This is a genomic window from Microbacterium sp., assembly GCF_052102115.1.
Lineage (GTDB): Bacteria > Actinomycetota > Actinomycetes > Actinomycetales > Microbacteriaceae > Microbacterium.
The window spans coordinates 1-48,900 of the sequence record NZ_JBQDVP010000021.1 but is presented as its reverse complement, the minus strand read 5'-3'; the positions used below and the strand labels follow the sequence as shown (position 1 = coordinate 48,900).

46 protein-coding genes, 1 riboswitch and 1 other annotated feature are annotated in these 48,900 nt (G+C 66.9%); of the genes, 25 read left to right on the top strand and 21 right to left on the bottom strand.

Going from position 1 to position 48,900, the window contains the following annotated elements; genetic code table 11:
* On the top strand, positions 1 to 148 hold a 148-nt coding region (locus ACTICP_RS08645; RefSeq protein WP_441891418.1), incomplete at its 5' end, for a hypothetical protein.
* Entirely contained in the window at positions 145 to 1,305 is a 1,161-nt protein-coding gene (gene dprA / locus ACTICP_RS08640; protein WP_441891416.1) for a DNA-processing protein DprA, read from the top strand. The genes ACTICP_RS08645 and dprA, both read left to right, overlap by 4 nt.
* A gap of 17 nt (positions 1,306 to 1,322) precedes the next feature.
* On the opposite strand, the gene ACTICP_RS08635 is transcribed toward dprA, so the two are convergent.
* A complete protein-coding gene (locus ACTICP_RS08635) occupies positions 1,323 to 1,979 on the bottom strand; it encodes a response regulator transcription factor (protein WP_441891414.1) in 657 nt (218 codons plus the stop codon).
* Entirely contained in the window at positions 1,976 to 3,508 is a 1,533-nt protein-coding gene (locus ACTICP_RS08630) for a sensor histidine kinase (protein WP_441891412.1), read from the bottom strand. The genes ACTICP_RS08635 and ACTICP_RS08630 overlap by 4 nt, the downstream gene beginning before the upstream one ends.
* A gap of 90 nt (positions 3,509 to 3,598) precedes the next feature.
* On the opposite strand from ACTICP_RS08630, the gene ACTICP_RS08625 reads away from it, so the two are divergent.
* From ACTICP_RS08625 to ACTICP_RS08615, 3 genes are all read left to right on the top strand, one after another.
* Complete coding sequence (locus tag ACTICP_RS08625) at positions 3,599 to 4,711, top strand: phosphotransferase (protein WP_441891410.1); 1,113 nt, start codon at positions 3,599 to 3,601, stop codon at positions 4,709 to 4,711.
* A gap of 101 nt (positions 4,712 to 4,812) precedes the next feature.
* Entirely contained in the window at positions 4,813 to 5,226 is a 414-nt protein-coding gene (locus ACTICP_RS08620) for a hypothetical protein (protein ID WP_441891408.1), read from the top strand.
* Positions 5,227 to 5,329: 103 nt separating this feature from the next.
* Positions 5,330 to 6,232, top strand: a complete 903-nt coding sequence (locus ACTICP_RS08615; RefSeq protein WP_441891406.1) for a tyrosine-type recombinase/integrase — start codon at positions 5,330 to 5,332, stop codon at positions 6,230 to 6,232.
* On the opposite strand, the gene ACTICP_RS08610 is transcribed toward ACTICP_RS08615, so the two are convergent.
* Positions 6,195 to 6,755, bottom strand: coding sequence for a murein hydrolase activator EnvC family protein (locus ACTICP_RS08610; RefSeq protein WP_441891404.1), 561 nt, complete (start codon positions 6,753 to 6,755; stop codon positions 6,195 to 6,197). The genes ACTICP_RS08615 and ACTICP_RS08610 overlap by 38 nt on opposite strands.
* 316 nt (positions 6,756 to 7,071) lie before the next feature.
* Here ACTICP_RS08610 and rpsB point away from each other — a divergent pair, with 316 nt between their 5' ends.
* The 8 genes from rpsB (at position 7,072) to ACTICP_RS08570 (ending at position 13,196) form a co-directional block, all read left to right on the top strand.
* Positions 7,072 to 8,088 carry a 30S ribosomal protein S2 gene (gene rpsB / locus ACTICP_RS08605; protein ID WP_441891402.1) on the top strand — a complete coding sequence of 339 codons (1,017 nt, stop codon included), beginning with the start codon at positions 7,072 to 7,074 and terminating at the stop codon, positions 8,086 to 8,088.
* A 43-nt stretch (positions 8,089 to 8,131) separates the two neighbouring features.
* A complete protein-coding gene (gene tsf, locus ACTICP_RS08600; RefSeq protein ID WP_441891400.1) occupies positions 8,132 to 8,959 on the top strand; it encodes a translation elongation factor Ts in 828 nt (275 codons plus the stop codon).
* A 93-nt stretch (positions 8,960 to 9,052) separates the two neighbouring features.
* Positions 9,053 to 9,769, top strand: a complete 717-nt coding sequence (pyrH, locus tag ACTICP_RS08595) for a UMP kinase (protein ID WP_441891398.1) — start codon at positions 9,053 to 9,055, stop codon at positions 9,767 to 9,769.
* 71 nt (positions 9,770 to 9,840) lie between these two features.
* Positions 9,841 to 10,395 (top strand): ribosome recycling factor, encoded by a 555-nt coding sequence (gene frr, locus ACTICP_RS08590; RefSeq protein WP_441891396.1) that lies wholly within the window; start codon positions 9,841 to 9,843, stop codon positions 10,393 to 10,395.
* A gap of 6 nt (positions 10,396 to 10,401) precedes the next feature.
* Positions 10,402 to 11,514, top strand: coding sequence for a phosphatidate cytidylyltransferase (locus ACTICP_RS08585; RefSeq protein ID WP_441891394.1), 1,113 nt, complete (start codon positions 10,402 to 10,404; stop codon positions 11,512 to 11,514).
* Positions 11,511 to 12,155: a DivIVA domain-containing protein gene (locus ACTICP_RS08580; RefSeq protein ID WP_441891392.1), complete on the top strand. Its 645-nt coding sequence runs from the start codon at positions 11,511 to 11,513 to the stop codon at positions 12,153 to 12,155. The genes ACTICP_RS08585 and ACTICP_RS08580 overlap by 4 nt, the downstream gene beginning before the upstream one ends.
* A gap of 45 nt (positions 12,156 to 12,200) precedes the next feature.
* Positions 12,201 to 12,899, top strand: a complete 699-nt coding sequence (locus ACTICP_RS08575) for a transglycosylase SLT domain-containing protein (protein ID WP_441891390.1) — start codon at positions 12,201 to 12,203, stop codon at positions 12,897 to 12,899.
* A gap of 9 nt (positions 12,900 to 12,908) precedes the next feature.
* A complete protein-coding gene (locus tag ACTICP_RS08570) occupies positions 12,909 to 13,196 on the top strand; it encodes a hypothetical protein (RefSeq protein WP_441891388.1) in 288 nt (95 codons plus the stop codon).
* A gap of 13 nt (positions 13,197 to 13,209) precedes the next feature.
* Here the strand turns inward: ACTICP_RS08570 and ACTICP_RS08565 are convergent, their stop codons facing one another.
* On the bottom strand, positions 13,210 to 14,259 hold the full coding sequence (locus ACTICP_RS08565; RefSeq protein ID WP_441891386.1) for an AI-2E family transporter: 1,050 nt from the start codon (positions 14,257 to 14,259) through the stop codon (positions 13,210 to 13,212).
* Positions 14,260 to 14,430: 171 nt separating this feature from the next.
* Here ACTICP_RS08565 and ACTICP_RS08560 point away from each other — a divergent pair, with 171 nt between their 5' ends.
* Positions 14,431 to 16,365 (top strand): glycosyl transferase, encoded by a 1,935-nt coding sequence (locus ACTICP_RS08560; protein WP_441891384.1) that lies wholly within the window; start codon positions 14,431 to 14,433, stop codon positions 16,363 to 16,365.
* Positions 16,362 to 17,315, top strand: a complete 954-nt coding sequence (locus ACTICP_RS08555; protein WP_441891382.1) for a tetratricopeptide repeat protein — start codon at positions 16,362 to 16,364, stop codon at positions 17,313 to 17,315. The genes ACTICP_RS08560 and ACTICP_RS08555 overlap by 4 nt, the downstream gene beginning before the upstream one ends.
* On the opposite strand, the gene glgB is transcribed toward ACTICP_RS08555, so the two are convergent.
* The 3 genes from glgB to glgX are packed head-to-tail and all read right to left on the bottom strand — an operon-like array spanning position 17,312 to position 23,691.
* A complete protein-coding gene (gene glgB, locus ACTICP_RS08550) occupies positions 17,312 to 19,501 on the bottom strand; it encodes a 1,4-alpha-glucan branching protein GlgB (protein ID WP_441891380.1) in 2,190 nt (729 codons plus the stop codon). The genes ACTICP_RS08555 and glgB overlap by 4 nt on opposite strands.
* Entirely contained in the window at positions 19,498 to 21,567 is a 2,070-nt protein-coding gene (locus ACTICP_RS08545) for a maltotransferase domain-containing protein (protein ID WP_441891378.1), read from the bottom strand. The genes glgB and ACTICP_RS08545 overlap by 4 nt, the downstream gene beginning before the upstream one ends.
* Before the next feature lie 60 nt (positions 21,568 to 21,627).
* The gene (glgX, locus tag ACTICP_RS08540; protein WP_441891376.1) at positions 21,628 to 23,691 is read right to left on the bottom strand and encodes a glycogen debranching protein GlgX; all 2,064 of its coding nucleotides are present in this window, start codon (positions 23,689 to 23,691) and stop codon (positions 21,628 to 21,630) included.
* 40 nt (positions 23,692 to 23,731) lie between these two features.
* On the opposite strand from glgX, the gene ACTICP_RS08535 reads away from it, so the two are divergent.
* The 3 genes from ACTICP_RS08535 to ligA all read left to right on the top strand — a co-directional run bounded on the left by ACTICP_RS08535 (position 23,732) and on the right by ligA (position 28,524).
* Positions 23,732 to 24,907 (top strand): cysteine desulfurase family protein, encoded by a 1,176-nt coding sequence (locus tag ACTICP_RS08535; protein WP_441891374.1) that lies wholly within the window; start codon positions 23,732 to 23,734, stop codon positions 24,905 to 24,907.
* A 9-nt stretch (positions 24,908 to 24,916) separates the two neighbouring features.
* Complete coding sequence (gene mnmA, locus ACTICP_RS08530) at positions 24,917 to 26,014, top strand: tRNA 2-thiouridine(34) synthase MnmA (protein ID WP_441891373.1); 1,098 nt, start codon at positions 24,917 to 24,919, stop codon at positions 26,012 to 26,014.
* Between the two features lie 197 nt (positions 26,015 to 26,211).
* Positions 26,212 to 28,524 (top strand): NAD-dependent DNA ligase LigA, encoded by a 2,313-nt coding sequence (ligA, locus tag ACTICP_RS08525; protein WP_441891371.1) that lies wholly within the window; start codon positions 26,212 to 26,214, stop codon positions 28,522 to 28,524.
* A 150-nt stretch (positions 28,525 to 28,674) separates the two neighbouring features.
* Here ligA and ACTICP_RS08520 read toward each other — a convergent pair whose 3' ends face one another.
* From ACTICP_RS08520 to ACTICP_RS08505, 4 genes are all read right to left on the bottom strand, one after another.
* Positions 28,675 to 29,907, bottom strand: coding sequence for an Nramp family divalent metal transporter (locus ACTICP_RS08520; RefSeq protein ID WP_441891369.1), 1,233 nt, complete (start codon positions 29,905 to 29,907; stop codon positions 28,675 to 28,677).
* Positions 29,900 to 30,880, bottom strand: coding sequence for a hypothetical protein (locus ACTICP_RS08515; protein ID WP_441891367.1), 981 nt, complete (start codon positions 30,878 to 30,880; stop codon positions 29,900 to 29,902). The genes ACTICP_RS08520 and ACTICP_RS08515 overlap by 8 nt, the downstream gene beginning before the upstream one ends.
* Positions 30,877 to 31,857, bottom strand: a complete 981-nt coding sequence (locus ACTICP_RS08510; protein WP_441891365.1) for a dihydrodipicolinate synthase family protein — start codon at positions 31,855 to 31,857, stop codon at positions 30,877 to 30,879. Before ACTICP_RS08510 ends, ACTICP_RS08515 begins: the two co-directional genes overlap by 4 nt.
* A gap of 95 nt (positions 31,858 to 31,952) precedes the next feature.
* Positions 31,953 to 32,861, bottom strand: coding sequence for an NAD-dependent epimerase/dehydratase family protein (locus ACTICP_RS08505; RefSeq protein ID WP_441891363.1), 909 nt, complete (start codon positions 32,859 to 32,861; stop codon positions 31,953 to 31,955).
* Between the two features lie 373 nt (positions 32,862 to 33,234).
* Here ACTICP_RS08505 and ACTICP_RS08500 point away from each other — a divergent pair, with 373 nt between their 5' ends.
* A complete protein-coding gene (locus ACTICP_RS08500; protein WP_441891361.1) occupies positions 33,235 to 34,266 on the top strand; it encodes an ROK family protein in 1,032 nt (343 codons plus the stop codon).
* A gap of 55 nt (positions 34,267 to 34,321) precedes the next feature.
* On the opposite strand, the gene ACTICP_RS08495 is transcribed toward ACTICP_RS08500, so the two are convergent.
* Both ACTICP_RS08495 and ACTICP_RS08490 read right to left on the bottom strand, forming a co-directional pair.
* Complete coding sequence (locus tag ACTICP_RS08495) at positions 34,322 to 36,049, bottom strand: DEAD/DEAH box helicase (RefSeq protein WP_441891359.1); 1,728 nt, start codon at positions 36,047 to 36,049, stop codon at positions 34,322 to 34,324.
* 70 nt (positions 36,050 to 36,119) lie between these two features.
* A complete protein-coding gene (locus tag ACTICP_RS08490) occupies positions 36,120 to 37,820 on the bottom strand; it encodes a long-chain-fatty-acid--CoA ligase (protein ID WP_441891357.1) in 1,701 nt (566 codons plus the stop codon).
* A gap of 60 nt (positions 37,821 to 37,880) precedes the next feature.
* Between ACTICP_RS08490 and gatC the strand changes: the two genes are divergently transcribed.
* The 6 genes from gatC to ACTICP_RS08460 are packed head-to-tail and all read left to right on the top strand — an operon-like array spanning position 37,881 to position 43,489.
* Positions 37,881 to 38,180 (top strand): Asp-tRNA(Asn)/Glu-tRNA(Gln) amidotransferase subunit GatC, encoded by a 300-nt coding sequence (gene gatC, locus ACTICP_RS08485; protein WP_441891355.1) that lies wholly within the window; start codon positions 37,881 to 37,883, stop codon positions 38,178 to 38,180.
* Positions 38,177 to 39,721 (top strand): Asp-tRNA(Asn)/Glu-tRNA(Gln) amidotransferase subunit GatA, encoded by a 1,545-nt coding sequence (gatA, locus tag ACTICP_RS08480; protein WP_441891353.1) that lies wholly within the window; start codon positions 38,177 to 38,179, stop codon positions 39,719 to 39,721. The genes gatC and gatA overlap by 4 nt, the downstream gene beginning before the upstream one ends.
* Positions 39,721 to 41,253 (top strand): Asp-tRNA(Asn)/Glu-tRNA(Gln) amidotransferase subunit GatB, encoded by a 1,533-nt coding sequence (gatB, locus tag ACTICP_RS08475; protein ID WP_441891351.1) that lies wholly within the window; start codon positions 39,721 to 39,723, stop codon positions 41,251 to 41,253. The genes gatA and gatB overlap by 1 nt, the downstream gene beginning before the upstream one ends.
* A gap of 56 nt (positions 41,254 to 41,309) precedes the next feature.
* Complete coding sequence (gene dinB, locus ACTICP_RS08470; RefSeq protein WP_441891349.1) at positions 41,310 to 42,566, top strand: DNA polymerase IV; 1,257 nt, start codon at positions 41,310 to 41,312, stop codon at positions 42,564 to 42,566.
* Positions 42,567 to 42,603: 37 nt separating this feature from the next.
* Positions 42,604 to 42,924 carry a hypothetical protein gene (locus tag ACTICP_RS08465; RefSeq protein WP_441891347.1) on the top strand — a complete coding sequence of 107 codons (321 nt, stop codon included), beginning with the start codon at positions 42,604 to 42,606 and terminating at the stop codon, positions 42,922 to 42,924.
* Complete coding sequence (locus ACTICP_RS08460) at positions 42,908 to 43,489, top strand: hypothetical protein (protein ID WP_441891345.1); 582 nt, start codon at positions 42,908 to 42,910, stop codon at positions 43,487 to 43,489. Before ACTICP_RS08465 ends, ACTICP_RS08460 begins: the two co-directional genes overlap by 17 nt.
* Here ACTICP_RS08460 and ACTICP_RS08455 read toward each other — a convergent pair whose 3' ends face one another.
* From ACTICP_RS08455 to ACTICP_RS08420, 8 genes are all read right to left on the bottom strand, one after another.
* Positions 43,490 to 43,996 (bottom strand): DUF2017 family protein, encoded by a 507-nt coding sequence (locus ACTICP_RS08455; protein ID WP_441891343.1) that lies wholly within the window; start codon positions 43,994 to 43,996, stop codon positions 43,490 to 43,492.
* On the bottom strand, positions 43,993 to 44,289 hold the full coding sequence (clpS, locus tag ACTICP_RS08450) for an ATP-dependent Clp protease adapter ClpS (protein WP_441891341.1): 297 nt from the start codon (positions 44,287 to 44,289) through the stop codon (positions 43,993 to 43,995). The genes ACTICP_RS08455 and clpS overlap by 4 nt, the downstream gene beginning before the upstream one ends.
* Positions 44,286 to 44,633 carry a metallopeptidase family protein gene (locus ACTICP_RS08445; RefSeq protein ID WP_441891339.1) on the bottom strand — a complete coding sequence of 116 codons (348 nt, stop codon included), beginning with the start codon at positions 44,631 to 44,633 and terminating at the stop codon, positions 44,286 to 44,288. Before ACTICP_RS08445 ends, clpS begins: the two co-directional genes overlap by 4 nt.
* A gap of 28 nt (positions 44,634 to 44,661) precedes the next feature.
* Entirely contained in the window at positions 44,662 to 45,288 is a 627-nt protein-coding gene (locus tag ACTICP_RS08440; protein WP_441891337.1) for a LysE family transporter, read from the bottom strand.
* Positions 45,289 to 45,769: 481 nt separating this feature from the next.
* Positions 45,770 to 46,066: a hypothetical protein gene (locus tag ACTICP_RS08435; protein WP_441891335.1), complete on the bottom strand. Its 297-nt coding sequence runs from the start codon at positions 46,064 to 46,066 to the stop codon at positions 45,770 to 45,772.
* 122 nt (positions 46,067 to 46,188) lie between these two features.
* Complete coding sequence (locus ACTICP_RS08430) at positions 46,189 to 46,710, bottom strand: hypothetical protein (RefSeq protein WP_441891333.1); 522 nt, start codon at positions 46,708 to 46,710, stop codon at positions 46,189 to 46,191.
* A 43-nt stretch (positions 46,711 to 46,753) separates the two neighbouring features.
* Positions 46,754 to 46,866, bottom strand: a riboswitch (SAM riboswitch).
* Positions 46,867 to 46,947: 81 nt separating this feature from the next.
* Positions 46,948 to 47,670, bottom strand: a complete 723-nt coding sequence (locus ACTICP_RS08425) for a hypothetical protein (protein WP_441891331.1) — start codon at positions 47,668 to 47,670, stop codon at positions 46,948 to 46,950.
* Positions 47,671 to 47,913: 243 nt separating this feature from the next.
* A complete protein-coding gene (locus ACTICP_RS08420) occupies positions 47,914 to 48,840 on the bottom strand; it encodes an IS3 family transposase (protein ID WP_441891329.1) in 927 nt (308 codons plus the stop codon).
* Positions 48,763 to 48,879 (bottom strand) — a sequence feature (AL1L pseudoknot). It overlaps the preceding gene by 78 nt.
* Positions 48,880 to 48,900: the final 21 nt, after the last annotated feature.

Below are 48,900 nucleotides of genomic sequence, written 5' to 3'. Positions count from 1 at the left end.
GGCGCTCGAGCGCGGGCAGCTCACCCTCCGCGGCTACGACCGCGTGTTGCGTTTGGCCTGGACGATGGCCGATCTCGCGGGCGTCGAGATGCCGGGGAGCGACGAACTAGGAGGGGCACTTTTCCTGAAGAGAGGACTGATCGCATGATCGACGCGCTGTCGAACGACACAGAGATCCGCAGGGCGGCCGTGACGGCGCGCCCTGATGACGAACCGGACACGACGCTCGCCCGGGTCGCATGGAGCGTCATCGCCGAGCCGGGCGACGGTGTCGCCGGCGCACTGGTCGCACAGCTGGGACCGGTCGAGGCCCTCCGCTTCGCTCTCTCGCAGGAGAACTTCGGCCTCGCCGAGAAAGCGATCCACGACGGACGACGACGCTGGATGCCGCGTGCCGTACCCCGAGCGATCCGTGAGGCACTGCACGGGGCCACGGCGATCGGTGCCGGTCTGCTGCTGCCGGGGGACGTCGATTGGCCGGTCGCGCTCGACGACCTCGGTGATCACGCGCCGGCTGTGCTGTGGGTGCGCGGCGACATATCGACCCTCGCTGCCCGCAGCCGTGTGGCGATGGTCGGGGCGCGTGCGGCGACCGCGTACGGAGACGCCGTGGCTGCCGAGCTGTCCGGCGACCTGGCCGCTACCGGCACGGTCGTGGTCTCGGGCGGCGCCTATGGCATCGACGGAGCGGCGCATCGCGCCGCCCTCGGGGTCGGCGGCGGTACCGTGGCCTTCCTGGCGGGAGGGGTCGACCGCGCGTATCCGGCAGGGCACCAGGAGCTGTTCGAACGGATCAGGGCGTCGGGTGCTCTCGTGAGCGAACTGCCGTGCGGTGCGGCGCCGACCAAGTTCCGGTTTCTGTCACGAAACCGGCTCATCGCCGCCCTCGGCGCCGCCACGATCGTGGTCGAGGCCGGGTGGCGCAGCGGTTCGCTGAACACGGCCGGCCACGCGTCCTCACTCGGGCGTCCGCTGGGCGCTGTACCCGGCCCGGTCACGAGCGCGGCCTCGGCCGGATGCCACCGGCTGATGCGGGAGTACGACGCGCAGTGCATCACGAACGCCGCCGAGGTCCGCGAACTGATGGGCATCGAGGAGCTCCCTGCTGTGATGGCTGAGTCGCGCGAAGACCCGGAGCGGATTCGGCTGCTCGATGCCTTGAGCACGCGAACGCCGCGCTCGCCCTCCGAGATCGCGCGGATCGCCGGAATGGCGGAGGACAGCACGCGATCGTTGCTCGGGATGCTCTCGCTGGAGGGCAGCGTCGCGCGTGACGACGCCGGTTGGCGACGGGCGGTCGGATGATCGGTACGAGCCCGCGATCAGGTGAGGCGGTAGCCGACGCCGCGAACGGTCTCGATGCGATCGGCGCCGATCTTCTGCCGCAGGTATCCGACGTACACATCGGCCACGTTCGAGCCGGGGTCGAAGTCGTACCCCCAGACCCGACTCAGCAGCTGCTCGCGGCTGAGCACCTGCCCGGCGTTGCGGATGAGCTCCTCGGCGAGGGCGAACTCGCGTGCTGACAGCTCGACGGCATGCTCGCCGACCCGGGCCCGGCGGGTGCGGATGTCGAGATGCAGATCGCCGTGCGAGAGATCTGTGCCGACCACCTGCTCCTCCCGTCGCATCCGCAACCGGATGCGCGCGAGCAGCTCATCGAAGCGGAACGGCTTGCCCAGGTAATCGTCTGCTCCGCCCTCGAGCCCCGCGATCGTGTCGTGGAGCTCGACCCGAGCGGTGAGCATGATCACCGGCAGAGTCGATCCAGACCCGCGCAGCCGCTCCAGCACCTCGAACCCGTCGAATCCGGGGAGGTTCACATCGAGGACGAGCAGATCGAACTCATCGGTCTGCGCCAGATCGAGCGCATCGGGACCGGTGGCGGCGACGCGGGTCGCGAAACCGGCGGCACGCAGCCCCTTCTCGATGAACCCGGAGATCCGCGGTTCGTCGTCGGCTATCAGGATGGAAGTCATGATCCATCGACCTCCTTCGTATCTGCGTTTCCGTTGGCCGCGGGCAGCGGGGGCCGCGGCGGGATGACGACGTCGTCGAGATCATCGGCGTGGCTGGCGGGCGCATCGCGGCGCGGCACTCGGAGGATGAACACGGCCCCGCCGCCGTCCGCATCCTCGACATGGGCCGTTCCGTGGTGCGCACGCGCGATCACCTGCACGATGTGGAGGCCGAGCCCGCTTCCGCTGCGCGCGGCGGCGTCCGCGCCGCGCTGGAACCGCTCGAAGATCCGCTGCTTGGCGTCGTCCGGTACGCCCGCCCCTTCATCGCGGACCCAGAACTCGATGCTCTCGCCGACCGTGCGGCTCCCCATCTCCAACGCGCCGTCGCCGTGCGTGACGGCGTTCTGTGCGAGCTGCAGCATGGCCTGTGTGATCCGAGCGGCATCCAGCGTCGCTGATCCCTCTGCTACCGATCCGAGCTTCACCTCGGCGCCCACGATTCCCTGCGCCTTGCGCGAGATCTGACGGACGAGATCGGCGACGTCGACGTGCTTCGGCTGCACCGGTGCCGGGCCGTGCAGGGCCGCGGCCGCCGCCAGATCGGCGACGAGTCGCCCCATGCGATCCAGCTCGTCGACAGCGAGCTGCCGGGTGTCGCGGGCATCGTCGGGGTCCTCGGGGTCCATGACCTCGAGGTTTCCGCGCACGATGGTGATCGGGGTCTTCAACTCGTGTCCGACGTCGCTCAGCAACTGCCGTTGCGATTCCAGCGCGTCGTCGATGCGATCGAGCATGTCGTTCATGGTCTCCGACAACTCGGCGACGTCGTCGTTGCCGTCGACAGGGAGCCGCTCGTCCAGCGACTGCGCTGTGATCCGCTCCGCCGTCTCTCGCATCTGCCGCAGGGGGCGCAGCAGACGTGTCGCGACGATCGAACCGGTAGCGGCGATCACGACGAGCGTGATCCCGGACGCCCACAGGAACATCTCCGCGGAGTCGTTGATCTCGGCGAGTTCGGCTTCGAGGTCGTAAACAAGCACGAACACGACCTCCTGCGGCTTCGGCGACCCTTCGATCACGATCGGCGCCGCAAGGTATCGCCACGTGCGACCGTCTTCGGCGTAGGTGGCGATGAGGGGGTCGCCGTCCTGCAGCAGGCCGTGTGCGTGCTGCGCGAAGTCGGCTTCGTTCTGCAGATCGAGATCGAGCTGGATGCCGGGGACGGTCGTGATGACGCCGTCCACCATGCCCATGGCACCGGTGTTGTCGTCGGGGCTCATCCGCTGCACGACCGCGGCGAGAGCGGCCGACGACGACGCCCAGCCGGTGCCATCGTCGCCGGTGCCGACGATGAACCGTGCCGACTCGAGATTGTCGTGCAGCCGGGCATCGACTTGCTCCAGGATCCGCTGCCGTTCGACGAAGTAGACCGAGAACCCCACGGCGAGCAGACCGACCGCAGCAACGGCGGTGATCGCGGCGACGATGCGCGTGCGCACAGATATCGCCAGTCGGCGACGTGCGGATGGGGCATCGGGTTCGGTCACCGCTCCAGTATCCCGGGCGGCACAGGGGCGAGGTGTCTCTATAAGAGAGATCTCATGCCACGTCGACCGTGGACGTGCTGGAATCGAAGCATGCCCCACCCTGACGATGACGCGCTGATCCTGGCGTCTGCGCTCGACCTCGCGCCGGACGCGGTGACCTTCCGTTCGCGCGAACCACTCGGTGCGGGTTCCGTCACCGGAATGCAGGTGGGCGATGACGCGCGTCTGCTGTATTACATGGACACCTCGGGGCTCGCCGTGCCGGCGGAGACCGGGATGGTGGCGAGCGATGACGCCGGGATCGTCCGCATCTGGCAGCATCCGGCAGACCCGCACCTTCCCGCCCTAGCGCCGGTGGCATTTCAGGATGCCGCGCACACGCTGCTCTCCCGGCTGGGCTTCTCCGGTGATACCGCGCCGGAGATGATCGCGTACCGTCCCGGCAGGAGGGCTGTGCTGCGCGTCGCGACCGATGCGGGCGACCTCTGGATCAAGGTCGTGCGTCCGTCGCGGGTCGAGCGGATCGTCCGCGCCGGAACCGCCGCCGTTGCGGCCGGTCTGCCGACGCCGGAGGTGCACGGGTGGTCGGAGGAGGGTCTCATCGTCATGGCGGGAGCCCACGGAACACCCGTCACGGAAGCTCCGTGGGACCCGGTCGGCCTGCTCGACCTCGTCGACGATCTGCGAGCCCGCCTGACCCGCGTGGAATGGGAACACCGAGCCCCCGGAATCGCGGGCCGACGGGACTGGTATGCCGGTCACGGCGACGAGCGGGCGGGGCGGATCCTCTCTGAAGCGCAACGGCTCATCGATGCTCCTGCTGGTGTGCGCACACCGACGGTGGTGCACGGCGACCTCCATCTCGGACAGCTGTTCCTGCACGAGGGGTACATCAGCGGGCTCATCGACATCGACACCCTTGCGGTCGGTGACCCCGGCGAAGACGCCGCGGCGTTCCTGTCCCACGCGATCGCGAGCGCGTTGCTCACAGGCGGTCATGCGTCTGACCGCGTCTGGGCGCTCGCCGACCTCGCCGCCGACCGCTGGGCGAGCGACGACGGCGTCCGCGGGCGGACGCTGATACATCTCGCCGGGCACCTCATCGCGGCCACACAACGGGGAGATTCAGCCGGTGGGTCCCGGCTCGAGAACGCCGCGTCGGCTCTTGCACAGGGGCTCGCGCCGTCGGACGGTCGCGGCTAAGAAGGCTCTCATGGACGGTTTCGATTGCCCTTACCGGCGCCGATCAGGATGGAGACATCCCGCACGACGCCGCACGGCGGCAGAACACACAGGAGGATGACATGAACAAGAAGTGGATCGTCTACGGCATCACGGGCCTTGCAGGCTTCGGCATCGTCGCGGGCGGCGCGGCCGCAACCGCGAGCACGATGGATCTGAAGACCACACAGGGCGCCGTCGTCCCCGGCGGCGCGATCACCGATCGAGGCGGTGTCCTGGACAGCACGACCGTCCAGCTGCGCGAGACCAACTCCTCGGTGACCGTCGTCACCGCGCCGTCGGCGGCGTCCGTGCACTCCGCGGCCTCCGCGGCGAGCGCGACATCGGCGCCCAGTGCCCAGTCGGCACCGAGCGCGCAGTCGGCACCGAGCGCGCAGTCCGCCCCGAGTGCCCAGTCGGCCCCGAGTGCGCAGTCCGCGCCCAGCGCCCAGTCGGCACCGAGCGCGGCATCCATTGCCAGCGCGCCGTCGAACTGACCCGAAGCTGCGAAAGACGCCCCGAGGCCTCTGGTGCCTCGGGGCGTCTTCGCATGCGGCGAGGCATCCGGGCGCGGCCGGTGCACCGCGGCATGCTGGGGGGATGGAGCTCACGGCAGCGGTGAACGCATTCACCACGCACCTCGCGCAGGTGCGTCGGCTGTCGCCCGCGACTGTCCGCGCCTACAGCTCCGACCTGCGCGACCTGACCTCCTCGATGGGCGTCGCGTCGCTCAACGACGTCGACCTCGAGATGCTCCGCGACTGGCTGTGGAGCGCGACGCAGCGCGGCGATGCCCGGTCGACTCTCGCACGGCGTGCCGCAGCCGCACGATCGTTCTTCTCCTGGGCCAAGGACGAAGAGCTCATCAGCGTCGATCCGGCACTGCGGCTGATCGCCCCCAAGCGCGGGCGCACCTTGCCGCAGGTCGCCTCGCAGGACGGCATGCGCGCACTGCTCGACGACAGCGCCCGCGCGGCGGCCGACGGAGACCCGATCGCGCTCCGCGACCATGCGATCCTCGAACTGCTCTACGGCTCGGGAATGCGGGTCTCCGAGCTCTGCGGCCTCGATATCGACGACATCGACCTCGATCGTGCGACGGCGCGCGTGCTCGGCAAGGGCTCCAAGGAGCGTGTCGTGCCGTACGGTCGTCCCGCCCGCGATGCGATCGGCGCCTACCTGACCCGCGGGCGCCCGGGGCTCGCCGCGCGTGCGACCGCCGCGGGACCGGCAGTGTTCCTCGGCATCCGCGGCGGGCGGGTCGGCGCCCGGGCTGTCTACACGCTCGTCGCCGCAGCGCTCGGTCCGATTATCGGGGCGGATGCTGTGGGCCCCCACGCGCTGCGCCACTCCGCAGCCACGCATCTGCTCGATGGCGGAGCTGACCTGCGCGCGGTGCAGGAGATCCTCGGCCACGCGAGCCTGGGCACCACGCAGATCTACACCCACGTCTCCTCCGAACGCCTCACGGCGACCTACCGACTGGCCCATCCGCGCGCGTGAGCGCGTCGCAGCAGGGCAGCAGGATCGCTCGCGGCACCTCGCCGAACATCAGCATCGGATTGATGTAGACGCTGTTCAGCCGCACCCCGACGTGCAGCGTCCCCGCTGCGGAGTGTCCACCGGATGCCAGCGTGCCGATCTCCTCGCCGGCCTTCACGACCGTGCCCGGTGCGAGGTCGGACTCGAGCGGCTCGAAAGTCGATACGTAGCCGCCCCCGTGATCGATGGTGATCAGCGGTCGATCCACGACCACACCCCGGAACGCCACGACCCCGTCCGCGGGAGAATGCACCGGTGCCGCAGCATCCGCACCGATATCGATTCCGCGGTGACCGGGGCCGTAATCGTGCGCCGGGGCGCGGAACGGCTCCACGACGTCGCGATCACCCGAGACCGGCCAGCGCCATGGCGGATCCGGCGTCGGGGGAGTCGCCGCGGCCGGCAGCACCACGAGGAGCACTGCCGCGAGGACAGTGACGGAGACGATGCGGGCGCTGCGTGCGCCCTGGTGGGATGACAGCATTCATCCATGCTCGCGCTGCTGCCCCCACCCCGGGCAACCCGTACCCGCGGACCGTGGAGAACACGCGGGAATCCGCGCCGGTGCAGGAGCAGTCAGACGTCCGTGATCCTGTACACTGGAGGTCGCACCTCGATATCCGGGGTGACTACGCGTGCCCAAAGCGATCGACGTCCTCGTGACAGACATCGTGGCATCCACTCCCACAGGTCCTGCTCGCAAGAGCGGGTGGGCGTGTGCCGGGCACCAGGATTGCCGATCACCTGATCGGCGAAGACAACCTCAAGGGCGCGACAGCGCCGGAAATAAGGAGAAGACCATGGCTGTGGTCACCATTCGCCAGCTGCTCGACAGCGGCGTTCACTTCGGACACCAGACCCGCCGGTGGAACCCGAAGGTCAAGCGCTTCATCCTCACCGAGCGCAGCGGCATCCACATCATCGACCTGCAGCAGTCGCTCGGCTACATCGACTCGGCCTACGACTTCGTCAAGGAGACCGTCGCCCGCGGCGGCACGATCCTGTTCGTCGGCACCAAGAAGCAGGCCCAGGAGATTCTCGCCGAGCAGGCGACCCGCGTCGGCCAGCCCTACGTGAACCAGCGCTGGCTCGGTGGCCTCCTCACCAACTTCCAGACCATCGCGAAGCGTCTGGCTCGTATGAAGGAGCTCGAGGAGCTCGACTACGAGAACCCGGCTGCTTCGGGCTTCACGAAGAAGGAGCTGCTGCTCAAGAAGCGCGAGCTCGACAAGTTGCACAAGTCGCTGGGCGGCATCCGCAACCTCACCAAGACGCCGTCGGCCCTGTGGGTCATCGACGCCAAGCGCGAGCACCTCGCCATCGACGAGGCCAAGAAGCTCGGCATTCCGGTGATCGGCATCCTCGACACCAACGCCGACCCGGACGACTTCCAGTACCCGATCCCCGGCAACGACGACGCGATCCGCTCCGTCTCGCTGCTGACGCGCATCGTCGCGGATGCCGCGGCCGAGGGCCTGCAGCAGAAGCACAACCCCGAGTCGGGCGACGCCGAGCCGCTGGCCGAGTGGGAGAAGGAGCTTCTCGAGGCTCCCGCCGACGAGAAGGCCGACACCGCCGAGAAGGCTGAGTCCGCTGAGGCTGAGAAGGCTGAGTCGGTCGAGACCGCCAAGACGGCCGAGGCCGATGAGAAGGCCGAGACCGCCGAGACCGCTGAGGCGACGGAATCTGTCGAGGCCGCTGCCTCGGAGACGGCTGCCGACGAGGCCGGTGCTGAGGCTCACGACGAGGCGGTTGCTGCCGCTTCCGGTGAGCAGACCGCAGAGGTCGCTGCAGCCGAAGCCACTGACGCCAAGTAATTCCGCGTACACACACCTGACGAAGCAAAAGGAGCCACGACACATGGCCAACTTCACCATCGCCGACATCAAGGCGCTGCGTGAGCAGCTCGGCACCGGAATGGTCGACACGAAGAACGCGCTCGAAGAGGCCGAGGGAGACCGCCAGAAGGCGGTCGAGATCCTTCGCCTCAAGGGTGCTAAGGGCAACGCCAAGCGCGCTGACCGTTCCACCAGCGAGGGTCTGGTCGTCGCACGCGAGCTGGACGGCGGCGTCACGCTGATCGAGCTGGCTTGCGAGACCGACTTCGTCGCGAAGAACGACCGGTTCATCGCTCTGGCCGACAAGGTCGCCGACGCCGCAGCTGCTGCGAAGGCCGATTCGGTCGAAGATGCTCTCGCCGCTGCCGCCGGCAGCCAGACTGTCGGAGAGCTGATCTCCGACGAGGCGGCCATCATCGGCGAGAAGGTCGAGCTGCGGCAGGTCCGCACCATCACGGGCGGCGCCGTCGAGGTCTACCTGCACCGCACGAGCAAGGATCTGCCCCCGCAGATCGGCGTGGCCGTCGCCTACACCGGTGACGACTCCGCGACCGCCCGCAGCATCGCGCAGCACATCTCGTTCGCCAACCCGTCCTACCTCACCCGTGAGGACGTTCCGGCGGATGCCGTCGAGAAGGAGCGCGAGATCGTCACCGAGATCTCCCGCAACGAGGGCAAGCCCGAGGCTGCACTGCCGAAGATCGTCGAGGGTCGTGTCTCGGCGTTCATCAAGCAGGTCGCCCTGCTCGAGCAGGACTACGCTAAGGACAACAAGCTCTCCGTCGCCCAGGTTGCGAAGGACGCCGGTATCACCGTGACGGACTTCGCGCGCTTCAAGGTCGGCGCCTAGCAGTCTGCAAGGGGTTCGGATCCACACGGGTCCGAACCCCTTCTTCATGCCCAAAAGGCACTATCTTGAATGCGGGACGAGAGGACACCACCCATGACTGAACGCACCGGACGCCGCCGCGTCCTTCTCAAACTCTCCGGAGAGGCCTTTGGCGGCGGACAGCTCGGGGTGAACCCCGACGTCGTCAGCCAGATCGCCCGTGACATCGCCGCGGCCGTCTCCGAGGTGGAGATCGCCATCGTCGTCGGCGGAGGAAACTTCTTCCGCGGCGCAGAACTCAGCCAGCGCGGCATGGATCGGGGGCGTGCCGACTACATGGGCATGCTCGGCACGGTAATGAACGCCCTCGCACTGCAGGACTTCCTCGAGCAGGCGGGCGCGCCCACGCGCGTTCAGTCGGCCATCTCGATGACCCAGGTCGCCGAGCCGTACATCCCGCTGCGCGCCGAGCGGCACATGGAGAAGGGCCGAGTCGTCGTCTTCGGCGCGGGCGCCGGACTGCCGTACTTCTCGACCGACACGGTCGCGGCGCAGCGCGCCCTCGAAATCGGCGCCCAGGAGGTGCTGGTCGCGAAGAACGGCGTTGACGGGATCTACACCGCCGACCCGAACAAGGACTCCTCAGCCACGCGCATCGAGAAGGTGACCTACTTCGACGCACTCCAGCGCGGCCTCAAGGTCGTCGACTCCACCGCTTTCAGCCTGTGCATGGACAACAGTATGGACATGCGCGTGTTCGGCATGGAACCGGCGGGCAACGTCACCCGTGCCCTGCTCGGCGATCCGATCGGCACCCTGGTCACCACCTGACCGTCGTTGCCAGGGCGCAGTCCGCGCACCTGGCTAGAATTGCAAGAACCCCCTGGATGATAGGAGCCACCGTGATCGCGGACGTCCTCGCTGACACCACCACTCGCATGACCCGCGCCGTCGAGGCGGCCAAGGAGGACTTCGCCACGGTGCGCACCGGCCGCGCGAACCCGCAGCTGTTCCAGAAGTTGATGGTCGACTACTACGGGTCGCCGACCCCGCTGGCGCAGCTCGCCTCGCTGGCCAACCCCGAGGCGCGTTCGCTGATCATCACGCCTTACGACAAGTCCGCGCTCAAGGCGATCGAGCAGGCCGTCCGCGACATGCCCAACCTCGGTGCGAATCCGACCAACGACGGCAACATCGTGCGGGTCACGATGCCCGAGCTGACCGAGGAGCGGCGCAAGGAGTACGTCAAGCTCGTGCGCACTAAGGGCGAAGACGCGAAGGTGCACGTGCGCGGCATCCGCCGCAAGGCCAAAGACGAGCTCGATGCGCTCAAGAGCGAGGTCGGCGAAGACGAGATCTCGCGCGGTGAGAAGGAGCTCGACGGGCTCACCCGTCAGCATGTCGATCTGATCGACGACGCGCTCAAGCGCAAAGAGACCGAGCTCCTCGAGGTCTGATCAGGCATGCGCGAGCCGATCGGCGACGACGACGGGCAGCCGCTGACGCGGCGGGAAGCCCGTGAAGCGTCGACCCCGGGAGACGAGCCGGTTCCGCTGACGCCGCCGGTCGACGAGCCGGTCGTCCCTCCGCGTCCACCGCTGCCGGTTTCGCCGGACTTCGCCTCGGATCCCGCTGCAGCGATGCGCGAGCAGCTGCGCCAGGCCCGCGGAGACTTCGAGACGCACGTCAACCAGGCCAGAGAGCACCTGGACCAGGCCAACGAGCGCATCAAGGCGCGAACCGGCCGCGACCTCATCCTGGCCATCCTGGTCGGTCTCGCCTTCGGTGTGGTGCTGCTGGGCTCGCTGCTGTTCTTCAAGGAGCTGTTCGTCCCGATCGCCCTGGGGCTCGCGACCCTCGGGGTCTTCGAGTTCACTCGTGCCCTGCGCACGGCAGGCAGACGCATCGACATCGTGCCGCAGGTCGGCGCCGGCGCCGTTCTCGTCCTTGCCGGATACTTCGCGCCCGCCTGGCTGACCTGGGTGACGCTGATCTTTGCCATCGCCTTCGTGATCGTCTGGCGCCTGGTGGTGCAGATGGTCACGAAGGACGGGCGCACCTACGGTGACGTGCTCGTGGACGCCGTCGTCGGCGGGTTCGTGCAGATCTACGTGCCCTTCCTCACGGCTCTCGCTCTCATGCTGCTCCGCCAGGAGGGCGGGCAGTGGTGGGTCCTCGCCTTCATCGCCGTCGCGGTGGCATCAGACACCGGCGCGTACGCTGCGGGCGTGGCGATCGGCAAGCACCCGATGGCGCCGCGGATCAGCCCGAAGAAGACCTGGGAGGGATTCGGGGGAGCCGTCGTTGCCGCAGCCGCCGCCGGTGTCCTGCTGGCGCTGTACTTGCTCGAGATTCCCTGGTGGGCTGGTCTCATCGTCGGACTCGCCATCCTCCTGTCTGCGACTCTCGGAGACCTCGGCGAGTCCATGATCAAGCGCGACATCGGCATCAAGGACATGAGCTCCTGGCTGCCCGGTCATGGCGGACTGCTCGATCGGCTCGACAGCATTCTGCCGTCGACGGTCCCGGCGCTCATCCTCTACTTCCTGCTATCTCCCTGGGCGGTGCTCGTATGACCTCGAATTCACTGGACGACACGGTGGACGACGCCGCCGATGATACCGCGGATGATGCGGTGGACGAGGAGACGGTGTCGGTGACCACGTCCGAGGAAGAGCGTCCTCCCGCGTTCCGCACGACCAGCGGACGGGAGCGCGGCTACCACCGAGCTGCGGTGGACACGTTCCTCGCCGCGGCACGGGAGAGCTTCGAATCCGAAAGCGGACTGACCGCGGCCGAGGTCCGCATCGCCTCCTTCCCGCTAGTGAGAGAGGGGTACATCGTCGGTGACGTCGATGCGGCACTGGGCCGCATCGAAGATGCCTTCGCCGCCCGCATCCGCGAACAGGCCGTCCGCAGCGGCGGTGCCGAGGAATGGGTCGTCGAAGCACGGACGCAGGCCCAGGAGATCCTCGACCACCTCGCTCGTCCCCGTCGGCGCAAGTTCGCACGCACGGGATTCCTCACGTTCGGCTATCGCATCGACGAGGTGGACCACGTTGCCGCGCGCATCGTCCGCTACCTGCGCGACGGCGAGGATCTCACCGTGGAGCAGTTGCGATCCGCAGCCTTCCGCATGCAGCGCGGCGGGTACCGCGAGGAGCAGGTCGATGCGCTGCTGGATGCCGCGATCGATGTGATTCTCGCCGTGCGCTGATCACTCATGGTGAATTCAGACTGTCCTGGTTAGAATGATGGCATTGTGACTTCCGGAACCGATATCGATCCCGTAGGCAGACAGACCACTGCGGTCGCCTCTGCGGCACCGAAGACCGCCGCTCCCGTGAAGCGGCGCTGGTCTCGTCGGCGCGGTGTGGTCGGCGTCTTCGCAGCCTTCGGCGTCGTGGCTCTGTCAGCTGCTGTCGTCGCTCCGACGGGGATGGCACTGGCCGAGCAGCCTGAAGCCGATATCGAAACGCCATTCTCTCTCGCAATGGCAGATACGCAGGACCTCAGGGTGAGCATCTCCGGCGCGACGATCGCTCCGGTCGACCGCGGCGAGTTCGACGTGTACGTCACCCCGACGCCGACTCCTGAGCCCGAGCCTGAGCCCGAACCGGCAGCCGTGGACGAGCCCGAATCCGACTCGTCGGGCGGTGGCGGTCCGCTGTTCTACACCGGCGGTGGTGCACCGGCGGAGTGGATGGCCGCAGCCGGCATCGCTTCGGGGGACTGGGGCTACGTCGACTACATCGTCTCCAAGGAGAGCGGCTGGAATCCGAACGCCATCAATCCGTCCTCGGGTGCCTGCGGTCTCGTGCAGGCGTTGCCGTGCAGCAAGGTGCCCGGCAACGGCCACGACCCCGTCGACAACCTGCGGTGGGCGACCGGGTACGCTACCGGTCGCTATGGCAGCTGGGCCGGCGCTTACGACTTCTGGATCAATAACAACTGGTGGTAATGCGTCGACATGCCACGCTCGAATCGCCGACGTCAAGAGCGCCCCGACGCTGACGAATCCTTCGAGCGTCTGCTCGCGGGATGGCGGCGAACCGAGATGCGTCAGGGCCGCGAATGGTCCGTGCAGCCGGTCTCTGCTCAGCAGTCCGTGAAGGAGTACACCTGCCCCGGGTGCCGCGGTGCGATCGCCGCGGGCACAGCTCACCAGGTGGTCTGGCGTGCAGACGGGGTGCTCGGCGACGCGGCCGATCTCGCTGCGCGACGGCACTGGCACACGCACTGCTGGAAGGTGGCCTGACCCGCCGCTCGCGTCATCGTTCGTTCATGCGGGGGATGAGCACCTGACGGTAGATGATCAGGATGCTGGCGGCCACCGGGATCGCGATCAGTGCACCGAGCAGGCCCAGCAGCGCTCCGCCGGCGAGGGCAGCCACGACGACCACGGCGCCGGGCACCGAGACGGCACGGCTCATGATGCGGGGAGAGATCACATACGCCTCGACCTGCATGTAGATGAGGTAGTAGATTCCCGCTGCCAGGGCGGTCGCCGGTGAGCCGAGCCCGGGGATCAGACAGACCAGCACGATGATGGTCGATCCGGTCAGGGTTCCCACGAGCGGGATCAGCGAGAAGAAGAACGCGATGACCGCGAGGACAGCCGCGAAGGGCGCGCCGATGATGCTCAGGTAGATGGCGCTGAGGATGCCGTTGATCACACCCAGCGTGACCTGACCCATGACGTAGTAGCCGACGGAGTCGGTGATCTGCTCGGCGAGATCGACGAAGCGCGGGCGCTTGGAGGCCGGCACCAGCTGGTAGAACGCGCGCTTGAGCGACGGTGTGGATGCGGTGAGGTAGATCGTGAGGATCAGCACGATGAACGCGCCGAACAGTCCGGTGACGATCGTGAGGCTGGCGTTGATCACGCTGCCGGTGATATCGCCCACGTTCGCGATCAGCCACTCCTGCGTCTCGGTCAGCACCCGCTCAATATCGAGATTCGGGAACAGGCCGGTGATCCATTCCTCCGCGTCGGAGAGGAACGTCGGCCGACTGACCAGTCGCAGGATCTGCTCGATGAGCTGCGTCACCTGCGAGACGATGACGGGCAGCACGATCAGCACGATGCCGGCGAAGATCCCGAGTACGACGATGAGGGTGATCAGCACCGCCAGCCAGCGGGGGAGCCGGCGCCGTTCGAGGAATGAGATGACGGGATCGAGGCCCAAGCTGATGAACAGGGCCGTGCCGACATAGAGCAGCACCGTGGACAGCGACTCGAGGCTGCCGATCAGCAGGATGCCGAGGCCGACACCCAGCGTCGCCACGAGCGCTGTACGGAACGGGTTGTGGAGTTTCATCTGCCTCCTCCGGAAAAGACTGCTCTCAGAGTAGTCGCCGGAGCCGAAGGAGATTTGACGACGTGCCGGGTATCCGTACCCCCCTCGTAGTCAACACTCAGTCTGTTTCGATAGTCTGAAACGTCGAGCGGGGACCCGGGCGAGCGTCCGGGTCACGTAAGGAGTCTTTTCGTGCGTTTCGTATGGGCCGTCGTGGCCTTCGTCCTGGCCACGCTTCTCATCGGAGCGGGCATCGCTCAGCGAACCATCTTCACAGGGCCGTCGTCCCAGCAGGTGGAGCTGAGCGTCGAGGAGCCGGCATCCTACGTCCTCGTCGACGGAGCGGTGCTGCGCGAGAACCCCGGGCAGCAGACCCTGCTCATCCGCGACGAGGGCGACATCTTCGCCGCCTACGGCCGCACGGCCGACATGGAGGCTTGGCTCTCCGATGCCACCTACAACGCCATCACCCTGGGCGACGACGGCTCACCGGAGAGCGCGCTCGTCGAGCCGAGCGCTGACAGCGAGTCCGAGTCCGGCACCCCCGAACCGACGCCCAGCGAGGATCCCGCTGCCGAGGGCGACGCCGCCGATGAGGAGGCCGCAGACGAGCCCGGCCGGAACCCGGCGGGTTCTGACCTGTGGCTCGACTCGTTCACTGAGCAGGACCAACTCATCACAGACATGCAGCTTCCCGAGGGCATGAGCGTGCTCATCGCCAAGGACGGCACCGAGCCCGCACCCGCCGACATGGTCGTCTCCTGGCCGCTGAATACGTCGACACCGTGGGTGGGACCGCTGATCACTGCCGGCGGGGCCGTGCTGCTGTTCGGTCTGGTGATGTACGTGCTGGCGATCCGCCACCAACGACGTGGCCGCGGACCGCGCCGCAAGGGCCCTGGTGCGCTGCCGGCAACGGAACCGATCGGCCTCTCCGTCGAATCCGGCGACGCGCGCGAGGAACTCGAGGCGAAGCCTGGTAACCCGAAGTCCTCAGACCCGGAGCCCGCGGACTCTGCGCCGGAGAAGTCCGAGAAGACCGAGCGCCGGGCACTCGACCGCCGACGGCGTCTACTGGCGCTGCCCGCGCTCGGCATCGCCGGGCTCCTCTTCGCCGGATGCTCGAGCGATTCGTGGCCGCAGTTCGACGAGGCATCCCCGACGCCGACGCCCACGCAGACCGTCATCACCCCCGAGAACCAGAAGCCGCCAGCGGTGACGGAGTCGCAGGCCTCGCGCATCCTCCAGGAGATCTCCTCGACGCTGGAGAAAGCCGATGAGGAGATGGACCTGGACCTCGCCGGAACCCGTCTCGAGGGCCTGGCGCTCGACGCCCGCTCCACCGACTACGAGCTGCGCGCCAGCATCGACGACCGGCCGCTGCCCGTCACCATCCCGACCGAGCAGGTAGAGGTGCTGTTGCCGCAGGCCACGGATACCTGGCCGCGCACCGTGCTGACGCTCAGCAAGAGCAAGTCCGACGAAACCGTGCCGCCGGTCATCCTCACCATGACCCAGGCCGACCCGTGGTCGAACTACAAGGTGACCGATATCGCCGAGATGCAGGCATCGACCGAAATTCCCGAACTCGCGCCGGCGTGGCTGGGCACGAGCATGATCACCGAGAACGCGGCTGCGTTCCTCTCGCTCGCGCCCGATGAGATCGCTCCGGCATTCGCCGATGTCGTCGACAGCGGTGAGGACAGCGAGTACTACGATGCCTTCGATCCGGTGACCATCGAACTCGCGGAGTCGATTCAGGCGAGTAGGGACACGGTCACTCAGGCGCTGGTCGACAACGGTGCGGCCGAGACCTCCGAGGCCACGTTCGACATGGTGCCGAGCGATGAGCCGCCAGTGGCGATGGCCACCCTCGACAGCGGCGCGATCGTGGCGGTCTCGATGAGCGACAGCGAGAAGATCACCCCGACCTCGAGCGACGCGGTGATCCGATTCGGGGATAACCTCGACGCGAAGACCCTCACGGGTGTGGAGGAGGCGTCGAAGGGCGTCGACACCACCTACGGTCTTCAACTGTTCTTCTCCGTACCCGCCCAGGGCTCGACCGAGCAGATCCGACTGCTCGCCGTGCACCAGGACCTCCTCGACGTGAAAGTGATCAAATGACCGATATCTCTCCAGCGGCTCTGCGCGGGGCCGTCGATCTCTCCTCGCTGCGCAATCGCCCCACGGCCCCGGCGGATGGCGCGCAGCAGCCTGCGAGCTCTCCGGAGGTCGGTGGTTTCGTCGTCGACGTCACGGATGCGACCTTCGGGCAGATTCTCGAGCTGTCCAAGACCGTTCCCGTGGTCGTCGACCTCTGGGCGGAGTGGTGCGGCCCGTGCAAGCAGCTGAGCCCTATCCTCGAGAAGGTCGTCACCGAACTCGCGGGCCGGGTCGTTCTGGCAAAGGTCGATGTCGACGCGAACCCGCAGCTGGCGCAGAGCTTCCGTGCGCAGTCGATCCCGATGGTCGTGGCGCTCATCGGCGGACAGCCGGTACCGATGTTCACCGGGGCCGTCCCCGAGGAGCAGGTGCGCCAGGTGTTCGACCAACTGCTCCAGGTCGCCGCTCAGAACGGCGTGACCGGCAGCGTTGGCGGCGAGCAGCAGCCCGCCGAGGATGCTGACGGTGCGGACGCCGAGGAGCCGCAAGAGGCGCCTCTGCCCCCGCTGCACGCCGAAGCGTACGCCGCGATCGAGAAGGGCGACTACGCCACGGCGATCGCCGCCTATGAGAAGGCGCTCGCGGAGAATCCGCGTGACGAGGACGCCCGCGCCGGGCTCGGCCAGGTGCGCCTGCTCGACCGCGTGCAGGGGCTCGACCTGCAGGAAGCACGTGCCGCGGCCGCTGCGAACCCGCAGGACGTTCAGGCCCAGTTCGCCGTCGCCGATCTGGACATCTCCGGCGGCCACGTCGATGACGCGTTCGGCCGTCTGCTCGACCTGTTCGCGGTCCTACCGTCCGCAGAGCGCGCGCCGGTGCGCGAACGCCTCGTCGAGCTGTTCGGCCTCATCGGCGCGGATGATCCGCGGGTGACGGCGGCGCGCAACCGACTGTCTTCGCTGCTGTTCTAGTCCTTCGCGCCCGAGCGGTGCCGCAGCCACAGCGTCGACAACGGGGGCACGGTTATCTTCGTGCGCGGGATGCCGTGGTCTCCGGAGACGTGTGCCGCCACGCGGCCGTAATTGCCGATGCCCGCTCCGCCGTACTCGATCGCGTCGGTGTTGAGGATCTCCTCCCAGACGCCGTCAGCGGGCAGGTCGAGTTCAAGGCCGGCGCGTTCCACGCCAGCGAAGTTGCTGATGACTGCGACGCGACCGCCGTGCAGGTCGCGGCGTTCGAAGGCGATCACGTTCGGGTCCCAGCTCGGCGCGCCGAGACGGCGGAACCGCGTGTTATCGCCGTCCCGCTCCCACAGCGGCGCGGTGCCGCGGTAGACGCTGTTCATGGCGCCGACGAAACGCTGCAGCTGCGCGTGCGACGGTTGATCCAGCAGCCACCAGTCCAGCGGGCGACTCTCTGACCACTCGGCGATCTGTCCGAACTCCTGGCCCATGAAGAGCAGGTTCTTGCCAGGGTGGCCCCACATATACGCGAGGTACGCGCGCACGTTCGCGAGCTTGTGCGCGTGGTCGCCCGGCATCTTCGAGACCAGGCTGCCCTTGCCGTGCACGACCTCGTCGTGACTGATCGGCAGCAGGTAGTTCTCGCCGAACGCGTAGACGAAGGAGAACGTCATCTCGCCCTCGTGGTGCGAGCGGTGCAGCGGGTCGCGGGCGATGTACTGCAGCGAGTCGTTCATCCACCCCATGTTCCACTTGAACCCGAACCCGAGCCCGGCCTGATCGGTGCGCGCGGTGACGCCGGGGAAGCTCGTGGATTCCTCGGCGATCATGACGATGCCGGGGTGGTTTCGGTAGGCGGTGGCGTTGACCTCCTGCAGGAAACGGATCGCCTCGAGATTCTCGCGCCCGCCGTGCACGTTGGGCTCCCACTCGCCGTCGCGCCGGGAATAGTCCAGATACAGCATCGACGCGACGGCATCGACGCGCAGCCCGTCGATGTGGAACTCCTCGAACCAGTAGAGCGCGTTCGCGACGAGGAACCCGCGCACCTCCGGGCGCCCGTAGTCGAAGATGAGCGTGCCCCAGTCCTGATGCTCGCCACGACGCGGATCAGGATGCTCGTACAGGGGGCGTCCGTCGAAGCGGGCCAGGGCGAACTCGTCTTTGGGGAAGTGACCGGGCACCCAGTCGAGGATCACGCCGATGCCGGCCTGGTGCAGCCGGTCGATGAGGTAGCGCAGGTCGTCGGGGGTGCCGAACCGGGCGGTGGGAGCGTAGTAGCCGGTCACCTGATAGCCCCACGAGCCTCCGAACGGGTGCTCGGCGAGCGGCATGAACTCCACGTGCGTGAACCCGGTCTCGGTGACATGCGCGATGAGCGGATCGGCGATGTCGCGGTATCCGAGGCCGCCGCGCCACGAACCGAGGTGCACTTCGTAGACGCTCATCGGCTGGGCGACAGCGTGGGTGGCTGCCCGTCGGGTCATCCAGGCGCCGTCCTTCCAGCTGTACGCCGAGAAGGGGACGATCGACGCCGTCTGCGGCGGCACCTGAGTGCGCTGCGCCATGGGGTCGGCCTTGTGCACCCACGAGCCGTGCGGGGTGAGGATCTCGTACTTGTAGACCGTACCGGGGGCGACGCCGGGGATGAACAGCTCCCACACACCGCTCGATCCCATCGATCTCATGCTGTGGGCTTCACCGCTCCAGTCGTTGTGACCGCCCACGATGCGCACCGCCTGCGCGTTGGGCGCCCAGACGGCGAAGGCGATCCCGACATCCCCGTCGATGAGATGGGCGTTGGCGCCCAGGGCCTCCCAGAGACGCTCGTGCCGCCCCTCGCCGATGAGATGCAGGTCGAACTCGCCGATGGTCGGCAGATGCCGGTACGGATCGCCGGAGACCTGTTCGGCACCGCCGTCGTACACCGTCGCGATCCGATACGGCACGGGGGCTCCCAGATGCGAACCCTCCCATATGCCGTCGGAGGCATGTTCGAGGGGAACGCGGGTGCCGTTCTTCAGGATCGCGACGACGCTGTCGGCGAGCGGACGGCGTGCCCTGATGGTCGTGGAGGTGCGGCCCGCGGCATCCTGTTCCGGGTGGGGGCCGAGTACATCATGGGGCGCGTGGTGTGTTCCGGCGGCGACCGCCGCCCACGCTGCCCCGCCCGGCCCGTTCTCTCCGGTGCTCACGATCGCCCCCTGACGTGGAGGATGTGCACCGGTTCATCGAAGGCGTCCAGCCGCACGTAGTTGTGATCCGACCACGTCCAGCCGACCCCGGTGACGAGGTCGACGACTTCGAAGGTCTCGCCCGGTTCGACGCCCCAGATGCGGGTATCGAGGTGAACCGTCGTCTCGCGCACCGAATGCGGGTCGACGTTGGCGACCACGAGGATCGTGTCCGGCTCGCCGTTCTCCGTGAATCGCCCGTCCAGGTGCTTCGAATACACCAGGATGCCGTCGTCGTCGCTCCAGTGCACCCGGAGGTTGCGCAGTTGGCGCAAGGCGGGATGTGCGCGGCGGATCTCGTTGAGGTGACGCAGGTACGGAGCGAGCGAGGCGCCGGAGCTCTCGGCGGCAGCGAAATCGCGCAGCTTGTACTCGTACTTCTCGTTATCGATGTTCTCCTCCGATCCCGGTCGTGCGATGTTCTCGAACAGCTCGTACCCCGCGTACACGCCGTAGACAGGAGCCGCGGTGGCCGCGATCGCCGCACGCACCTTGTAGGCGGCGCGGCCGCCGAACTGCAGATACTCGGTGAGGATGTCCGGAGTGTTGACGAACAGGTTCGGACGCAGGTAGTCGGCGGTCTCGGTGGCGAGTCCCGTCAGGAAGGTCTCGAGCTCGCGCTTGGTGTTGCGCCAGGTGAAGTAGGTGTAGCTCTGCTGGAATCCGGCCGCGGCAAGCCCGCGCAGGGGAGCAGGCCGGGTGAAAGCCTCCGCGAGGAAGATCGCATCGGGGTCGGTGGCGGTGACCTGTGCTATCAGCCATTCCCAGAACTGGAGGGGCTTCGTATGCGGATTGTCGACCCGGAAGATCTTCACCCCCTGTGCGATCCAGTGCCTCACGACGCGCAGCACCTCGTCGCGCAGACCCACCGGGTCGTCGTCGAAGTTCAGCGGATAGATGTCCTGGTACTTCTTCGGCGGGTTCTCGGCGTAGGCGATGGTGCCGTCCGGCAGCGTCGTGAACCATTCGGGGTGCGCGGCCACCCAGGGGTGATCCGGTGACGCCTGCAGCGCGAGGTCGAGCGCGACTTCGACGCCGGCGCTGCGCGCCTTGCGGACGAAGGAGCGGAAGTCGGCCAGGGTGCCGAGGTCGGGGTGCACCGCGTCATGGCCGCCCTCGGCAGCACCGATGGCCCAGGGAGAACCCGGGTCGCCGGGCCCCGCGACGAGGGTGTTGTTCGGACCCTTGCGGTGCGTGCGTCCGATGGGATGGATCGGCGGCAGATACAGCACGTCGAAACCCATGGCCGCGACCCGATCGAGACTTTGGGCGGCAGTGCGGAACGTGCCGCTCGTGATCGTGCCGTCTTTCTTGCGCGTCGCGCCCTCGGACCGGGGGAAGAACTCGTACCAGGCGCCGATACCGGCGCGGGTGCGCTCCACCACGATGGTCTGTTTCGCGGTCTCTGCCGACAACGACATCAGCGGCCTCGCAGCGAATATCGCCGCGAGATCCGGATCCACAGCCACGGAGAGTGCCGTGGCAGCATCCGCGCTATCCAGCAGCGCGGCCGTGCGGGTCAGCATCGCGCGCTCCGCCGCGGGTCGCCGTGCGTCGGAGGCGGCCCGAGCGAACAGGTCACGGCCGAGCGCGGCCATCACTGCGACGTCGACTCCCGCGGCGATCTTGACGGAGGCGGCATGTGCCCAGGTCGCGAAGTCGTCGGCGAACGCTTCGAACCGGTATCGCCAGTCGCCCTGCGCGTCCAGCGCGATGTCCGCCAGCCACCGGTCGCTGCCGTCGCCGAGCGGAGCAAGGCGGTGCAGCGTCTTCGTGCCGTCGGGGGCGGTGAGACGCACATGCACGCCGATGCGGTCGTGCCCCTCGCGGAACGCCACGACGCTGAACGGGACGACCTCGCTGGCGAAGGCCTTGGCCGGGAATCCGCCGGGCGCGACGGGCCGCGGGTCCGCGAGCGGGATGCGTCCGGTCAGGGTACCGGCGGACGGCGTCCCGGGTCGGGGCCGCACGGGAATCTGCGCGGGACTGCGAAGGGCCGCGGAGCGAATGCCGGAACGAGCTACCACACCCTGAATCTACCGCGCCCCGGTGCCGCGGTGAACCTGTGTGCGGCGTGTGCGGCGGACTTATCGCACCTGGAACAGGCGCATGGACGTTCCGGGGGTCGGCACGACGTCACCGGGCGCGAACTCGACGTGCTCCAGCGCAGGCTGCTCGTCGGCGCTCGACCACACCGAGATGAACGTCGTCGCCCCCTCGATCGATGTGGGAAGGGTGATGTCAGCGGGCGCCTCGACGCCGTGCACGGTCAGCAGGATGCGGTTGATCGGCTCGTCCACAGGCGTGGAGGCCGCGACGTACTGCAGCGTGCGACTGCCGGGGTCGGTCCACTGCGCGTCCGCCATCATCTCGCCGTCCTGGTTGTACCACTCCATGACCGAGGCGTTCGGGGTGTGCACGTCGCGGCGCGCGTAGCGGCTGGGGCGCAAAGCTGCGTTCTCACGGCGCAGTCGCGTGAGCGCGGCCACATGTTCGAGCAGATCCTCCTGCCACGGTTCTCGCTCCCAACTGAGCCAGGTGAGGGCGGAGTCCTGGGCGTAGGCGTTGTTGTTCCCGCCCTGCGACCGGCCGGACTCGTCTCCGGCGGTGAGCATCGGAATGCCCGCCGAGAGCAGCAGTGTTCCGAGCAGGTTGCGCATGGCCTTGCGTCGCGCCGCCATGACCGCCGGATCGCCGGTCGGCCCCTCGACGCCGTGGTTGAAGGACCGATTCGTGTCGGCACCGTCGCGATTGTCCTCGCCGTTGGCTTCGTTGTGCTTGACGTCGTATGTCACCAGGTCATGGAGGGTGAAACCGTCGTGCGCGGTGACGAAGTTGACGCTGGCGAGCGGTCCGCGCTCCTTGCTGAACGTGTTCGACGAGCCGGCGAGGCGGGTGGCGAAGCCGCCGATGCCGACCGGAGCCGATGCGCGCCGTGCGTAGTCGATGTCGCTCAGCCAGAAATTGCGGACGCGGTCACGGTAGCGATCGTTCCATTCGTGCCAGCCGTCTGGGAAGCTGCCGGTCTGCCAGCCGCCCATGCCGACGTCCCAGGGTTCGGCGATGAGTTTGACGTCCTTCAGCGCCGGATCGTTGCGGATGGCCAGGAGCAGCGGATGCTCGCGGGAGAACGTGTGCGCGGCATCCCGCCCCAGAGCGGCGGCGAGATCGAAACGGAAGCCGTCGATCTGCATCTCCTGCGCCCAGTACCGGAGCGAATCTAGAACGAGTCGCGCACCGGCATCCATCGCGGTGTTGAGCGTATTGCCCACGCCGGTGGTATCGATGTACGCACCGTCGGGCTGCTGTCGGTAATAGCTGGCGTTGTCGATGCCGCGCAGGCTCGACCGGGGGCCGCCGATGCCCTCCTCGGAGGTGTGGTTGTAGACGACGTCGAGGATGACCTCGAGGCCCGCCTCGTGCAGCAGCTTCACCATGCCCTTGAACTCGGCGAGCACCGCTTCGGGCCCCTGTTTGCGCGACTCCTCGGTGGCGTAAGCGGTGTGCGGGGTGAAGAAGTTGAGGGTGTTGTATCCCCAGTAGTTCGTCAGTCCGCGCTCGAGCAGGCGCGGCTCGGAGACGAAGGCATGCACGGGCAACAGCTCGATCGAGGTGACGCCGATGCGATGGAAATGCTCGATCATCGCGGGATGCGCGAGCCCGGCGTAAGCGCCATGCAGCGCGGGCGGGACATCGGGATGGCGTTTGGTGGCGCCCTTCAGATGCGTCTCGTAGACGACGGTCTGTTCCAGCGGCACCCGGGGCTTGGCGACCCCGCCCCAGTCGAATCCGTCTTCGATGACCACCGAGCGCCATTCCTCATACCCGTCGCCCTGCGCGAGACCGCGGGCGTAGGGGTCGAGCAGCAGCGTCTCCGGATTGAAAGTGTTGCCGGGACCGTGCGGTCCGCCGACGCGCAGGGCGTAGCGGGTGCCCGGCTGCAGCAGCGGCGTGGTCACCTCCCACACGCCACCGGGCTTGCGCTCGAGCGGCACCTCCTCGGTCACCCAGTCCAGATCCGTCTCGTCGAAGGTCACCAGCTCGACGGAGGATGCGTTCTGAGACCAGACGCGCAGCGTTGCCGCACCGTCGTGCAGTCGTACGCCGAGATCGTCGAGGGCAGCACCTCCGGGCGGAGTGAAATGGGGCATGTGTACAGCGTAGAGGCGAGAAGTAGGGGAGAGTTGAAGGATGCGGTACTACCTCGACCATGCGGCGACGACTCCGCTGCGCCCCGAGGCGCGCGAGGCGTGGCTTGCGGCCTCCGAGCTCGTCGGCAACGCGTCGTCGACGCATGGCGCGGGTCAGGATGCGCGGCGCCTGCTCGAGGATTCGCGCGAGCGCATGGCCGCCGTGCTCGGGAGCGATCCGATCGAGATCGTACTCACCTCCGGCGGCACCGAATCCATCAATGCGGCTCTGCACGGGCTGTGGGCGCTGCGCCCGGCGGGCAGCGATGCCGTCGTGCTGCCGGATGGCGAACATCACGCGACCATGGATACGGTCGCGGCGCTCGCCTCGGACGGAGCCGCGGTGCGGGCAGTGCCCCTCACACAGACCGGGCGCATTGCACCGGAGACCTTCGCCGATTCTCTGGCAGGGGCGGCGCTGGCGACCGCGCTGGTGGCGAACAACGAGGTGGGGACCCTGAACGATCCCGGTGCGCTGGCTGCGGCCGCTGCTCGCGCCGGAGTGCCGCTGCATCTGGATGCCGTGGCCGCTCTCGGGCATGTGCCGCTGTCGTTCCGCGAGCTGCGGGGGGATGCTGCGGCCGGAGCCGGCCTGGTCGCCATGAGCCTCGCGGGGCACAAGATCGGCGCCCCGGTTGGTGTGGGAGCGCTCGTCGTCGCCCGTACGGCGAAGATGGCCCCGCTGCTGCACGGCGGAGCTCAGCAGCGCGGACTGCGGGCGGGCACGCAGGACGTGCCGGGGGCTGCGGCGTTCGCCGCCGCACTCGAGGCCGCAGAGGTCGAGCGGGAGAGCGAGAATGCGCGCCTGGCAGGGCTGCGCGATCGGCTCATCGACGGCATCCGCTCGGCGGTTCCCGCCGCCCGACTGCTGGGCGATCCGGTGGACCGGCTGCCCGGCAATGCGCACTTCCTGTTCCCTGGTGCCGTGGGGGAGAGCCTGCTGTTCCTCCTCGATGTCGCCGGCGTCGCAGCATCCACCGGATCTGCCTGCCAGGCCGGCGTCGCGGAGCCCTCGCACGTGGTGACGGCGATGGGCGGCAGCGAACAGGACGCCCGCAGCGTGCTGCGGTTCACGCTGGGGCGAACGTCGACGGATGCCGATGTGGATGCCGTGCTCGGCGCGATCGCGGATGCCTATGTCCGAGCATCCGGGGCGCATACAGCCCCGCGCTCGTAGACTTGACCCATGCGAGTTCTAGCGGCGATGAGTGGCGGCGTCGATTCCGCGGTCGCGGCCGCGCGTGCCGTCGAAGCGGGGCACGACGTCACGGGTGTGCACCTCGCCCTCTCACGGGCGGGCGGAACGCTGCGCACCGGCAGCCGCGGCTGCTGCACCATCGAGGACGCCTTGGATGCTCGGCGCGCCGCCGACCTGCTCGGCATCCCGTTCTACGTGTGGGACTTCTCCGAACGCTTCCGCGATGACGTGATCGACGATTTCATCAGCGAGTATCAGGCGGGGCGCACCCCGAACCCGTGCATGCGCTGCAACGAGAAGATCAAGTTCGCAGCGCTGCTTGAGCGGGCGATCGAACTCGGCTTCGACGCCGTGTGCACCGGCCACTACGCCACGCTCGAGGACGGCACGGGCGGGCTCGAACTGCACCGCGCATCCGACAACGCCAAGGACCAGTCGTACGTGCTCGGCGTGCTGACCGCTGAGCAGCTGGCGCACACGTACTTTCCGCTGGGGCAGACGCCGTCGAAGGCGCTCGTGCGCGCAGAGGCGGCTGAGCGCGGCCTCAGCGTCGCGCAGAAGCCGGACAGTCACGACATCTGCTTCATCCCGGACGGCGATACCCGCGGCTGGCTGGCTGAGAAGGTCGGCGCAGCTGCTGGCGACGTCGTGGACCGCAGCGGCGAGGTCATCGGGTCGCACGAGGGGGCGCACGCCTTCACCGTGGGGCAGCGTCGTGGTCTGAAGCTCGGTGTACCGGCATCCGACGGCAAGCCGCGATTCGTGCTCGAGGTACGCCCGGTGTCGAACACGGTCGTGGTCGGGCCCAAGGAGGCGCTGGCCATCGGTGAGATCTCGGGGGAGCGGCACTCCTGGGCAGGCGCTGCGCCCGAGGAGACGTCGTTCGACTGCGAGGTGCAGATCCGTGCGCATTCGGAGCCGGTGCCCGCTCATGCGTTCCTCTCGGATGCCGGGGTGCGGGTCGTCCCGGACGTCGCCCTGGATGGCGTGGCGCCCGGTCAGACCGCCGTGCTCTACGTCGGCACGCGCGTGCTCGGGCAGTTCACGATCGACAAGACCGTCTCCGCCGTCCCCGTCGGCGCCTGAGCCCTGTCGCGACGCGCGCTTCCCCTGCGGGTCGTTGAGCGAGCGCAGCTCCTGCGGGTCGTTGAGCGAGCGCTTTTCCTGCGGGTCGTTGAGCGAGCGCAGCGAGACGAAACGGGTTGAGCGGAGGCGCGCAGCGCCGCAGACGAAGCCGCAACCTCGCCCCCGACAATGTCCGTCCCCGCTTCTAGACTGGCAGGGTGCCGGAGAACATCTCACTGGAAGACGCTCGTACCGAGTCCGAGGATCTGACCACCCGCATCCTCGAAGCGAAGGATGCGTACTACGGGCGTGACACCTCGCTGGTCGACGATGCTACCTACGACGGGTGGATGCACCGGCTCGAAGAGCTCGAGCGACTCTATCCCGAGCTCCAGGGGCAGGATTCTCCGACGCAGATGGTCGGCGCCGCGCAGGCGACGGGGCTTGCGACGATCGAGCACGCCGAGCGGATGCTGAGCCTCGACAACGTGTTCTCCGTCGACGAACTGCGCGAGTGGGCGGTGAAGACGCGCGCGGCGACCGGGCGCGATGTCGCCTGGCTGACCGAGCTGAAGATCGACGGGCTGGCGATCAACCTGCGGTACGAGAACGGCATGCTGACCTCCGCCGCGACCCGGGGCGACGGCCGTGTCGGTGAGATCGTGACGGAGAACGCGCTGCGCCTGGCCGATATCCCCGAGCGGCTCAGCGGCGAGGGGCACCCGGAGATCGTCGAGGTGCGTGGTGAGGTGTTCATCCCCGTCGCGGCATTCGAGCGGCTCAACGCCGCGCAGGCGGAGTTCCGGGAACGCGTCTACGCCGACGCACGCGCCCGGTGGGAGGCGCGAAACGGGGCCAAGCGTCCGTTCGAGGACGAGAAAGCACGCACCGCTGCCGCCCGTCGGTTCCCGGCCTTCGCGAATCCGCGCAACGCTGCCAGTGGTGGCCTGCGCCAGCAGATCGACAAGAAGGACGGTCTCGAGCTCGAGGCTGGGCTGCTGCGCATCGAATCGCTGTCGCTGTACGTGCACGGCGTCGGTGCCTGGCCGAATCCACCGGTCGCCGCACAGAGCGAGGTGTACGACCTGCTGTCGACGTGGGGGCTGCCGACGAGCCCGCACACGAAGGTGTGCCATTCGATCGACGAGGTCACAGACTTCGTCGCCCATTTCGGCGAGCATCGGCACGACATCGAGCACGAGCTCGACGGCATCGTCATCAAGGTCGATGAACTGGCGCTGCACGATGAGCTCGGACAGACCAGCCGCGCCCCGCGCTGGGCCATCGCGTACAAGTATCCGCCGGAAGAGGTGCAGACCACCCTGCTCGACATTGTGGTGTCTGTCGGCCGGACCGGGCGGGCGACGCCGTTCGCGGTGATGGCGCCGGCGCACGTCGCGGGATCGGTGGTGCGTCAGGCAACGCTGCACAACAAAGACGTCGTCAAGGCCAAGGGCGTACTGATCGGCGACACCGTCGTGTTGCGCAAGGCCGGCGATGTCATCCCCGAGGTGCTGGGGCCGGTCGTCGATCGCAGGGACGGCTCCGAACGCGAGTTCGTCATGCCCGAGAACTGCCCGGAGTGCGGCACACCGCTGCGCCCGATGAAAGAGGGTGACATCGATCTGCGCTGCCCGAACGCACGGTCGTGCCCGGCACAGGTGCGCGGGCGGGTCGAGCACATCGGGTCGCGCGGCGCGCTCGATATCGAAGTCCTCGGCGAGGTGACCGCTGCGGCGCTCACTCAGGCAGAGGCACCGGCCGTTGCTCCTCTGGACACCGAGGCCGGTCTGTTCACCCTGGCGCTTGAGGACCTGGTGCCGATCTCGGTCGTCGTCAGGGACGCCGAAACCGGGCTCCCCAAAGAAGACGACGGCGTCGTGAAGACCCGTTCGCCGTTTCGTCGGAACCCGACGGCAGCAGAGAAGAAGCAGGGGCTCGAAGGACCGCAGCCGTCATCTCAGGCGGTCAAGCTGCTCGCCGAACTCGAGAAGGCGAAGACCAAGGAGCTCTGGCGCCTGCTGGTCGCGCTGAACATCCGCCACGTCGGCCCGGTCGCCGCGCGGGCGCTGGCGCAGTGGTTCGGCTCCTTGGACGCGATCCGCGCCGCCTCTCGCGAAGAACTCGCCGCGGTCGAGGGGGTCGGCGGCATCATCGCCGATTCGCTGCTCGACTGGTTCGATGTCGACTGGCACGTCGACATCGTCGAACAGTGGACGGATGCTGGTGTGCAGTGGGCCACGCCCGGGCATCCCGGCCCCGGCGCAGGAGTCGCCGAGGGCGGAGTGCTCGAGGGGCTCACCGTCGTCGCGACCGGTTCGCTCGAGGGCTACACGCGCGATGGGGCCCAGGAAGCGATCATCCAGGCCGGCGGCAAGGCGGCATCCAGCGTCTCCAAGAAGACCGACTTTGTCGCGGCCGGGCCGGGAGCGGGCTCCAAGCTCGGAAAGGCCGAGGAACTCGGCATCCGTATTCTGGACGCCGCCCAGTTCCACGTCCTCGTCACCGAGGGCCCCGACGCGCTCGACTGAGTCGACCTCCCGTGAGAATCAGTTTGCTGCATGAGAATCAGCCCGGCGGGGCGGTTCTCATGCGGCATACCAATTCTCGCGGGGTTACGGCGACAGGGGACCGACCCCGCATCCTGCGCCAGAAGTCAGCCGCAGACCGCCAGGGTCCCGTCACCCGATGAAATTGGCCAGGTAGTTCACTGCGAGGAAAACCAGGAACGCCAGGCCGATAAGCGCCAGGACCAACTGCGGGATGCCGATCCGCAGTGTGCCGCGGTCTCGGTGTCGAGCGAGCAGAACCATCACGACGCCGATGAGGGGCACCGCGAGGATCGTCACGGCCTGTGCGGTGATGATGAGCTGGATCGGCACCCCACCGAACACGATCGCGATGATGCCGCCGAGGATGATCACGAGCGAGATGCAGATCTTCACGGGAAGGGAAGAGAGTCCTCCTCCATCGGCCTTGAAGACTCCGGCGAGCATCGTGCCGCCGATCGTCGAGTTTCCGATCATCGAGGAGAATGCGGCGCACCACAGCCCGATCGCGAAGAGGATGACAGCCCACGGACCGATCGGCTCGAGGATCTGGGCCAGGGCTGCGGGCGAGCTCACCGCTATGCCGGCGGGATTCAGCGTCGCCGCGGCAGCGATCATGATGACAGCAGAAAGTGCGCCGAGAATGAGCGTGCCGATGACAGCGTCTCTCCGGGCGATCTTGAAATCTGAGGGGGTCCACCCCTTCTCACGAATGAGCTGGATCTGGTACAGCGCGCCGACTACGGAGAATGTCGTAGCGGCAAGGCCGACGATGAGTGGAATCGAACCCTCGGGAATGCGCGGCACCAAACCTGTGAACACCGCGCCCATGTCCGGCTTGCTCACGACGGCGGTCGTGAGCATCGCCACGAGCATGACGAGGATGATCACGATCATGACCTTCTCCAACGCCGGGTAGAACTTCGGAATCCACACGAAGATCAAACCGATGACGGTGAAGATGATCGCGAAGATGCGCGGATCCCCTCCGAACAGAAGTTGACCGGCGGCACCCGTTCCCGCGGAGTTGCCCGCTTGGAACGAAGTGACCACCAGAAACGAACCGACTCCCACGATGATCGCGACGATGCCGGTGAGGCGATGCGCGATCGTCCCGAGGGCGCTCTTGTCCGTCGTCAGGCCGATACGAACACCGATGTTCACGAAGCACAGCATCAAGATCGTGGCGATCACCGGCACCCAGAGCAATTCATAGCCGAACGACGCGCCCATTGAGCTGGCGGTCGCTATGGACCCCGGTCCGAACACGAGAGCGGCAGTGATGAAGGCCGGCCCGATCGACGAGAAGAATCGCCTCTTCGCCGGAGCGGTCGCGGTCGATGGGGAGGAAGTCGAACTAGACATGACGCAGACTCTTTCCTGTGTGAGGGATTCCGCGCAGCGCCTGTGCTGTGCGGACGGTATTGCGGACCACGCTCTGTGCCGAGTTCCACGGTGCCGTCGTGAGGTTTTCAGAAGTGCGGGAGAGCAGAGTTCGCGCGAGCTCGGCATATCCGACTGAATGGGAGGGATCCGGATGCTTGACCTCTGCCCGGAGCAATTCGGGGGGCGTAAAGACATTTAACGAGAAGACCTCGGGCCCGGGGGACCCGCCGATGAAGATGCTGTACCGGATGAGAGACTCGTCCGGCAGCACGAGCGTGCCGGTCATCGCCGCAACCTCCTCCGAGGAGGAGCGCGAGTGGGGGGAGCGGTGCGTCCAGCCCGAGACATCGTCGTTAGCGACAGCTCCCGGGAACACGGCGTCGATCATCTCCCAGGCGTGCGTGCCGACCGTCACGAGCGTGCCGCCGCCCTGAGCCGGGTCGTCCTGCCATGCTCGATCCGGAGCCAGGAACATGTTAATGTCGTGCTGCGCGAGCACGCTCACCGCCTGCACCTCCGCGCCTCGGACGCGCTCGGCGATCGCCTCGATCGCAGGGGCGAACCGCAGCACCGAGGATGTCCCGACCCGATCAGGTGCTCCGCTGATCGCCTGTGTCCACTGGGCGAGCTGCTCGTCGGTCGCCGCGATGACCTTATTGAAGAAGAGCCGTGCCTCGGTGTCACGGAGTAGGAATTCGGCAGTGTGAGTGATCTCCTGCGGCGGCGGCGTCGCGATGACGAGGTCGGGTGCCCGTGCTGCGAGATCACCCAACGAGGAGACCAAAGGAATCTCGAATCGTCGAGCGAACTCGGCGACCTTGGACGCATCGGAGTCGTACGCGCCGACGAAAGTGATGCTCTCCCCGCGTTCCCGCAACGCGGACAAGTTCGCGGCATCTGTGAACGGATGCGAATGGGCCAGTCCCGCGAACGCGATGCGAAGCGGGTTCACGTCGGATCCTCGCGGAGCCATCGGTCGAGATTCTGCGCGACGAAATCGTCATCGTTCAGCCCTGGGTAAGTGTGGCGAACTCGTGCGATCTCCTCGGCCTGGCCGGGGGAGAGACCCTCATCCGGATTCAGACACCAGATCCCCTCGAGCAGACCCTGCTGGCGGAGGAGTTCGTGTACACCGGCGATGACACCGGCGAAATCGTGGCCGGGGTCGAACACGGCCTGATTTAGATCGGTGACGTCGACGCTCTGCCTGGCGAGCTCATGTAGAGCCTGGAGATCCCCGGCCGCTGCACGGTGCGCTCGCTCGAGTAAACGCACAGCCGCGCGCGTACCGACTGCCCATTGTCCGAGAAGTCCTCCGACGAATCGAAGCGTCCGCACGCCATCTGGTGATTCGACATGGAACTCTGAGAGCAGATCCGCCACGATGGCATCGTCATTCCCGGTGTATAGCGCGATCTCATCGGAACGCCCTGATTCGGCGATTCCCCGCACGAGCTCCAAAGTGCGGTAGCGGTCGAAGGGAGCAGCCTTCACTGCGACGACGGAGGGGATCGATGCGAACTCCCGCCAGAAATCGCGGGTGAGTGTCGGCCCACCGATCGCTGTCTGCAGGTAGAAGCCCACGAGCGGGAGCACCTCGCCCACGGCTCGAGCCCGCTCGAGCAGAGTCTGCTCCGTCGCGCCCGGAACTCGGGGGCTCACGAGCACGGCGTCATATCCGAGCGAGCGGGCGAGTTCCGCCTCCGCGACCGCCTGTTCCGTCTCGCCCGCGACGCCCGCGATCAGCACGAGACCGTCGTCCCCCCGTGCACGGACCTCGTCTGCCGCGAGTGAGAGCACTGGCTCCAACAATGCATGCTCGGGATCGCGGATCTCGAACTGGGTCGTGTGCACGCCGACGGCGAGACCACCAGCACCCGCATCGAGGTAGTAACGCGTGAGTGCGCGCTGTCGTCTAGTGTCGAGCACTCGCGCTGCCGTGAGCGCGAGGGGCTGCGCGGGGATGACGCAACCTCGCGCAAGCGTCCGGGCCGCAGCGGTTCGAAGTCGTGGGATGCTCGCCATCAGAACTTGCCGTCCCGTACGGCCCACTTTGTCGGCTTGGCGTTTAGGGGGAGTCCTTCCCGGATCCAGTTCGCCTGCCACTCGATCAATGTGTCAGCGGCGACCTCCGGATATCCGAAGGTCGCCATGCACCGACGCGAATCACTGAGCAGGGCAGTCGGCTGCGGCTCGTCGGCGATCTCGACGTTCCGGCCGAATAAGTCGCCGAACCGTCGTGCGACGGCTTCGACGCTGAGCGTCTCGGGACCGGTGAGATTGACCGTGAATACGTCTGGCGTCGCGCGGGTCAGGGTGCGCAGCACGACCTCATTCGCGTACCCCTGCCACACGACGTTCACACTCGCGGTGCTCACGGAGACAGGCACATCGGCAAACACGGCGGTGCCGATATCTGCCAGAACCCCATAGCGGAGGTCGACTGCGTAGTTCAGCCTTACGAGTGAGACCGGGGTGTCGCGTTCCTGGGCGGCGAACTCGAAGACGCGCTCGCGTCCGAGGCAGGACTGCGCGTACTCACCGAGGGGTGACGGAACGACATCTTCGGTACAGCCACCCGTGGCGGGTGAGACGAACGGATAGACGTTGCCCGTGGAGAGCGCCGAGATCGCGCTGTGCGGATAACGACGGGCTACGCGGTCGGGGAGCGCGGCGTTGACGGCCCAAGCCCACGACGGGCTCGACGCGGCACCGAACTTCGCGCCGACCATGAAGACGACGTTGTCCGCGTCAGGCAGCGAAGTCAGCTCGTCTGCCGCGACGAGATCGAACGGAACCACCTCGACACGGGACTCGGTCAGGCGGCTTCTGAGATCGGCGTCTCCGAATCGGGAGACGGCGTAAACGGTGTCGCTCTCGCGTCCTGCGGCATCAAGCGCGATGCGGGCGAGGACGGCGAGTGTGGGGCCCATTTTCCCGCCTGCGCCAAGGATCGCGATATCACCGCGGCCTGCGGCGAGATCGGCGATGAGGGCCGGACTAGGCGTGTCCAATCGTGTCTCGAGTTCTGCTTCGGAAGCGGGTCCAGGTGTCATCGGTGATCCTCCACTGCGTTGTAGCCGAAATTAAACACCACGATGTGAAAATATGCAATCATTCCTGAAGAGACGCCAGAATCATGCTCGTCACCGTCGATGCGGTTCTCCCAGTAGAGTGCGTTTACTAGAGGAGGCCGGCATGCAACAGACATCGTCCATCGCGGCGCGCATCGTTACTCGGCTCCGTGACGCGGAACCGGCAACAGTGAACGGTCTAGCGCGAACTCTCCAGGTATCGCGTACCTCGGTGGAGAACGCGATTGCGACGCTGACCGACTCCGGCATCCTCAGTTGCACCACCACGGCCGGTGCTGGCGTGGGCAGACCCTCAAGGTCTTACGCGTTCGATGCCGGTCGCGGCTGTGTTGCTGGCGTCGATGTCGGCAACGCAAGCATTCGGGTGGTGATCTCCAACCTGGGCGGTGAGGTCCTGGCTCATCGGATCGCGACGGGTGTGAGTGCGTATCCGGACGGCGCTTCGAAGCTTGCGGCAGTCGCCGAAGAAGTGCGGAGCGCACTTCGCACTGCGGGTATCCCGATGGCAAGATTGCGAGCCCTGGGCCTGTCCTTGCCCGGGATTGTCAACGATGCCGGCGTTGTACTCAACTCCGTCGTGATTCCAGAGTGGTCGGGCGCGGACATTGGTAGGCATCTTGAGGGCACGCTCGGCGCGCCCGTTGCTGTCGACAACGGCGTGCGCCTTGCTGCTGTCGCAGAGCATCATCTCGGTGCCGCGCAGCTCGTCTCGGACGTGCTCTACCTATCGGTAGGTAATCGCGTGGCGATGGGCCTGATACTCGACGGCCGTGCGCGCCGCGGGGCACACGAGATCGCAGGGGACATCGGGCGTCTTGTCATGCCAGAGCTGCAGACCGGGGCCGGGGAGATCACATGGACGAATGGCAACACCGCTGCCGAGGTCTTCGCTCGCGGGCGCGACGGCGAAATCGCAGCTCGCAACGAGATCTTGGGCTTCATCGACCGTCTCGCACGGGCGCTGGCCATCCTCATGATGGCAATCGATCCTGCGAAGGTCGTCATCGGTGGCGGGCTGTCACAGGCGCACGACGAGTTCGTCACCCCGCTGAGGGAAGCGGTCGCGCGACACTTGCGGCTCACAAGCGAGATCCCTGTCGTCAGGGCGAGGCTCGGTGACGAAGCGGCAGCGCACGGAGCTCTTGTCCTCGCTTTCCGCAAGAACTCGTCCGATATCTACGGACTGGAGCAGATGGGAGTGCCGCCAATCACACCGTGGATTGAGCACGACTCCATGGCGTGACCCGTTCGACTGCCCCTGCCCTCCCCGCGGGGCGCGCGAAGGGAGCGAAGCGGGCTCAGCCCTTGTGGCGGGGTTTGCGGAAGGGCTTGTCGTTGCGCCGGTTCGGGGCTCCGCGGTCAGCCTTGATCTGGATCAGCTGACCCGAGATGCGCGTGTCCTTCAATTTGTCCAACACCGAGGCATCCATGTTCGCCGGCAGCTCGACGATCGAGAAGTCCGGCTTGATGGTGATCGCGCCAAAGTCATCGCGGCCGAGCCCGCCTTCGTTCGCGAGCGCGCCGACGATCTGGCGCGGCTCCACGCGGTGGCGGCGACCGATCTCGATTCGATACGGAGCGTAATCGCCGCGGCCGCGCCGCTCGCGCGGCTCACGTGCAGGGCGATCGCGATTGTCGCGGGCCGGGCGGTTATCGCGCTGCACGGCGGCAGTCAGCGGGTCGTTCTCGGGGTCGAGCAGCAGCGGCGTTGCACCCTGTGCGACGACGGCGAGAGCCGCGGCGACATCCGCCTCTGGCACGTCGTGATTGCGTACGTAGTGCGCGACGATGTCCCGGAACGCTTCGATGCGGGCGGTTTCGGCGAGGGCCGCGGTGATGCCGTCGTCGAAGCGGGTGAGGCGGGTGGTGTTCACATCTTCCGTGGTCGGCAGCTGCATCTGCGTCGGCGCCTGCCTGGTCGCCTTCTCGATGCTCTTGAGCAGGTACCGCTCGCGCGGGGTGATGAAGCTGATCGCGTCGCCGGTGCGTCCGGCGCGGCCCGTGCGGCCGATGCGGTGCACGTACGACTCGGTGTCGGTGGGGATGTCGTAGTTGACGACATGGCTGATGCGCTCGACATCCAGACCACGGGCTGCGACATCGGTGGCGACGAGGATGTCGAGCTTGCCCTCCTTGAGCTGGTTGACGCTGCGCTCGCGCTGCACCTGCGGCACGTCGCCGTTGATGGCGGCGGCGGAGTATCCGCGGGCACGCAGCTTCTCGGCCAGCGTCTCGGTCTCGTTCTTGGTGCGGACGAAGACGATCATGCCGTCGAAGTTCTCGACCTCGAGAATGCGGGTGAGCGCATCGACCTTCTGCTGGTACGACACGACGAGGTAGCGCTGGGTGATGTTCGTGCTCGACGCCGTCTTCGACTTGACGGTGATCTCTTCGGCATCGCGCAGGTACTTCTGCGCGAGCCGGCGGATCTGCGCCGGCATAGTGGCCGAGAACAGTGCGACCTGCTTCTCTTCAGGCGTCTGGGCGAGGATCTGTTCGACGTCTTCGGCGAAGCCCATCTTCAGCATCTCGTCTGCCTCGTCGAGCACGAGGTACTTCAGCTCGGAGAGGTCGAGGGTGCCCTTGGCGAGGTGGTCCATGATGCGCCCTGGCGTGCCGACGACGACGTGCACGCCGCGGCGCAGTGCGGAGAGCTGCACGCCGTAGCCCTGCCCGCCGTAGACGGGCAGCACGTGCACGCCCTTCATCTTCGTCGCGTACGACTCGAACGCCTCGCACACCTGGAGCGCGAGCTCGCGGGTGGGGGCGAGGACGAGCGCCTGGGGGGTCTTCTGCGAGACATCGAGGCGCTCGAGCACGGGCAGTGCGAACGCGGCGGTTTTGCCGGTTCCGGTCTGGGCCATGCCGACGACGTCGCGTCCGCCGAGCAGGGTCGGGATGGTCGCGGCCTGGATCGGCGATGGCGTCTCATAGCCGAGGTCGCGGATCGCCTTCAGGACGGGCCCGGTGATGCCGAGCTCCTCGAATCCGGGTGTTGCGGGGGACTCGTCAGCGGGCTCGTTCACAGGTGCATCTTCAGGGGTCACTACCCAAAGGTAGCGCCCCGGGCACCTTCTTGTCTGGGAGAACGCGCTCTCAGTCGCTCCCGGTGAGAGCGACGATCTTCTCCTTGACCTGCCGACGGAGCACTTTGCCGATCAGTGACTTCGGCAGCTCGTCGACCACGAACAGTCGCCGAGGCACTTTGTAAGGGGTGAGGATTCCGCGGGCGAACGTCCGCAGCGCCTCCTCGTCGAGTTCTGCTCCGGCATCCATCACCACGGCGGCGACGACCTCTTCTCCGGAATGATCGCTCGGAAGTCCGACGACGGCGACGTCGTCGATCGATGGATGCTGACGCAGTACGTTCTCGACCTCGGTCGGCGAAACGTTGAACCCGCCGGTGATGATGAGTTCCTTGATGCGATCGACGATTCGCACGAAGCCGGTGTCGTCGATCGTCACGATGTCACCGGTGCGATACCAGCCGTCTGCGAACGCCTCCTCGGTGGCCTCCGGCTTGCCGTAGTACCCCGAGAACACCTGCGGGCCGCGGACGACGAGTTCTCCGGCTGTACCGGGCTCGACGTTCTGCGCCGGATCATCGGGGTCGACGACCCGGCACTCGGTGCCGGGCAGCGGGAGCCCTACGGTGCCCGCGACGCGATTGTCGGCGACCGGATTCGCCATGAGCACGGGGGAGCACTCGCTGAGCCCGTAGCCCTCGACGAGATACCCGCCGCTGGCCTCTTCGAACGGTACGACGAGTTCATGCGGCAACGCCATGGCACCGGAGATCGCGACCTCGGTGCCGGCGAGCGAGATGCCCTTCGCCTTCGCCGCAGCGAGCAGACGGTCGGCGATCGGCGGGACCAGCGGCAGGAACGTCGGCGGGTGCTTTTTGACCACATCGAGCACCAGGTCGGGATCGAACTTCGGGAACAGCACGAGCCGCGCGCCCATCGACATCGCGAAGGTGAGGCAGAGCGTCAGGCCGTACGCGTGGAACATCGGCAGCACGGCATAGACGACGCAGCCGTTGCCGCGCTGGATCGACGGCACCCAAGCCTGTGCCTGTGCGGCGTTGGAGAGAAGGTTGCGGTGGGTCAGCGCCGCACCCTTGGGGGTTCCGGTCGTCCCCGACGTGTACTGGATGATCGCGAGATCGTCGGTGGAGGGCTGAGGATGCGATGCAGGCAGTGGTGCAGACCCGACGATCTGCTTCCATGGGATCGCACCGCGCACCTTCTCCGTGAGAGCCGCGCGCGACTCGCGGGCCTTCGCAATCGGCAGCCGGAGTGCCGCTCGGGTGAGGAACGGCATCGCCGTGGTTACGTCAACGGAGATCAACGAGGTGACAGCGAGATCGGCGGGGAACTCTTGCACGGTCTTCACGACCTTGCTCCACACGATGGCGTGCTTGGCGCCGTGGTCCTCGAACTGCTTGCGCAGCTCGCGGGGCGTGTACAGCGGATTGTGCTCGACGACCACGGCTCCGAGGCGCAGGACGGCGTAGAAGGCGATGATGTGCTGCGGCGAATTCGGCAGCACGATCGCCACCGGGTCCCCGGCGCGGACGCCGAGGGCGTGGAGCCCGGCGGCCGCACGATCAATCGCGCTCTGCATCTGCGCGTAGGTCGTGGCGCGACCGAAGAACTCCAGGGCCGGAGCATCCGGGAAATCTCGCGCGGATGCCGCGACGATATCGATGAGCGAACCGCTGACCGGTGGAAGGTCTGCCGGAACCCCGTCGGCATAGCTGGTGATCCAGGGACGAGGGGGATCGTACGTCGTCATGGCCCCAGCCTATTCTGATCGTCGGCGGGTCGTTCGCGGAGCGCCAACTAGACTGGGGCGGTGTCTGAAATCACCCCTGATCTTGTGCGCCATCTCGGCGTGCTCGCGCGCATCCAGCTGAACGACGACGAGGTGACGCGGCTCACGGGCCAGCTCGACGCCATCGTCGACAACATCGCGAAGGTCTCGCAGGTCGCGACGCCAGACGTCGTCGCGACGAGTCACCCGATTTCGCTCGCGAACGTCTTCCGCCCTGATGAGGTCGGCGAGACGCTCACGCACGAGCAGGTGCTGCAGAACGCCCCGGATGCCGCCGACGGCCGCTTCCGCGTCACCGCGATTCTGGGGGAGGAGCAGTGAGCGACATCATCCGCCTCACCGCTGCGGAGCTCGCAGACAAACTCACGGCCGGCGAGATCTCCAGCCGCGAGGCCACCCAGGCGCACCTGGATCGGATCTCGGCCGTCGATGGGGACGTGCACGCGTTCCTGCACGTCAACGACGGTGCCCTGGCCGCAGCCGACGCCGTCGACAGCGCACGTTCGGCGGGGGCGCAGCTGTATCCGCTCGCCGGCGTTCCTCTGGCGATCAAGGACGTCCTGGTCACCACTGACCAGCCGACCACGAGCGGATCGAAGATCCTCGAGGGCTATCTGTCGCCCTACGACGCGACCGTGGTCGCACGCTCACGCGCTGCCGGTCTCGTGCCGCTCGGGAAGACGAACATGGATGAGTTCGCGATGGGCTCTTCCACCGAGCACTCCGCGTACGGCCCGACCCGCAACCCGTGGGACCTCGACCGCATCCCCGGCGGCTCCGGCGGCGGTTCGGCAGCGGCGGTGGCCGCGTTCGAAGCACCGCTGGCCCTGGGGTCGGACACCGGCGGATCGATCCGCCAGCCCGCCCACGTCACCGGCACGGTCGGCATCAAGCCGACCTACGGCGGGGTGAGCCGCTACGGCGCGATCGCCCTGGCATCCAGCCTCGACCAGGTCGGCCCCGTCACCCGCACGGTGCTCGACTCAGGTCTCCTGCACGACGTGATCGCCGGTCACGACCCGCAGGACTCCACTTCGCTCACCGACGCCTGGCCCTCGTTCGCGGATGCCGCCCGCGAGGGTGCGCGCGGTGATGTGCTCACGGGACTGAAGGTCGGGATCATCAAGGAGTTGCCCGACTCCGGGTTCCAGCCCGGCGTCGCAGCGTCCTTCCGCGCCTCGCTCGACCTGCTCGAGGCCAACGGCGCCGAGATCGTCGAGATCTCCACCCCGCATTTCGAGTACGGCGTCGCCGCGTACTACCTGATCCTGCCCGCCGAGGCATCCAGCAACCTGGCGAAATTCGACTCGGTGCGCTTCGGCCTGCGCGTCACCCCCGACGGCAGCCCCACGGTGGAAGAAGTCATGTCCGCCACTCGTGAGGCCGGCTTCGGCGACGAGGTCAAGCGCCGCATCATCCTCGGCACCTACGCGCTTTCGGCGGGCTATTACGACGCCTACTACGGCAGTGCACAGAAGGTGCGCACGCTCATCCAGCAGGACTTCGATGCCGCGTTCGCACAGGTCGACGTGATCGCCACGCCGTCGGCGCCCACCACGGCGTTCAAGATCGGCGAGAAGATCGACGACCCGCTGCAGATGTATCTGAACGATGTCACGACGATCCCGGCGAACCTCGCCGGCGTCCCCGGCATCTCGATCCCATCCGGCCTCGCTGAGGAGGATGGCCTGCCCGTCGGCATCCAGTTCCTCGCCCCGGCGCGCGAGGACGCTCGGCTATACCGGGTCGGTGCCGCTCTCGAGACCGCACTCGTCGACTCGTGGGGAGCCCCGCTGCTCACCCGCGCACCCCAGTTAGTGAGCGAGCAGAGCTCGACGAAGCTCGCAGGAGGGAACCGCTGATGGCCGCCGCGGCAAAGCTGATGGACTTCGAGCGGGCCCTCGAACTGTTCGAGCCCGTGCTCGGCTTCGAGGTGCACGTCGAGCTCAACACGAACACGAAGATGTTCTCGAATGCCCCGAACCCGGCGAACGAGAAGTATCACGCCGCCGAGCCCAACACGCTCATCGCGCCGGTCGACCTCGGGCTTCCCGGGGCGATGCCGACAGTGAACGCGACGGCGATCCGCTCGTCGATCAGCCTCGGTCTCGCGCTGAACTGTTCGATCGCCGAGTCCAGCCGATTCGCGCGCAAGAACTACTTCTACCCCGACCTCGGCAAGAACTATCAGATCTCGCAGTACGACGAACCGATCGCCTATGAGGGCTCTGTGGTGGTCGAACTCGAGGACGGCACGCTCGTGACCGTGCCGATCGAGCGTGCGCACATGGAGGAAGACGCCGGCAAGCTCACCCACATGGGTGGCTCCACCGGTCGCATCCAGGGTGCGGAGTACTCACTGGTCGATTACAACCGCGCCGGCGTCCCGCTGGTCGAGATCGTCACCAAGACGATCTTCGGCACGGACCACCGCGCCCCCGAGGTCGCCAAGGCGTACGTGTCCACGATTCGCGACATCGTGCGCAGCCTCGGAATCTCCGAGGCTCGCCTGGAGCGCGGGAACCTGCGCTGCGATGCGAACGTCTCGCTGCGCCCGCGTGCTGCCGAAGGTGAAGAGCCGGCACCGCTGGGCACCCGCACCGAGACGAAGAACGTCAACTCGATGCGCTCGGTCGAGCGCGCCGTGCGGTACGAGATCCAGCGTCAGGCGCAGATCCTCGCCGACGGCGGGACGATCACGCAGGAGACCCGGCACTGGCACGAGGACACCGGCGCGACCTCGCCCGGTCGCCCCAAATCGGATGCTGATGACTACCGTTACTTCCCCGAGCCCGACCTTCTGCCCGTGCAGCCGGCGGCCGAGCTGATCGAGGAGCTGCGCTCGGCGCTGCCGGAGCAGCCGGTGACCCGCCGTCGCCGGCTCAAGGCGGAGTGGGGCTTCACGGACCTCGAGTATCAGGACGTGCGCAACAGCGACCTGGTCGACGAGGTGGAGGCGACCATCGCCGCCGGTGCCACCCCCACCGCCGCTCGCAAATGGTGGACGGGTGAGATCTCGCGCCTCGCCAACGCGCAGGACACGGATGCCGCTGAGCTCATCACGCCGGCGAACGTCGCCGCGCTGCAGGAGCTCGTCGACGAGGGAACCCTCACCGACAAGCTCGCCCGCCAGGTGCTCGAGGGCGTCATCGCCGGCGAGGGCACGCCGCAGGAGGTCGTGGATGCCCGCGGGCTCGCCGTCGTCTCGGACGATGGGGCGCTCATCGCCGCGATCGATGAGGCACTGGCCGCGCAGCCGGACGTGATGGCGAAGATCAAGGACGGCAAGGTGCAGGCCGCCGGTGCGATCATCGGCGCCGTCATGAAAGCCATGAAGGGTCAGGCCGACGCCGCGCGCGTGCGCGAGCTCATCCTCGAGCGCGCCGCCCAGTAGCGCGTCGGTCCCCGGCATGGCGAGCGGATGTCGGTGGTCTCAGCGAGAATGGACCCATGGGGCGCGGTGACGGACGTGGCCGCATCGTCTCACCCGACGGTGCGGACGACTCCGGCACGCGCATCCTGCACGTCGACATGGATGCCTTCTACGCGGCCGTCGAGATCCTCGATGACCCGTCGCTGCACGGACTTCCCCTGATCATCGGCGCGCCGGACGGCCGCTCGGTGGTCTCGAGCGCCTCGTACGAAGCGCGGCGCTACGGAGTCCGTGCCGCGATGCCCGTGGGGCAGGCCATGCGCCTGTGCCCGACGGCGAAGATCGTCACGCCGCACTTCGATCGCTATCAGGCCGTGTCCAAGCAGGTGATGGCGGTGTTCGAGTCGATCACTCCGCTGGTCGAACCCCTGTCCGTCGATGAGGCGTTCCTCGACGTGCAGGGTGTCAGGCGGCTGTGGGGGAGCCCGGGCCGGATCGCGCAGCTCGTGCGTGAGCGCGTGCACGCCGAGGTCGGAATCACATGCAGTGTCGGTGTCGCCGCCACCAAGCACGTCGCGAAGATGGCATCGACGATCTCGAAGCCCGACGGTCTGCTGATCGTCGCGGCCGCGGACACGCTCGACTTCCTCGCGCCGCGCTCGGTCCGGGCGATGTGGGGTGTCGGACCCAAGGCTTCCGAGGCGCTCGAGGCCCGCGGTATCCGGACGATCGGCGACATTCGCGATTCACCACAGGAGATGCTCGATCGCGCCGTCGGTCCCGCGCTCGGCGCGCGCATCGCGCAGCTCGCACGCGGCGAGGACGCGCGCGCCGTCGAGACGGAGCGGGTCGAGAAGAGCGTGGGCCATGAAGAGACCTTTGACGTCGACATCGTCGACCGCGAGTTCCTGCGGGCCGAACTGCTGCGGCTCTCCGACCGTGTCGCCGTGCGACTGCGTCGTGCCGACTGGGAGTGCGGCACGGTCGCGATCAAGATCCGCTTCGACGACTTCACGACCGTGAACCGTTCGCAGGCTCTCGCCGAACCGACGTCCGTCGGGCAGCGGATCGGCGCCGCCGCGCAGAACCTGTACGAGTCGATCGATCGCCGCGACCCGATCCGCCTGGTCGGGGTGCGTGCCGAGAAGCTCCGTCCCGCTGGCAGTTCGGCATTCGCGCTGTGGGACGACGACGAACACTGGCGCAAGGTCGAAGGGGCACTCGATGATGCCAGGGCGCGCTTCGGCAGCGCCACGATCACGCGTGCCAGGCACGTCGGTCGCGGGGACGGTCGCGGTGCGGCACGCCATCCGAAGGATCACGGCGTCGATTGAGCTCCCGGCGTCATCATTCGCCCTGTAGCGTGGACTTATGCCGAACATCGCACTGGACCTCGGAAAGCAGATCGCCTCCTTCGGCGTGAAGAGCGCCTACGGTGAGCCGCAGGACGTCGACGGAGTGAGCATCACCCCTGTCGCCCTCACCTGGGCCGGCTTCGGCGGAGGCGCCGATCAGGACGAGAACGGTGGTGGTGGCGGCGGTGGCGTCTCCATTCCGCTCGGCGTATATGTTCGCCGTGAGGAAGGCTTGCGCTTCGAGCCGAACCTCGTCGCCCTGCTCGCCGTCGCGGTGCCCTTCGTGTGTGTCACCGGGCGGGCGCTGGCGCGCGTGATCCGTGCCCTCAAGAAGTAGCGATCCGCTCGCACTGGCGCTCAAGCGCGGTGCCGCGGACGTCATCGACGCGATCGTGGCTGTGGCGGCATCCAACCCAGTGGTGCTCATCGACGGACGTGCCGGAGCGGGGAAGACGACTTTGTCGCGCATGGTGGCCGCGAACTGGCCGTTGGCCGGTCGACCACAGCTGATCGCCCTCGACTCCCTCTACCCCGGGTGGGACGGGCTCGACGCCGGAGTCGAAACGGCGCTGCACGACGTGCTGCGCCCCCACGCCCGCGGTCTGTTGAGCACCTGGCGTCGGTGGGACTGGGAGCTCGATGCCGAGGCAGAGGCGCATGCCGTGACGCCTGCGCTCGGCGTGATCTTGGAAGGCTGCGGCGCGCTGAACCCCGCTACGTCTCGTCTGGCCGATGTGCGCGTGTGGGTCGAGTCGCCCCAGACATCGCGAAAGCATCGCGCGCTGGACCGCGACGGTGATGGATTCCGTCCGCACTGGGACCGTTGGGCGGCTCAGGAGGACAGTCACATCAAGCGGCATGCGCCACGGGACCTCGCAACGCTGACGGTCACGATTCCCTGATCACAGGTCCTCTGGCATGTCGTCCAGGGCATCCGCGATCGCGATGAGACCGTCGAGACGGAACGCGAGCCAGTCGTAGACGCCGTACCGCGGATCGTCGGGATCATGGTCGCCGTCATCGGCTGTGATCCCGAGCCGCGTGGCGATCACCAGGCGCAGCGTGGTCAGGGTGCGCAGCCAGGCATCGACCTCGTTGCTCCGGATCACGATCTCGAGGTGATCGTCGGACCGATCGCCCGGCGCCTCCTGATCGATGAAGGGCTCCAGCGTGCGGCGTACCACGGCGGCATCGGCGGCGCGACGATCAAGCAGGTCATCCCGGGTGGCCATGGCGAATTCGGCGGCAGCCTCGGCATCCCCGGGGTAGGGGCTCGGGGTGAGGCGGGCGAGGCCCGGGTCGGCCGCCTCATCGCTGTCGGCGATCACGGCGGTGAGCTCGTCGACGAGGCCGGCCAGATGCATGCCCTCGATGGGGGCGAGGGGGAAGCGGAACTCGGTGGTGCTCACATCGGGGCCTTCCGTACTGTCGCCCAGAGGCCGTAGTCGTGCATGGCCTGCGCATGCACCTCCATCGTCTCGCGCGGGCCGGTGGCGACGATGGCATGGCCGTCATGATGGACGGCGAGCATGAGCGTTGTGGCATGCTCGGCCGAGTAGCCGAAGTAGGTCCGGAAGACGCGAGTGACATAGCTCATGAGGTTCACCGGATCGTTCCAGACGACCACCTGCCACGGCTCCAGGGGAGCCGCCTGCAGATCCGTCGCCTCATCGAGGTCCGGTGCCGAAAGCGGAATGCTCATGCCCATCCCATCTCATGAAGTTGGTCGTCCGGGATCCCGAAGAAGTGCGCGATCTCGTGCACGAGCGTCGTGTGCACCTCATCACGCAGTTCGGTCTCGTCCGCCGCCTGTGCGAGATGCGGCTCGCGGTAGAGGATGATCCGGTCGGGCAGCTCACCCATGCCGTAGTGCCCGCGCTCGGTGAGGGCGAGCCCGTCGTAGAGTCCGAGCAGGTCGAGACTGCCGTCCTCGGGACGATCCTCGACGACGAACACCACGTTCTCCAGCCCCTCGACCATCTCGTCGGGAAGCAGATCGAGCTCGTCGACGACGAGTTTCTCGAAGGTCGCAGCATCCATCTCCATCGTCGTCCAGCCTACGCGGGTGCGGGGCTCAGTGGACGAAGAGCAGGAGGGCCGCGACCAGCAGGAACAACGATCCGAAGAGGGCATTGAGGGCGCGGAGGCCTCGGCGCGTTCGGGTGAGTGCTCGGAACGGTCGAGCCGCGGTTGCGAAGAAGCCCCACATCACGATCACGTCGACGCCGATGACCGTGCTCATGAGGATCAGATACTGCGGCAGCGCCGGTTCGTCGAGGCGGACGAACTGCGGCACGAACGCCAGAAAGAAGACGATTGCTTTGGGATTGAGGACGTTCACCCAGAAACCGCGGCGAATCATCGAGAACCGGCCTTCTCGCGGGGGAGCAGATCCGTCGGATGCTGCCGGCTCCGGCACTCTCGCGAAGATCATGCGGATGCCGAGAAAGACCAGGTAGGCCGCACCCGCATAGCGGACGATGTCGAACAGTACTGGTGACCGGGCGACGAGGAGACCGACCCCGGCTGCGACGATGACGACGTGCACAATCAGGGCGAGCTGCTGGCCGATGACGCCCCACACCGAACGGCGCCAGCCATGGGCGAGCGCGTTCGACATCGTGTTGATCGCGCCAGCACCCGGAGTGAGACTGATCACGACTGATGCGGTGAGCAGGGAGAGCCAGACGGTCAGCGACACGGATGGATCCTCTGACAACGATTGGGGTCCCTACGTAGACAGTTCTCAAACCCTTCCCCGAAGCTAAAAACGTTGATTTCCCGCTGGAAACGAGGGGTATACCGGGTATCTCAGCGGGTCGATAGCACCCCGATTGAGGACGTTCGGGGGCCAGTCGTAAGGACGATTGGGAATCCTCAAACCTTTCTCACTCCCTCAGAAGTGGATCGTCTGGTCGATGATTACCTCGCCGGACTCAGCGTCGGATACCTGGCTCAGAAGTATGGTGTGCACCGCGCCACAGTTTCGAAGCACCTCACCCGGAACAACGTCGTGCGCCGCCAGCCTGGACTCACAATCGACGAAACCGCTGAGGCAGTGAGGCTTCACGGTGGCGGTATCTCAATGCGCGCCATCGCACGGACTCTCGGCGTTGATCGCAAGCGGGTACGCTCAACGCTCGCCTCTGCTGGTGCGCTGGAAGAGAAATCTATGGTGAGTTCTACTTGAATTGGAAGGTCTTGTAGGAGCTTTCCACGTTGAAGCGCTTCCCGTCCTTACGTTTCTGCACATAAGCCGCGATCGTGTCGATGTCATTGGGCCGCATGCCGAGCGCGCGGCATTTCGCTCGAACTTGCTCGACCGTGACGTCTCGCCAACGATCGGGCCGATTCATCATGTCTGCGCGAAGCTTGTCTTCTTCATTCCATTTCAGACCCGAGTCATACCCGGCGGCCATGCGGGCAACGTACTCCAGAATCCCGTCGATGCCGTTTGGGAGAGGCTCAGTTGCGACCACATTCTCAACTCTGGCCGGCACGATTGTCTCGCCAGGCAGCAGAAATGTCGCGTTCGAGTCTTCGATCGGGACTGCGGATGTGGGTGGCGTCCCCCGGGCCGAGCGGGACGCCACCCATGCACTCAGTCAGAGACGACCCGTGTGGGCTCCCCGGTCTTATAGATCAGCGTGCCCAACGGCGGCACGTTTCCCGGGCTGAGGATGTGCGTGAGCGCACGACGCGGTGACTCTGCACGCTCCAGGCGCTCAAGCCAAGGCTTCCAGGCTTCCGCCGCGAGTCGAAAGAAAGTGGGAGACCCCTGGAACCACTGCTCGAAGAGGTGCCCATGAGCTGATTCGTCGAGGTCGCCGTTCTTTCGCGCACCCGACAACAGCTCGGCCAGCAGGTAGTACTGCATCGGAGTGAACCCGGCCCTGTGCAGATCCGCGGCCGTGTCCTTCCAGATCTTGGGGGCCCGGGTGCCTCCGTTCATGACGCCACCTGCGATGAAGTTCATCACCGTTACACCCGGGAACCAGGGACAATGGTCGACCATATAGCGAGACCACAGGGGTCGATCCGCTTCAGGCACCTCGCCCCACCCCTCCGCAGGGTTGAGGTCATCTGCTGCGCCAGCGCCGGAGCCAACAAGGGAAATAGACATAGGAATGATCCTTACCAGAGCCCAACGTGCGCACACGCGGGCATCCATCGACTTGCGTGAACGGTTGCTCACGCCGGTTCTTCCCCTGGGGCACCCCGCTCGATGGAGAGGGTTGCCGTGCAGCCAGCCAGGTACCGAAAGCTACAACTCTTGAACCTGCAAAGACCGTACCACGGTCGTCGGACATTCTGCCGGGGCCACTCGGAAGCACTCGCCGAGTCCAGTGTGGTGTCTGGCTCAGACATCCAGCTGTGCGTAGAGCACCGAGAGGTCTGCCCTCGAACACAGCAGTTGCGGCAGGTGTTGTTTCGTGGCATCGAGCACCAAGAGCGCGCTCGGTGGCTCAACTTTGGTGCTGGCTTCACCAGAGAACAGATTGATAGCCTCCAGTACGGTCGCTGAAGGCGTGAGCATTTCGAGGCGGTCGCCGGTCTCGGCGAACTCCAACACTTCGCCGATTGTGGCAGTTCCGACGATGTCGTGCTCGATCAGGCTGGGTGCGAGATGCCGAGCCACGGCATTGGTAGTAATGAGACGGTAGGACTCACCGTCCCGCACCGGCGCCTGCGAGAAGCTCTTCTCCACCACGAGAGATAGAAACGCACTAATACTGTCTTCCAACTCGAAAACCTGGGGCCGCCCGTAATCGGAGAGCGCATTTACCAGTCGAGGCGGTCTCAGCAGATCATCGCGGATCTTCTCAATACTGTGCACGGTGTCTTCGCGAGGGTCCGCGATCGGTTTTCCTCCCAAACGCTTTCCGTGCGCAATCGCATTCCGTAGCTTCGCGTACTGGCGGAGCGAGTCCTTCTGACGCTGTAAGAGCGTGGTGGAACTAGTGAGCATCTCCCCGAACGGTGCCCAGTCATCACCCTTTTCCCGACGACCTTGCTGTTGCGCAAGCTTTTCTTCTATCTCAGAAAATGCGTTGAGGAATCGCTCGGCATTCGACTCGGTCACAGCAATTCACCCCATCTTTTATGCGCTTCAAGAACAGCGATACGTTAAGCCTAGCGAGATATCGTGTAGGCGCTTGGGCTTCACCGTTGAAGCAACCTCGAACACGCGCTCAGATTGATCGACTGGTCTCGGGATGTCGTCGCACGTCGGGAGGACGGTGCGTAACCCTTCGTTGCGTCAGCTGGACGATGGTATTGACAGCTGTCTCGGCACGGGCACGGTGAATCGGCCTGACTTTCGTTCCTAGCGGGAGCCTTGTCCGGCAGGTGTCGGACTGACTGATTCCAGGTCAGCGTAGTACGCCTCCTCGACCTCGATCGGGGTGCGCATGTCGAGCTCGCCGTGGAGGCGGTGATTGTTCCACCACCACACCCACTCGAGTGTCGCCAGCTCGACCTGCTCAACGGTGCGCCAAGGTCCTTGCTGACGGATCAGCTCGGTCTTGTAGAGGTTGTTCACGGCTTCGGCCATCGCGTTGTCAAACGAGTCGCCGACGGTCCCTGTCGATGGGACGGCGCCGAGTTCGACGATCCTCTCCGTGTAGACCATCGCGGTGTAGTTCGACCCATGATCCGCATGATGAATCAGCCCGTCGAGGCGCCCGCCGGCGCCCCACGCGGCCATGTCGAGTGCCGGCATCGGCAAGATCTCGGACCGCAGCGTCGACGCCACGTTCCACCCCACGATTCGGCGCGAGTAGACATCGGTCACGAACGCGACATACGCGAACCCGGACCACGTCGCCACGTAGGTCACGTCGCAGACCCAGAGCCGCCTCGGCGCCGGTGCGGTGAAGCGGCGGTTCACGAGATCGCTCGGCAACGCAGCCGTCTTGTCGGTGCGCGTGGTGAACACCCGCTTCGACTTCTTCACGCCCCGCACTCCGGCCAGCCGCATGAGGCGCTCGGTCTGGTCGCGGCCGATCTCCCACCCTTGCCGGCGCATCAGCGCGTGCATCTTGCGGCGCCCGTAGACGCCGTAGTTCTCCGCGTGCAACCGGGCGATCTCCGGGACCAGGAGGTCGTCACGCAGCTGTCGCGCCGAGGGTGCACGGCCGAGGGCGGCGCGGTAGCCGCGCGCGGTGAGGAAGCCCTGGACTGCCGGCCGAAGGACACGGCAGATGAGCTCGACCCCGAAACGATCCCGGTACTCATTGATGAACCGGATCATCTCGATCAGGGGCGGTCGAGCTCCTTCGCGAAAAACACGCTCGCAGCCTTGAGGATCTCG

Coding starts and splice junctions, on each gene's coding strand:
- dprA (WP_441891416.1), top strand. CDS start 145: ATGATCGACGCGCTGTCGAACGACACAGAGATCCGCAGGGCGGCCGTG.
- ACTICP_RS08635 (WP_441891414.1), bottom strand. CDS start 1,979: ATGACTTCCATCCTGATAGCCGACGACGAACCGCGGATCTCCGGGTTC.
- ACTICP_RS08625 (WP_441891410.1), top strand. CDS start 3,599: ATGCCCCACCCTGACGATGACGCGCTGATCCTGGCGTCTGCGCTCGAC.
- ACTICP_RS08620 (WP_441891408.1), top strand. CDS start 4,813: ATGAACAAGAAGTGGATCGTCTACGGCATCACGGGCCTTGCAGGCTTC.
- ACTICP_RS08615 (WP_441891406.1), top strand. CDS start 5,330: ATGGAGCTCACGGCAGCGGTGAACGCATTCACCACGCACCTCGCGCAG.
- ACTICP_RS08610 (WP_441891404.1), bottom strand. CDS start 6,755: ATGCTGTCATCCCACCAGGGCGCACGCAGCGCCCGCATCGTCTCCGTC.
- rpsB (WP_441891402.1), top strand. CDS start 7,072: ATGGCTGTGGTCACCATTCGCCAGCTGCTCGACAGCGGCGTTCACTTC.
- tsf (WP_441891400.1), top strand. CDS start 8,132: ATGGCCAACTTCACCATCGCCGACATCAAGGCGCTGCGTGAGCAGCTC.
- pyrH (WP_441891398.1), top strand. CDS start 9,053: ATGACTGAACGCACCGGACGCCGCCGCGTCCTTCTCAAACTCTCCGGA.
- ACTICP_RS08585 (WP_441891394.1), top strand. CDS start 10,402: ATGCGCGAGCCGATCGGCGACGACGACGGGCAGCCGCTGACGCGGCGG.
- ACTICP_RS08580 (WP_441891392.1), top strand. CDS start 11,511: ATGACCTCGAATTCACTGGACGACACGGTGGACGACGCCGCCGATGAT.
- ACTICP_RS08570 (WP_441891388.1), top strand. CDS start 12,909: ATGCCACGCTCGAATCGCCGACGTCAAGAGCGCCCCGACGCTGACGAA.
- ACTICP_RS08565 (WP_441891386.1), bottom strand. CDS start 14,259: ATGAAACTCCACAACCCGTTCCGTACAGCGCTCGTGGCGACGCTGGGT.
- ACTICP_RS08555 (WP_441891382.1), top strand. CDS start 16,362: ATGACCGATATCTCTCCAGCGGCTCTGCGCGGGGCCGTCGATCTCTCC.
- glgX (WP_441891376.1), bottom strand. CDS start 23,691: ATGCCCCATTTCACTCCGCCCGGAGGTGCTGCCCTCGACGATCTCGGC.
- ACTICP_RS08535 (WP_441891374.1), top strand. CDS start 23,732: ATGCGGTACTACCTCGACCATGCGGCGACGACTCCGCTGCGCCCCGAG.
- mnmA (WP_441891373.1), top strand. CDS start 24,917: ATGCGAGTTCTAGCGGCGATGAGTGGCGGCGTCGATTCCGCGGTCGCG.
- ACTICP_RS08520 (WP_441891369.1), bottom strand. CDS start 29,907: ATGTCTAGTTCGACTTCCTCCCCATCGACCGCGACCGCTCCGGCGAAG.
- ACTICP_RS08505 (WP_441891363.1), bottom strand. CDS start 32,861: ATGGGCCCCACACTCGCCGTCCTCGCCCGCATCGCGCTTGATGCCGCA.
- ACTICP_RS08490 (WP_441891357.1), bottom strand. CDS start 37,820: ATGACGACGTACGATCCCCCTCGTCCCTGGATCACCAGCTATGCCGAC.
- gatB (WP_441891351.1), top strand. CDS start 39,721: ATGGCCGCCGCGGCAAAGCTGATGGACTTCGAGCGGGCCCTCGAACTG.
- dinB (WP_441891349.1), top strand. CDS start 41,310: ATGGGGCGCGGTGACGGACGTGGCCGCATCGTCTCACCCGACGGTGCG.
- ACTICP_RS08465 (WP_441891347.1), top strand. CDS start 42,604: ATGCCGAACATCGCACTGGACCTCGGAAAGCAGATCGCCTCCTTCGGC.
- clpS (WP_441891341.1), bottom strand. CDS start 44,289: ATGAGCATTCCGCTTTCGGCACCGGACCTCGATGAGGCGACGGATCTG.
- ACTICP_RS08445 (WP_441891339.1), bottom strand. CDS start 44,633: ATGGAGATGGATGCTGCGACCTTCGAGAAACTCGTCGTCGACGAGCTC.
- ACTICP_RS08430 (WP_441891333.1), bottom strand. CDS start 46,710: ATGTCTATTTCCCTTGTTGGCTCCGGCGCTGGCGCAGCAGATGACCTC.
- ACTICP_RS08420 (WP_441891329.1), bottom strand. CDS start 48,840: ATGATCCGGTTCATCAATGAGTACCGGGATCGTTTCGGGGTCGAGCTC.